The following is a 55735-nucleotide window of genomic DNA, read 5'->3' on the forward strand; positions in this document are numbered from 1 at the left end:
AGAAATTTGTCGATGCCGGGGTGACCATCAATCAGTTCTCGGAAGAGGACCTGGCACGTATCCAGGAAGTTACGAATCAGGTGATTGTGCAAGGGGCGTGCGAGAACCCCGACCATGCCAAGGTCTACCATTCCATGATTACCTATCTACAGGAGTACGCTACCTGGCGTGACGTGTCGGTGCCTTTCAACATGAGCCGCACCATGGATAATCTACCTTCTCTGGAAGAGATCGAAGCCTGCCTGTAAGGCGCTCATGTTGCGCCCCGGCAGTGCCGGGGCCGTTGTTGTGCTGACCGGAGATCTCTCATGAATGCAATTGCCCAAGCCATTGATGCGCTCAATGAAGCGTTTGGACGCCTGATTGCGCCGCTGATTGCCATCATTACCCTGATTGTACTGTTCGATATTACGTCTCGCTTTGTGTTTGGCCGCCCAAGCGACTGGGCATTTGATGTCACCAAGATGTTGTTTGGCGCACACTTCATGCTGATGGCGGCCTACGGGCTGCGTCACCATGTTCATGTAGAGGTAGATGTTCTAAAGCGCCTGTTATCGCGCAAAAAACAGGCGCTGCTTGAGCTGGTGGGCTATGTGGTTTTCTTCGTGCCGTTTATTTGGATGCTGCTCAAGTACGGATGGCTGTTTTTCGAGCGCGCGTTTAGCCGTGGCGAAACTACCTACGGCATGATGTCGATTCCGGTCTATCCCATTAAAGGCGTGATTGTGCTGGCGGCGGCCCTGCTACTGCTCCAGGCCATTGCCATTGTACTACGGGCCATTTTACAGCTGTGCGAGGAGACCCCGGCATGAGCCTGAGTCCTGAATTACTTGCCCTGGTGATGTTTGGCGGTCTGCTGGTCGGGCTTTTCATGGGCCATCCGCTCGCCTTCGTGCTGGGCGGTGTGGCGGTGATTGGCGCCTTCCTGGGCCCTGGAGAGCGGGTGCTGGGCACTCTGATCAATAATATCTACGGCAACGCCATCGATAACTATGTGCTGGTCGCGATACCGCTGTTTATCCTTATGGCGCGCTTTTTGAACGACTCAGGCGTTACCGAGCGGATGTTCGATGCCATGCGCCTGCTGTTGGTCAATCTGCGCGGCGGGCTGGCGCTGACCGTGGTTATTGTATCGGTGTTGCTGGCCGCCACGACCGGCATTGTGGGCGCATCAATTGCTGTGATGGGCATGATCGCCCTGGTGCCCATGCTCAAATATGGCTACAACAAGGAGCTTAGCGCGGGGGTGATCATGGCCAGCGGCTGCCTGGGCATTTTGATTCCGCCCAGCATTATGCTGATTCTGATGGCGAGCTACTCACCGGTTTCGGTGGGCGCGCTGTTTGCTGGTGCCATGGTACCGGGACTACTGCTTGGTGTGATGTATGCGTTCTATGTTCTGCTGATCTGCCATTTCAAACCCTCCTATGGCCCGCCAGTACCCAAGGAAGAGCGTGCGGAGGTAAGTACTCGGCAGCTTTTAATCATGCTGGGCAAGTACGTGGTGCCCCCCATGTCGTTGATACTTGGCGTACTGGGCGCACTGTTTACCGGCATTGCTACCGCGACGGAGGCATCTGCTATCGGCGTTTTCATCGCGTTCATTCTGTTTTTGATCTTTGGTGACCGGCGGCTTTCCACCTGTTTTAGAACGCTACTGGAGGCGGGTAAAACCACTACCATGGTGATGCTGGTGCTGGTGGGCGCGACCGCATTTACCGGCGTGTTCTCCCGGGGAGGCGGCATGCAGGTCATTCAGGATTTGCTGTTGGCCATGCCGGGTGGCACGACCGGCGCGCTTATCATGATGTTGCTGTTGGTGTTTGTATTAGGAATGTTCCTCGACTGGACGGGCATCGTGCTGCTGAGCTTTCCGATCATGCTGCCGATCATTCAGCAGATGGGCGTTGACCCACTATGGTTTGTGGTAATGGTGGCTGTGGTACTGCAGACCTCGTTTCTTACCCCACCGTTTGGCTATGCGCTGTTCTACTTAAAAGGCGTGGCCCCGCCCGGTGTGGAGATTGTCGATTTGTATAAAGCCGTGGTGCCGTTTGTGGCCTTAATCCTTTTGGCATGCCTGCTGATGGCCTTCTTCCCCTGGCTGGTCACGGGCCTGCCCAGCTTGATGATTGGTTATTAACTCCCCCTACCCCCACTTTTGCTGGGGGTAGCTTCATATCTGCCCGCCTTAATTCAGCAGCTGCTACCCTGCTCGTCAAATGATACTCTTTGCGACTGTTATTCATTCGCACCAAGCGCTTCGCCTATTCTAGGAGACACCGTGACGACACCTCCCCGCCGCTCTTTATTGGCGCCTCTCTCGCCCCTGCCGCTGTCGTTAAACCCATGGGTGATGGTGCTGTTAAGCGTAGCCTTGGTGGTGGCGCTTCCCATCCTGGTGGTGTTTGGGCATATCGTAGTGCCCACCGACGGCGTGTGGCAGCACCTAGCCAGCACCGTGCTTCCTCGATATCTGGGCAACACCTTCTGGCTGATAACCGGCGTGGGCCTTGGCACCTTGGTGATTGGCACCGGCTGCGCCTGGCTGGTGGTCATGTGCCGGTTTCCCGGCAAGCGGCTTTTTGAGTGGGCTCTATTGCTGCCGCTGGCGGTGCCTACCTACGTGATTGCCTACGCCTATACCGATTTTCTGCAGTTTGCCGGCCCCTTACAAACTGCGCTTCGTGGCTGGTTTGACTGGCAGCACGGCGACTATTACTTCCCTAATATCCGCTCGCTGGGCGGGGCGACGATGCTGATCACCTTGGTACTCTATCCATATGTCTACCTGCTGACCCGGGCCTCATTTCTTGAGCAATCAGTCTGTGTGCTGGATGTGGGCCGCACCCTCGGCCGCGGCCCCTGGCAGCTGTTTGCCACTGTTGCCGTACCACTTGCCCGCCCCGCCTTGGTGGGCGGTGTCTCGCTGGTATTGATGGAAACCTTAAACGAGTTTGGCGCGGTGCAGTTTTTTGGCGTGGATACCTTTACCACCGGTATTTACCGCACCTGGTTTGGCCTGGGCGAGCCGGTTGCCGCTGCCCAGCTGGCCGCCTGCCTGCTGGTGTTCGTGATTGCACTGGTGCTTCTTGAGCGCTGGTCACGGGGGAAGCGGCGCTACTTCCATACCTCCAGCCGCTACCAACAGCTGCCCGAGTACCATCTAAAAGGCTGGCGCGCGCTGGGGGCAACGCTTGCCTGCCTGCTACCCATTCTGGTGGGCTTTTTGATTCCTTCAGGGATTTTACTGAACCTGGCCATACAGCAGGGCGACAGCCTGTTTGGCACGCGTTTTATCCGTTTTGCCACCAACAGCCTGAGCCTTTCGGCGGTGGCCGCCCTCATCGCTGTGGGTCTGGCGGTTGTACTCAGCTACGGCGTTCGACTTTATGACACCCCCGGCACCCGGCTCTTCTCCCGCATTGCCGCCATGGGCTACGCCATTCCCGGTTCAGTGGTAGCCGTGGGCATCCTGATTCCTTTCGCTTGGCTGGATCACACGCTTAACAGTTGGCTGCACGCCTACTACGGCAAGATTGTCGGGCTGATCTTCAGCGGCTCGGCATTTATCCTGATCTACGCTTACGTAGTGCGTTTTCTGGCGGTTTCATTCAATGCCGTTGAAGCGAGCTTGGGCAAGGTAACCCCCAGCATGGACGCCGCTTCGCGTACCCTTGGGCAAACCCCAGGCGGCACGCTGCGTCATATTCATACTCCGCTGATGCGCAGCAGCCTGCTGGCGGCAGGTATTCTTGTGTTTGTAGATGTGATGAAGGAACTGCCTGCCACCATCATTCTACGCCCGTTCAATTTCGATACGCTCGCTGTCAGAGCGCATAGCCTTGCCTCGGACGAGCGCCTGGCCGAGGCCTCGACCGCATCACTGACCATCGTGGTGGTCGGTATTCTGCCGGTAATTCTGTTAAGCCTTGCCATGCGCCGGGCAAGGCCCGGCAGTAAAGCGGTTTAAGTGATAGCATCCGCGCTTTTAAAGACAAACACTTGAGAGCGGTCGAGATCAATATCTACCGGCTGGCCCTCGGCAGGCAGGAACACACCCGGTACGCGAGCGTGAAGATGAGCTTCCTGACCGTCTTCACCGTGAACGCAGAGGTGGATCAAGCTGCTGCGCCCCAGCAGTTTGGCCATGATCACGTGGCTGTGGTTGTGCGCCTTGGCAGGCAGGTCCCGCACGGCAAGCTTTAACGCCTCAGGACGAATCATTACTTCAACGCCGCTGCCCTCCGGCAGCCAGCTCGCATCGATTTTACCCATGGGCGTCTGTACGCAGCCTTTGTGGATACTTCCCTTGAGTATGTTGACCTCGCCAAAGAATGTCACCACAAAGGGGTCTACCGGTTCGCAGTAAAGTTCTCGGGGCGTACCGGTCTGGACGATATTACCATCACGCATCAGTGCAATCCGGTCGGCCATGAACATAGCTTCTTCCGGGTCATGGGTGACCAGAAGCGTGGCCGATCCCAGCTTTTTCAACACGTGCAGAGTGTCATCGCGAATGCGGTCGCGAAGCCTTGCATCCAGGCTTGAGAAAGGCTCGTCGAGCAGCATAAGCTGCGGCCGGGGCGCCAACGCCCGGGCAAGTGCCACGCGCTGCTGCTGGCCGCCGGAGAGCTGATGCGGGTAATTTTGTGCGTAGTCGGCCATACCCAACTGCTCAAGCAGGGCCAGCGCCTGTTCATGGCGCGCCCGTGCAGGCAGATGCTTCAGGCCAAAACTTACATTTTCCAGCACATTCAGGTGCGGGAACAGAGCGGAGTCCTGAAACGCAAGCCCGACGCTGCGCTTTTCCGGCGGCACGTGGCGCTGGCCAGGGGCGGCAATAGTCCGCCCTTCCAGACTAACACTTCCTTCTTGCAGCACTTCAAGCCCAGCAGCAATGCGCAGCAACGTCGTTTTGCCGCAGCCCGAAGGTCCCAGCAGGCAGACTACCTCACCTGGGGCAATATCAAGATCGATCCCCTTTACCACCAGCCGGGTATCGAAGGTATGACGCACGCCACTCAGCGACAATGCCGTCGTCTGAACTGCTTTATCAGAGGGAGATGCAATAATCGCCATATGCCACCTTTAACTGACCTGACCGGCGCATGGCGGATGCCATGACCCAAGCATAAAAAAGTTACGCGTAGTGTATTTTCATGAACGTCGTTATGCACGCCGGATTGCATAGGCAAGAATGGTTGTTCTGATATTGCTTGACCTAACTACGCGGAAAGGCTTCAATACCCAACACCGTAATGCAACTTATTATCATAATCATTTAGAGTGCTAACCATATGAAAATAACACGTCTTTCGGCTTCTATCGCGGCTATTTTTGCAAGCACTGCCGTTGCTAACAGCGCCTTGGCTAACGAACTGAATATTTATTCGGCCCGTCATTATGATACCGACGAGCAACTCTATCAGGCATTTACCGAAGAGACCGGCATTAAAGTCAATCTACTTGAAGGTGATTCCGACCAGCTGATGGAACGTATTCAGCGCGAAGGTATAGCCAGCCCCGCTGACGTGATGATTACCGTCGATGCAGGACGTTTATGGCGTGCCGAGCAGGAAGGCGTTTTCCAAAGCGTGGAGTCGGACGTGCTTAACGAGCGTCTGCCCGAGGCCATGCGCCATCCTGACGGCCTGTGGTTTGGTTTCAGCCAACGCGCCCGAGTGATTTTCTACAACCTGGATAACGTCGACCCTGAGCAAATCGAAACCTACGAAGACTTGGCCGATTCTGCGCTTGAGGGCCAGGTGTGCATTCGCTCATCGAATAATATCTACAACCAGTCGCTGCTGGCGTCGATGATCTCCCATCACGGGGCTGACGAGGCCGAAGAGTGGGCTCAGGGCGTGGTCAACAATATGGCGCGCGCCCCGGAGGGCGGCGATACCGACCAGATCCTCGGCGTGGCCAGCGGCGAATGCGATATCGCGGTGGCCAACCACTACTACTACGTGCGCCTGTTGACCTCGGATGACGAATCCCAGCGAGCCGAAGCCGAAAAAGTGGGCATCATCTTCCCCAACCAGAACGATCGTGGCACCCATGTAAATGTGGGCGGCGCGGGTGTGGCGGCTAATGCGCCGCATTATGACAACGCCGTGCGTTTTCTAGAGTACCTTGCCTCGGATACCGCCCAGGAGATCTTTGCCAGCGGCAACTTCGAGTTTCCGGTGGTGGATGGCGTAACGCGCCATGATGTGCTGAAAGAGTGGGGCGACTTCAAAACCGACGAGCTGAACGTGAGTGAGCTTGGCAATAACAACCCCGAAGCTATCCGCATTTTTGATCGCGTGGGCTGGCGCTAATCTCTTTCTTCAAAAATGATATGGCCCGCCAGATGGCGGGCCTTTTTCATGGTAAGCATTTAATGCGCTTCATCCCAGTTGGCGCCGCTTTCAGCCTCCACGATTAATGGCACTTTCAGCTCGGCAGCCCCCTGCATGCGCTTTTGTACCTCGCCAATAAATTTCTCCACTTGGCTCTCTTTCACCTCGAAAACCAGTTCGTCATGCACCTGCATGACCATCAACGCATCAAACGTACCTTCTGCAAGCCAGGCATCCACGTCAATCATGGCCTGCTTGATGATATCGGCCGCAGTGCCCTGCATGGGCGCGTTGATGGCGGTGCGCTCGGCACCCTGGCGGCGGTTGCGGTTTTGCGAGTGGATTTCCGGCAGATATAGGCGCCGCCCCAGCACGGTTTCAACGAACCCATCTTCCGCCGCCTGGGTGCGAATCCGATCCATATAGCGGGCTACACCCGGGTAGCGGTCAAAGTAGCGATCAATATAGGTTTGCGCCTGATTGCGCTCGATACGCAGCTGTCGCGCCAGACCCCAGGCGCTCATGCCATAGATCAGCCCGAAGTTGATCGCCTTGGCGCTGCGCCGCTGCTCATTGCTCACTTTATCAAGCGCGGTGCCAAACACTTCCGCGGCGGTGGCCGTATGAATATCGCGACCTTCCGCAAAGGCCTCCAGCAGGCCCTTGTCTTCAGAAAGGTGCGCCATGATGCGCAGCTCAATCTGCGAGTAGTCAGCTGCCACAATGCGGTAGCCTGGTCGAGCGATAAACGCCTGACGAATCTTGCGCCCCTCTTCGGTGCGGATCGGAATATTCTGCAAGTTCGGGTCAGAGGACGATAAACGTCCCGTCGCCGTGATTGCCTGGTGATAGCTGGTATGCACTCGCCCGCTTACCTTGTTGATCAAGCGCGGCAGCTTATCGGTGTAGGTGGATTTGAGCTTGGCAAGCCCCCGGTGCTGCATGATCACCTTGGGCAACGGGTAATCCAGCGCAAGCTCCTCAAGCACCGCTTCTGCGGTGGACGGCGCGCCTTTCGGGGTTTTCTTGATCACCGGAATTTTCTGCTCGTTAAACAGGATTTCCCCGAGCTGCTTGGGCGAGCCCAGATTGAACTCGCGCCCTGCCAGATCAAACGCTTCAATTTCCAACTCGCGAATGCGCTTATCCAACTGCTGGCTCTGCTCGTGCAGGCGCTCAGCATCAATCGCCACCCCGTTGCGCTCGATACGAGAAATCACCTTGATCAGCGGCAGCTCCAGATGATCCAACACCTCGGCCAGGCGCCCTTCCTTCTCAACCTGCGGGCGAAGCGTATCGTATAGGCGCAGAGTGATATCCACGTCTTCACAGGCATAAGGCACCGCCTGCTCCAGAGCAATCTGGTTAAAGCTCAACTGCTTGGCGCCTTTACCGGCGATCTCTTCGAACGAGGTGGTTTTTTCACCCAGGTATTTAAGCGCCAGCGAATCCATATCGTGGCGTGTGGCGGTTGAGTTCAGTATGTAAGAGGCCAGCATGGTATCGGCAAGGGGTCCTGCGACCTGGATATCGTAGTTTGCCAGCACGGAAATATCGTATTTAAGGTTCTGGCCAATCTTGATGATTTTTTGATCTTCAAGCAGCGGCTTGAGGGCCTTTAATACCGTGGCTCTATCCAACTGGGCGGGGGCGTCCAGATAGTCGTGGGCCAACGGAATATAGGCGGCTTCACCAGCTTCAAGGGCCAGGCCAATACCTACAATTTCAGCGTCCATATAGTTAAGGCTGGTAGTTTCCAGATCAAAGCAGAACCGCTTGGCGCTTTTCAACCGCGCAAGCCATGTATCAAGCTCGGCCTGCTCGACGATAATGTGGTCCTGGCGGCTTTCGCTTCGCGCAGGCGCTGCATCGCCACTATTGTCTTCGTTACTACCTTGGCTATTACCCTGAGTATTACTGACGCGCTCTCCGGCATTTGCCGGTACCGGCTCGCCGCCTTTTACATCATCAACGCCTTCGTCTTTACCTTCCAGTAATTCGGACAACCATTGCTTGAATTCCAGCTCTTTATAAAGCTCGAGCAATTTTTCGCGATCCGGGTGGGCAATATCCAGGTCATCCAACCCGACCGCCAGCTCGCAATCGACCTTGATGGTGGCAAGCTCATAAGAGAGGTACGCCTGTTCGCGATGCTCTTCAAGCTTCTTGGGCATCGTTTTGGCACCCCGGAAGGTAAGCGTTTTTACCCGTTCCAGATCAGCGTAGATAGTATCCAGCCCGCCCCCCATTCCCTGGAGCAGGCCAAGGGCGGTTTTCTCACCTACCCCAGGCACACCGGGAATGTTGTCGACCTTGTCCCCCATCAGAGCAAGAAAATCGATAATCAGCGAAGGCGGCAGGCCGAACTTCTCCTCCACGCCCGCCACATCCAGAGTTTCGCCTTTCATGGTATTCACCAGCGTGATATGAGCATTGACCAGCTGTGCCATATCCTTGTCGCCGGTGGAAATCACCGCGTCGCGCCCGGCCTGGGTCGCCTGGTGGGCCAAGGTGCCGATCACGTCGTCCGCTTCTACACCCTCAATGCACAGTAGCGGCAGACCCAGCGCTTTTACACAGGCATGCAAGGGAGCAACCTGGCTGCGCAGATCATCCGGCATTGGAGGTCGATGCGCCTTGTACTGAGTATAAATTTCATCGCGAAAGGTCTTGCCCGGGGCATCAAACACCACCGCCATAGGGCTTTCCGGATAATCCTTGATTAGCCGCTTGAGCATGTTGATCACGCCCTTCACGGCACCTGTTGGCTGGCCATTAGAGGCCGTGAGCGGTGGCAGCGCGTGAAAAGCACGGTACAAGTACGAAGAACCATCGACGAGCACGATCGGAGCACGGGCCATAACCAATATCCATTGCAAAAAAAAGTATAGAGACATGATACGCGTTAAGCGCCACCGGCAGAAACAAACCGTGCTGGGCAAATCGGCACCGGTAGTTAACAACGCTGCCAACTGGCGCAGCAAGCCGCTACAATAATGGGCTTAGCAACCTGGGCGAGATTCTCATGGCTGTATTTACCCCGCTTAGCGACGCACAGGTCGCAGCGTTTTTAAAAAGATTTGATGTTGGTCACTTCGTTTCCCTGCAAGGGGTTGCAGGCGGCACGGAAAATTCGACATTTTTTGTTACCACTGATCGCCGTGAACTGGTGCTCACCCTGTTTGAACAGGGTGAACACGAGGAGCTTCCGTTCTTTGTTGACCTGCTTGACTACCTCGACGAGCATCGCTTGCCGGTGCCCGGACCCATTCACGACCTCGACGGTATTGCGCTGCACAGCCTGGCGGACAAGCCGGCCCTGCTCTTCCCACGCATGCCTGGCCGCCACCCGGAAGCCCCCAATCTGGCGCAATGCCAAGCACTGGGCGACACTCTGGGGCGTTTGCATGGGGTATCTCAACACTTTTCCGGCCACCGCCCAAACCCGCGGGATCTGCATTGGCTACAAGCCATGCACCATAAGGTGCTGACCTATTTAAGCCCAGATGACCAGAGCTTAATGAAAAACGAGGTCGATGATTTTGAAAGTGCCTTTAGCCAGTACGCTGAGCTTCCTCAAGGCGCGATCCATGGCGACCTGTTCCGCGATAACACCTTGTTTGATGGTGATACGCTTGGCGGTATTATCGATTTCTATAATGGCTGCACAGGCGATCTGCTGTTTGACCTGGCCATTGTGATTAACGACTGGACCTCTAATGAGGACGGTACTCTCAATGCCGAGCGCTATAACACGCTGCTGGGCGCCTATCAGGCGCGTCGCCCCTTGACCCAGGATGAGCGCAATGTCTGGCCAATCATGCTGCGAATGACCGCGCTGCGTTACTGGTTATCGCGTTTATTGGTGGTTTACGTTGATCCACCGGCTCACGACTTGACGCCCCATGATCCCGAGCGTTTTCATACCATTTTAAAGGCGCGCATCGCGCACGGTGCCTTACCACTGCCTGAGGCTTATTTATGAAAGAAACGCAGACAAGCGGATCGGCGCTGAGTGCCCGCCGGACCTGGAACATCGATCAGTGGGGCAGCGGCTACTTTGATGTAGACGATCATGGCCAAGCGCTGGTGCGCCCTTTGGGCAACGATGCCGAAGGCCCTGCCCTGCCCCTGCGTGAACTGGTATGCCAGCTGCAGGACGCGGGTTTGCGTTTGCCTGTTCTGGTTCGCTTTAGCGACATCCTTCATGACCGGGTAGAACAGCTATGTGGCGCCTTTGATGCCGCCATGAGCGATATTGATTATCAGGGCGGTTACACGGCGGTTTACCCCATAAAGGTCAACCAGCAGCGCCGCGTGGTAGAGGAAATTCTGGCCACTTCTGAGCGGGGTAATGGCCGTGTGGGTCTGGAAGCCGGCAGCAAGCCCGAGCTACTCGCCGTGCTGGCCCTGTCTGGCGGTGGCTCCTCGCTGATTGTGTGTAACGGTTATAAGGATCGAGAGTACGTACGCCTTGCACTGTTGGGGGAAAAGCTAGGCCATCGCGTTTATCTGGTGGTGGAAAAGCTTTCAGAGCTTGCGATGATCATGGACGAAGCGCGGGAGCTCGATGTCACACCACGCATTGGCCTGCGCGCACGCCTTGCTTCTGTAGGTAAGGGCAAGTGGCAGAACACCGGTGGGGAAAAATCCAAATTTGGCCTGACCGCCAGTCAGATTCTTGAAGTAGTGGAAACGCTGCGCGCGCAGGACGCGCTGGCAAGTCTTCAACTGGTGCACTTCCACCTGGGTTCACAGATTGCCAACATCCGCGATATTCAGCGCGGCCTGCGTGAGTGCGCCCGGTTTTACCAGAATCTAATTACCCTGGGTGCGCCTATCGACACGGTCGACGTGGGCGGCGGCCTGGGTATTGACTACGAGGGCACTCGCTCACGCAGCTACTGCTCGGCCAATTACTCCATGCGCGAATACGCTCGCAACGTGGTGAGCGCGTTCGCCCAGCTCTGCGAAGAGGCTGACCTGCCCCAGCCTCATTTGATCAGCGAATCCGGCCGGGCGTTAACCGCTCACCACGCGGTGTTGATTACTAACGTGATTGGCGAGGAGCGCATCGACGATACACCGCCGGAGAAATCACCCCAAGAGGATATGCAGGTCGATGCCCTGTGGCGCGTGTTCGACCAGCTTGCCACTCCTCAGGAGCCGCGCATGCTGGTCGAGGCCTGGCATGACTTGCTACAGGCAGTGAGCGAGCTTCAGGACCGCTTCGTGCTGGGCTTAAGTGATATTAATGCCCGCGCTGAAGGCGAACGCCTTTATTTAGCGGCTTGCGCGCGTTTGCGCAGCCAGCTGGATACCCGTAACCGCGCCCACCGTGAAATCATGGATGAGCTGGCCGAAAAACTGGCTGACAAGCTGTTCGTTAACTTCTCGCTATTCCAGTCGGTGCCTGACGTGTGGGGCATTGAGCAGATATTCCCGGTGTTGCCGTTAAGTGGGCTAAACCAAACCCCAACGCGCCGGGCAGTGATTCAGGACATTACCTGCGATTCCGACGGGCGTATTGATAGCTATGTGGATGGCCAGGGCGTGGAAAGCACTCTCCCGCTACCTGAGTGGCCATCTGAGGATGAACGCTGGCTGGGTTTCTTTCTGGTCGGCGCCTACCAGGAAATTCTGGGCGATTTGCACAACCTGTTCGGCGATACCGACTCGGTTGATGCGGCGTTAAACGAACACGGCGAATGGGTGCTTTCCAACCCGCTGGCTGGCGATACCGTCGCTGCTGTACTGGCATACGTTAACTTCGATGCCAATGTGCTCAAGCAAAAACTGACCGAACAGATCGTTAATAGCGGCTTTTCGAAACAAGAACAGGAAAGCTTCGCGGCAAGCCTAAGTGAGGGATTGGAAGGCTATACCTATTTAGAGTAACGCCTTCACGTTACCCTTTAGCAAAAAAGCGCCCCTGGTGATCCAGGAGCGCTTTTTTAAGAGAAAAAACGTTTGCTTACTCGACAACGGAGGTATTAATTTCCAAACCGCCGGTCAGCGTCAAGCGTAATGATATACCCCGGGTTAACTCGCCAACGCCTGCTGGGGTGCCGGTCAAAATGACATCGCCCGGTTCGAGGGTGAAATGTCGGCTCATTTCCGCGACCAGTGAAGGAATCGCAAAAATCATATCAGAGCCTTCCCCATGCTGGCGCTCCTCGCCATCAATTTCCAACGTGAACGCCAGTGCATTCCAGTTAGGTACGCGGCTTAGGGGCAGGAATTTGGATAACGGACAAGACCCATCAAACCCCTTGGCAATTTCCCAAGGGTGGCCTTTCTCTTTTAACTTCGTTTGAACATCGCGTAGCGTTAAATCAAGCGCCAGGCCAATACCCACAATGGCACGCTCGGCTTCATCGGGCGTGGCATGAGTCAGCGTTTCACCCACCAGGAGCGCAAGCTCGGCTTCATAGTGGACATCACCGCGTGAAAAAGGCGGGTTAAGCGGCTGTTCAATATCAACAACGCTGGTAGCGGGCTTGATAAAAAGCAGTGGTTCGCTGGGAACCGGGTTATCCAGCTCTTTCGCGTGATCTGCATAGTTGCGGCCAACGCATACAACTTTTCCCAACGCGTGGGGGAATTCCTGACCATCGGTAAAGTGTGGAACAAGACGCATGGGGGGTATTCTCCTTCTCATTGTGCGTGTCGCCTTCTCAACGACAGACGCAACAGTCTACCTTACCTATGCGAATGTTCCACAACCTAATACGCGTATTACATTTACTCAAAAAATCGCGAACCTAACGGCCACTTTCGTCTGGCTCGTGGGCGAGAAAATCCGGACGGCGTTTAGCCGCTGCATAAGGCTCACGACAGCGATTATCCGGGCGATTAAACACAAAGAAAACGTTACTGCGTGGATCAGGCGATAAATTGGCATTAGAAGCATGCAAGGTATTGCAATCGAACAGTAAGAGTCCACCTGCTTTACCTTTAGGTGCTTCAATACCGTGTTCTGCGACGAGCTTAGTCAGTGCTTCATGACTAGGCACACCGACTTCTTGCGCCTTCAGCGAGCTTTTGTGATTATCCTCAGGTGTTTCCCCAAGGCAAGGTACAAATTTCATGTGCGAGCCAGGAATCAACATCAGAGGACCGTTGAATTCATGGTTATCGGTTAAGATCAATGAAGCACTGACTGCATGCATGCCCGGCATGCCGTCTTCTGCGTGCCAAGTTTCAAAATCAGAATGCCAATTGAAGCCCTTACCTGCAAACCCAGGTTTATAATTGATACGCGCCTGATGCACATAGGGGTCATCACCAATGATTTGGCGGGCTGCACCGGCCACGCGCTCATCCTTTGCCAGGGCACCCAAACGCTCTGATAATTGATGCACCGCAAACAAGGAACGAATTTCATTACTGTCGGGTTCGGTAATACTGAAATCCTTATTGCGGTATTCATCAGTACTCATCAAAGACTGCATTTCTTCACGCAGCTCATCAAGCTCATCACCTGTAATCAGGTTAGGGATAAATAAAAATCCCTTCCGCTCGAACTCATCAAGCTGAGCTTCGCTTAAGGGGCCCGATAGATGTCGCCCCTTAATGACAGCATCTTGTCGTGGCTGCCAGAGCGTTGCTGGAGGGGTGGCCAAACGTGATGGATAGGCATCCTGAACATTTGCAGATTGTGAAGAAGGTATATCAGCTAATTCACTATATTGCTTGTGCGCTGTTACATTATTGAGAGATAGATTGCTGACTGTCATCTAATCCACTCCTTGTATGATTAAATTTCAGATCAATGTCATGCCCTAACAAGGTAGACGACATACACGTAACTGCAAGTCGTTAACCGAGCTTCATAACTTGTGTTATGAAAAACCGTTATTTCTCAAGGGTATAACCACATTCATCTCAATTGGCTACAAATCTCTTACCTGTAATTCTACTGCGTATTTTAAAATGATTTTAGATTAAAATTACCCAACCATATATCTTTAAAGGATTAATATTGGAACATCATTCCTTAACAACCTGTTTATTAATCTTAATAAACACGGATTTATTTGAACTCTTAGTTGCATTTTAAATACATGCCGAATGATAAGCTTTACTCCTGCATTTTCATTTTCAATTTTAAATCTTATGCAACAACGCTAGCGGCAAAGATATTACTGTCAGTCTTTACTACTACTTATTTATTAAAATATAAAAAAACAAAATATTACTATTAAAATAAAAATGCAGTTTTTAACACAGCCATTTAAACGTGGAAAGCTCCTTCATAAGGGAAAGAGCTATTAAACTAACATGCGCTCGCTTTAGTCAAGACGGATATGACCATAAATAAAATCACTATCAAACCCTGTGGATTTGGCCATTTCTTCAGGTTTTAAAAGCTTTATACTGCTTCTCGTTTTACGAATAAACTTTTTTTGCTCCAAAGCAGTCATACAACGGCTAACATGAACACTAGTAATTCCTAAAAGCTCTCCTACCACATCTTGTGTAATAGGAAATGAATAGATATTGGTTTTTAGCAAACCTTTAAAACAAAAACGTGAATAAATTTCTAATAAAAAATGGGCAACACGTTCTTCAGAACGATGATGTGTGCAGCTTCGCAAACGCTCAATCGTGATGTTATCGTTAACCATAATATAAGACATCACAGCTTTTCTTATTTCTAGGTTTGTCTTAAAGAGTTCGTGTATATTTTCTACTGATATTTTCTCCAGCTTACAGTTAGTTAGCGCTAAAATAACTATATCATGGTTTTCAAAGAAACTCTCGCGCACACCAATGATATCGCCGGGCATAAAGACATTACATATATCCTGGCCACGCTTACTAGTAGCATGACTTAAGCTTGCCCATCCTTCTTTAACTAAAAATATATCTGCTCTCCCATCGGAAAGGGAAAACATTTTTTGATTTCTTTTTAATTCAACTGGTTTTTTACGCACTTCATTTAAAGAATTTATTGTTTCGTCGCTCAGTTCTTCATATAAACCCAACACACCCTCTAGCGTTATATCGAAACTTTTAGTCTCGAAGTTATTAACGCAATTACTAAAAATTTTCTTATCCATAAGCTCATGGTTTCCAACAATTACCTGATCCATTTCTACACTCCTTTGTAGTTAGACACAAGCTATACAAAATAGATTAAAAGTAAAGTCTTTATATAACTAAAAGAAACAAGGGGCGAGAAAAATATAGTCAACTACGAAAATATAAACAAGGACTATTTGTTTAAACAAGCTAGGGGAAAGACCCCTCCTGACCAACCAGCAAGATTAAAATTTAACAATTATTAAAATTTCGTCCTACCTGCTCTCATCCCTTAATTAACTCATTCTATAAACCTCTTCATTGTCAACTTCATTCGATGATTAACGTTAAATTTACGAGCAAGATGAAACCTCAGCTATATTTTAATAACAGAAACTACTACTTATAAAACCTATTACAACATAGGTTATGTTTATAGCACATAGGGAACTTATATAAATTACATATATCAAGACATGTTGTTGTCCATTTATCGTACACTTAACTTGCAGCATCAGGAATAGCCTTTTCTAAATTCAAGGAGAGAATGATGAAGCGAAATATTTTTGTTATTGCTTTGGAAGATAAACAACGTCATGCAATGGAAACACTACGTAAAGCGAAAGAATTAGAAATTCATGAGTTACTTAGTGTTGATACTGCAGTTGAAGCTGAAAAAATATCGTTTAACCAACTTTTAAAAGAAGCAAAAGCTCAGCTAGATAATTTCTCAGGTTCAATCGATGGCATTATTGCTCAATGGGATTTCCCAACGAGTGTTCTGGTTCCGCTACTCTGCCAGCAGTACCATATTCCCTCGCCTACTATCACCAGTGTTTTAACCTGCGAACATAAACTCTGGAGTCGTATTGAACAGCAAAAGGTCATTCCGGAGGTAGTCCCTAAGTTTTGCGGTGTTGACCCCTTCAAGGATAATCCAATTGAACAGGTCACTCTGGATTTTCCTTTTTGGATAAAGCCGGTAAAAGCATTTTCTTCCCATCTTGGCTTCAAGGTGGAGAATGAGACGCAATTTGATCAAGCCATTGAAGAAATACGTAAAGGTATTCGCCAGCTTGGCGATCCCTTCAACGAAGCGCTTGAGTACGCCGACCTGCCGGAAGAGATTAAAGAGCTGGATGGCAATTCCTGTATTGCTGAAGAAATCGTAAAGGGCGTCCAAGCGGCCCCTGAAGGCACTGTCTTCCAAGGTGAATTCAACGTACATGGCATTATTTCTCAACCTAAATCGGATGGTTCATTAACTCTTTTTGACCGTTTGGAATACCCCAGCAATCTTCCAGAGCATGTACACCATAAAATGGTGGAAACCGCTAAAACGTTTCTTACCCATATTGGCTACGATAATGGCTGCTTTAATGCTGAATTCATGTGGGACGAGGCGACTGACAAACTTTGGCTAATTGAATTCAATACGCGTATTTCACAATCCCATAGCGAGATATTCGTTTTAGTCGATGGGATGTCTAATCATGAAGTGGCTATCGATATTGCCTTGGGTCAACGCCCTTCACTTCTAAACCGTCAGGGTGTGGCACCTGTGGCGGCAAAGTGTTTTATCCCCTACGCTCACGAGGATGGAATCGTTAAGCGAGTTCCAAGCAAAGAGAACATACAAGCGCTACAACAACGCTTACCTCATACTGATGTATGTCTTGATGTTGCCCCAGGTCAGCGCCTTAGCGATTTACTACACCAGGATAGTTTCTGCTACCGGTTAGGCACGCTTTATATCACCGGCAATAACCATGAGGATATCGAAGAACGCTATAAGTTCTGTTTGGACTTTTTAGATTTTGAAATCGAAAAAGTGGATCTTTAAAGGAGGTAAAATGGAAGTTATCAACGACTTTCCTTATAACGTCCGCGAGATAGAAAATGTCTTTATTCCCATGCGCGATGGCAAAAGCCTAGCCGCGCGCATTTGGTTACCAGAAGCTACTCAGGATACTCCACTGCCTGCCATTATGGAGTATATCCCTTATCGCAAGCGCGATATTACGCGAGGCCGTGATGCGGCCAATCACCCTTACTTGGCCGGCCATGGCTATGTATGCGTTCGAGTGGATATGCGCGGCAGCGGCGACTCTGACGGAGTACTCACCGATGAGTATACCCAGCAAGAACAGATAGATGCCGTAGATGCCATTGAGTGGATTGCACGTCAGGCCTGGTGTGATGGTAACGTTGGCATGATGGGTATTTCATGGGGTGGCTTTAATAGCCTGCAAGTTGCTGCTAAACAGCCCCCGGCGCTAAAAGCAATCATCAGCTTATGTTCAAGTGATGATCTTTATGCCGACAACATGCATTATATGGGTGGCTGCCTGCTTGGGGATAACTTATCCGAAGCGACCGTCATGCTCGCCTTCAATGCCTTACCTCCAGATCCACTTATTGTCGGTGACCGCTGGCGGGATATGTGGCATGAGCGCATGGAAGATAGCGGCCTGTGGATTGATAAATGGCTGCGCCACCAGCGTCGCAACGAATACTGGTCTACGAGTTCCATTTGCGAATACTACGAGGCTGTACGCTGCCCGGTGTATGCTATTGGAGGCTGGGCGGATGGCTTTACTAATACCGTTTTCAGATTAATGGAGCATCTGGAGGTTCCACGCAAGGGGCTTATTGGCCCCTGGGGCCATAAGTACCCTCATCAGGGTATTCCAGGGCCTGCCATTGGCTTTCTTCAGGAAGCGCTGCGCTGGTGGGATTACTGGTTGAAAGGTAAAGAAAACGGAATTATGGATGAACCCATGCTACGCGCTTGGGAGCAAGATAGCGTACCTCCGGATAATTCCTACGAAGACAGGCCTGGCCGCTGGATTGCAGAACCCTCGTGGCCATCCAGCAACATCCAGGAACAGTGCTATTTATTATCTCCTTATCGGTTAACGCCTCTGTCCTCGGATAGCGAGCCTGAACACAACACTGCCCCGACTAGCATGGGGCTACAATCTCCCTTAAGCGTAGGCCTGGCAGCCGGTAAATGGTGTTCTTATGCCGCTACGCCAGATTTGCCTGGTGACCAGCGCGAGGAAGACGGTGGCTCACTTATTTTTAGTACCGATGCTTTAGCCGAGCCATTGAATATATTTGGCACGCCCTCATTGGAACTGGAAGTTTCCAGCAATCAGCCACAGGCGATGCTGGCAGTACGTCTTTCTGATGTAGCGCCAGATGGTAAAGCCACCCGAGTGACTTATGGTCTGCTCAACCTTACACACCGTGATAGCGATGCAGAGCCAACGCCACTTGAGCCGCATCGCACTTACCGGGTCAAGGTTGATATGAATGGTATCGCGCAAAAATTTCCGGCGGGGCATCAATTACGGGTTTCTATCTCAACCTCCTACTGGCCACTTGCCTGGTTGCCCCCAAAACCTGCTCAGGTGGATATTTCCTTTAATCACTGCGTACTTAAGCTGCCTGTTCGCACAGCTGACCATCACGAGGATGGCTTAACGCACTTTGAGGCGCCTCAGTCTGCTCCACCTTTAGATATCACTAATCTGGCACCCAGTCAGCATAACTGGCTACTGCATCGAGACTTGGCTACTAAGGAGTCCACCTTAGAAGTCGTTAATGATCAGGGGTGTTTTCGCATTAACGATATAGGCACCGAGATTCACCGGGGTGCCTATGAGTATTACACTACCGTAGATAACGACTTTACCTCGGCACGTGGGGAAACCAAAACGGAAAGCTCGTTTAAACGCGGCGATTGGCATACGGAAGTTTATACGCGTACCGTGCTGAGCTGCACTGAAACCGATTTTATTATCCATGCTCAGTTAGACGCTTATGAAGGGCAGTACCGGGTGTTCTCAAAAAACTGGAAATCGACTATTCCGCGGGATCTTCTGTAGAGCAGTTTCTTTCTATAGAGGCTAACGAGCCATCAAACCCGATAAAGCCGCCCAAGTGGGGCGGCTTTATTATGTAGCAACAAGATTTAACGCATAAGGTAAAACTAGCTAGAAAAAACCTCGGTAACTCACTACCGAGGAAAGGGCTTAACTAGTGACGAGCGTGACGAAGGTTCTTAGCGCTTAGCGCGTAGGTTGTCATCGTCCGCGCGATGTAAAAACTGTGTGGTGGTCGATTCAAGGTGATCAGATAGCCAGGCAGCCATAGCTTCTTCTTCTTTGAGGATCTCTCTGCATACCTGAGCAACGCCAGTCTGGCCCGCACTTTCAGCGGCCTGGATTAACGCCTTATAGTTGGCAATTTCAAAATGCTCAAAGGCATAGCAGGCAATACTTCCTTTCATGACTTCGTCGCCAGCCATCATACCGCCCAGCGCTTGACCAAAAGCGGTTAATTTACCACCTAGATCTTTTAGCGCGGAAGTATCAATATTCACCCCGGCCATGGCTTGTTCAAGACGCTCGGACTGATGGCGAGTTTCATTTAGGTGCTGCTCAATTCGCGCTTGAAGCTCTGGATAATCTTCCAAGCGCTCTGCTTGGGATTTCAGCATTTTCTCAGCTTGCTGCTCCATAGCATGTGCATCGCGCAACCAGTTTTCTAGATACTTGGTTTCCATCGTGCTTTCTCCTTTAATACACTGAGTAATTCATAGTTGCTTATTTAGACGGATCAATCTGCTCTTTCTGCGCGCCTGATTTCTCCTTTGCCATACCGAGCGTCGGCTCCTGACCTTCAGGTGCTGGCTGGTTGCGAACCGAGAACTGGCTCCGACCATCAAATGATGGGCCTTCACCCCAGCGGCCTTTGGGTGCTTCTTTATCCAGCAAGGTGTTGAGGTAGTAATACGAGTGCTGCGTTGCTTCATGATCTTCAGGCGTGGAGTTGGGCACGGGAAGATGCGCGCCAAGGCCCCCTAGCTCTTCAATGACTGCCAGCCACTGCTGCTGGTGGTAGGTATCGCGTGCAATCAGGAAAGAAAGAAAATCTTTCATGCCATGATCATCAGTCCAGTTATAAAGACGCGATGCCAGTACCCGGCCGCTCGCCTCAGCGGTCACGTTCGCCAGCATATCTGCTGCCACATTTCCTGTGGCATAGATATGGCTCATATCAAACGGCACGCCGTTAGCATTTACCGGCATGGCCGAAAGCCCTGAAGACAATAGATGACGCGGGTTCGCACCGCCAAGAATGGCATTCATGACGGGATCTTTTGCCGTAGCCTCTTGGTAAGAGACGGGAGCACCTTCCAGGTTAAGGGCAACCGCATGACCAAGCATTTCAACATGTGCAAGTTCTTCTGTAGCCGTCGACATCAGCAGATCGCGAATGCGGTCATCACCACGCGTCCCCATTGCCTGGAAGAAATATTGCATTGCTACCCGGATTTCCCCTTCTACACCACCAATCGCTTGTTGGAGCAGCATGGCAAATTCAGGATTAGGCTTATCAACTTTGACTGGGTATTGCAGCTTTGCTGAGTGGTGAAACATAATGACCTCTCCGACATTAACTGCCAGAAAGAGAACTTCCTGGCAGCAAAATTAAACGTTACGCAGTATCGATCTTATTACTCAACTGCCCTTTTCCATAAAGGCTTCCTTGCCACTCAATAAAAATATTAGCTCCTTACTTGAGCTTAATTAAGCAATTCAATCTTCTGCATAACAACCCCTGAAAAACAGTGATAATATAGATACGCTATCACTATGTTTTTTTATAAAGGGGCTACTTTGGGTGCTTGTGTAAAACCTAATCGTCAACCTATTCGGCTATCGTCAGGAATTACGACCCCCGTGACTATTCTCTCCACCTTTCTTACCGGCTTCGGAAGCGCGCTCAGGGTCATTTGCGAAGTTACCACCACTCTTCTGGCCGCCTTGATGACCGATATCTTCGTAAAATTCTTTATCATGAGTTTTAGAGGTAGCTTCGCCACCTTTCTTGCCTGCTTCTTCGCGACTCATTCCATTGTCGTTGCGATTGCCAGCCATGATTAATCTCCTTTCCTGTATTCGGTAAAACCAAATCATTCCATGGAACTCGATTAACTCATCGAGTAATTTGAGCGTAGCTAACCCATAAGACGTTTCAAGTGATATAGCTAATAAGTAATATTTTTAATATTTGTCGTTAAGCACTACTGCTTATTATCAAAGTTCTCATCAACTTAAATAAATAAGAATTGTATGATACTGATAATATTATAATAAAATTTTAATATATGTATTCTATTCTCTTATTAACTAAGCCATGCAAGAAAATCGCCCTCAACGAGCCGTAACTAAGTTTTCCCTCCCAATAACCGATATAGCACCTGCGGGCGCAGCGCTGAAGAGATCATGCATAACGCAGTCTGAAAGAGAAGGATGCCCCGTTTCTAGTCCTCAAAATTTAGCGATATGGCATCGAAGCTTTGACGCAGTGGTTGACTTGTCAGCACGTTCGGCGGCGAGCCTGCCTTGATCATGCGGCTGGCTTCATAATGCCTATAGAGGGCACATTGCATGGTTTGGCTAGACCGTACACGGCAATTTCTATTCAATGTGGGTTGCCTTACAGCCATAAATTGAGGAGCTAGTAATGTGTGGGGTGAAGGAAATGAGCTTAGAAAGGAATGATATAAACTTCCGTACAATTTTTTCCCACACATCACTTGTGCACATATTATACATGGTCTAGTATGAAGTTGTCGGCGGCAGGAAGCCTCCACGAAAAGGAATTTCCACTCAGGATGAGTGACTATACGCCAGGAAGGCATGAGTACATCAAACGCCCCTTAATCGGGGCGTTGTTGTTTCTATTCTCTGCATTATTTTTCTTATATCCCGTCCTTGCTCGCCACATGCTGGTCATTTTAAGAGCCAGTTCATCGTGATCGGATCGTGATACCTCACTTGGCCTCTTAGTTATATTAAATTTAAGAAGACTTAACATGGCACGGCATAGGCATTTGAAATTTATGAAATTATTACTTTCATGTAAGAAAATGCTTACAAAAACTGTCGTTGATTGACTACATTTTTTTCTATCAAAGTAGCTACACTTCTAACTGCTACGAATCGCAGTAGCCCATTTGAGTCGCGCTAGCCCATGGAAGGGCCGAGGGAAGCAGCATGCGAAAGGACCAAGGAAGCGCGACAGGCCAGGGAGGGCCATCATCTACCTACCCAAGCTAACCAATACCAACCACCTATCAGTTCATTTTATTGGGCTATCCCTTATAGCGTTGTATCAATAGCCAGATATACGCTTAGCGCCTGCCGATAGCGATCTTCTTACAATTCCACCTCATTGATTATTGCTCTGTTCTAGCATTACTTTCTTGCGCGTATAAAAATAGCGCTAATCATCAAGGGGATACTCAATTGTGCATATGGTGCCAAGAAAAGGTCGACAGATTAATTCGTAGGGGCACTTTTCAAACGCACACGAAAAAGCCGCCCTTTCGGACGGCTTAATCTAATTCTCTAACGTGTTGCTTTTAACCATCTTTTTGATGGTGCCGACACCAGGAGTCGAACCCGGGACCTACTGATTACAAGATATAGCCATTTTGCATATAAATTAATTAGTTATGCCAAAAATATCTATGTAAATCACAGCTTTCGAGGTTATATAATTCAATAGCTTAGCTCAATGTGCTATGAAGTTTATTTGGCTAAAGAAGAGCCTTTTTCAATGAAGCGCTTCAACTACAAAATCCATTATACCCAGAGCAATGAGCGCTACATTCAGTTCGATGCCCGGTTACAAAATCAAGGTGCACAGATCGGCTTAACGCCATTCGAAACTGAAGAGCTATGGCTTACCTATGCCGAAATGCCCACCGCGCTTGCGGGCCTAGTCGATGAGCGAATTTGGGAAGCCCACCGTAAACCCATACTTGAAATGCTCGCCGCGCATTACCTCACGCCGTCTGATTAACCAGTGCAAAAACTGCATAATTGCGCATGAAAACGCATAAAAAAACACCCCCTTATAACAGCCCTTCCGCCCAGTAGCTACGCGGCCTGAGCCCATGCCGGAACACTGCATAAAAACCACTACATTTAGCGCGCGGGCGGGGCGGGGTGACGATAGCGCGGCGAGGGTCGCGGCGGTTGGTGGGTAGGTAGGCCGTACAGCTCGCACAGGGCGCGTTCTAATGTTGCGAGTGGTCGGGACAGGGGCAGAATAGCAGTGCTTAAAATGAATAATAGAGCTAATAAAAGAGCTAATGCGTATCATTTAAAAATTGGCTTCATGTGTGTGCGCACAAAAAAGCCGCCCAGGTGGGCGGCATCATTTAGTGGGTCAATTTAGTCAGCGTCGGGATCTACTAGCCGGTAAGGGTCGAACTTCACCACCTCTTCGCCCACATGCTCGTTTATCTCGCGCATCGTCGCTTGAAGCGGTTCAAGCTCGTTGGCCACGAATACTCGAGCCGCCTTCTCGATGTCACCGAACCCGCCGGTATTCTGGGGGATGATGCCCATCAGCTGAGGCGGGATTCGATGCCCGGCCAATTGATCATCCCGAGTAATGTTTTTGATGGATAAGAACTCATCTTTGGCCGCCACCTCGCTAACCGGGATGATCTGTACGCCGTCTTTTTTCCCCCTCGGTGAGTAAAGGAACAGGTTTCGGAAATTGCCCGGCCCCTTGCTGTCTTTCAGCGCTTTGCGCATATCGTCTATATCTTTCTGATCGTGCGCTGCATCGTTAACGTACATGATAAAACCGGCATGGCTACCGTTCAGATAGTACCGGCGGCGAAACAGCGTAGCGCTTTCATTCAGCCAAGCGCTTTGAAGGCTGCCGATATAATCCGGCACCCCGTAAATGCTTTGATCAATATCAGGTTCAAGTAGGTGAATGGTTCGCCCTTCTGGTAGCTCGGTGCGCTCCATGTAGTTGGGTATCCACCAGTACCGATCATCATCGCCCCGCCTCATATACTTAGCCGCGCGATGTTTCAACGCCAGCCGCCGCCCTAGCCGCCCTTTCACTTCCTCAAGGTACCCATTGCCGAACACCAGATAATCTAACGCCAGCGCGCTGAAATCCCGACGGCTTAACAGCTGGTTAGGCACAAACGTTTTCAGCAAAATGTTCCGCTTAACTTGCATTGCGCTGCCGTGGTGCGGCGTCGCCCGGTAGCTCTTAGCCAAGACGCTCAACGGGATCGGCGGCTCGTACCATTCATCAGGCGTAAGCCAAACCCCCTCATACCAAACGTCACGCATTGAAGTAACCGGCTCGGGGTCGCCAAACGTGAATGCCTCCATTCGCCCACTACCGGTGGCCACCGCTGGGGCGGCCGTCTCAGTCTGATATGCAGGCACGCGAATTCGCGGCTTGGCCGCAGCGGTCGTCGTCATTCGTAAATCTCCATTAAGGATTGCCCAACACCTTCATTTGCGGGGCCGTCGATAGGTTCGAACTGCAGCGCGTGCATCGTCGCCCACGCCAAATCGGCGTGACCGGTCGCCTGGTTGCGCCCGCTCTTATAAGTGAATTGCTGACCGCTTTTCGTCAGCTCTTTTTTGATCGACATAAACGACGCGGCGAGATCCGACCAACCCGCGTCAAATTCCAGCCGTTCTTTGCGGATGATCTGCTGAGCCTGCAGCACCATTTGAGTTTTAAGCGCGACGTCATAGCGGTACCGGATAACTGTTGGGAACCACTTTTCGACATACTCAGCCACCGCTCCACCAATGCCGGTGGTATCAATGCCGATATGCCCAATGTTGTATTTGTCGCGAAAGGATTTGATGAACTCGGCTTGCTTTTCGTAGTCCTGCCCCTTGAGCCGGTGTCTTTCCAGCACGCGGTGCTTTTCCTCGCTGCTTCGCGCGGGTAGAACTACAACAAGCCCAGCGCCGTCGCCATCCTCGCCTTGCCCGGTCGGGTCGTAACCAATCCAGACTTCACGATCACCCACCGGTCGCGGTGCGAATGGTCGGTAGTCGTCCCAAACCTCCCAGCTATCCACCATGCAGGCCTTCATCACGGCCAGCGGGAAAGCGCTCTGACTATCATCAACAAACCCACACATCAGTAGGTTGTCGAATTCCTCTGGCGAGTATTCAAGGCGCAGCTGTTCAAGGTCGAACAGATCGCAGCCGCCTTCCATGGCATCCAATACGGTAACGATCTGACGCCAGTGACCATCGGAGCATAGCTTCCCGGCTTTCAGCGCTTCATGGCTAACATCAAACTCGGCGCGTTCTGATTTCTTTCGGCGCTTGTTGAAAAGATCACCATTCCAGAACGGGTAACCCTCGTGGCCAACACTTGACGGCGTAGAAAAATACGTCTGCCGCCACTTCTTATGCATCGCCATGCCGCTGGTGACTTTGCGGAACTCGGCAAACCGGTGAATCCAGAAGTACTCATCAAGATAAACGTCACCGTGGTAGCCCTGCGCCGTCTTGCTATTGGTACCCAAGAAGTGCAGTTCGGCGCCGTTATCTAAAACAATCGGATCGCCTTTAAGCTCCACATCGCAAGTCTCTTTAACGAACTGAACGATGTAGTTGCGGAAGATATGCGCCTGGGCACGGCTGGCAGACAGGAAGATTTTGTTACGCCCATGCTTGAACGCATCGACGATGGCCTCTCGGGCGAAATACCACGTTGCCCCTATCTGGCGACTTTTGAGGATGTTACGAATGCGGTGCTTCTGCCCCGCCTCATTCCAGACTGCTTGATACTCAAACAGCGAATCTAAGAACGCCGCTTCCAGCGCCTCGATCTGCTCATCATCCAGCGCGTTACGCTTTGGCTTGCGTTTCGGCCCCGCGTTACGCGCCTCGATATTCGGGTTTAAATCCGCTTCGCTGCCCGTTTCGTGATACTTACGAACCCTGGCCAGCCGCTCAATTTGTCGACCGAGCAGGTCAATCTCTTTAAAGTGTTTTCCTTCCTTTTCGGGCAGCGCAATTAGCTGCACCATCCGCGCTTCAAGCGAGTGCTCGACGCGCTCGGTCGGCGTCGCATCCTCCCACCGGTCACGGGCTTTCCAGCTGTGCACGGTGGCTGGCTTCTCACCAATATGTTCTGCAATACGCGCAACTCGCCACCCCTGCCAATACAGGTGGCGGGCAGTCATGCGCGGTGATTCGGTCGCGCTGGGGATCAAGTCGGGGGCTGTCGTCGTCATGTCGCAAGCGTACCCGTCGCGCGCGATGCCCACGCCTGCCCTGCTTTGTCTTGGATAATCCGCACAACGCGCAACCGTTGAGCCAAAACGCATACACGCGGAACCTGAGCGCTATCGAACAGCCAACCCGCTCAGGATGCCCAACATGCCCAAGTTCTTCCGCGTCGCCACAGAAGGCGCAACCACAGACGGCCGCGAGATCCAACGTGAATGGATTGAGCAGATGGCCACTAATTACGACCCGAAAAAATACGGCGCCCGCGTCTGGATGGAGCACATCCGTGGCCTAACGGCAGACAGCATCTTCAATGCTCTGGGCGATGTGCTTTCAGTTGAAGCCCGCGAAGTGGAAGACGGCAAGCTCGCCCTGTTCGCCGAAATCGACCCCACCGACGAACTCAAGGCGATGAACAAAAAGCGCCAAAAAGTTTACAGCTCCATTGAAGTAAACCCCAAGTTCAGCGACACCGGCGAAGCCTACCTCGAAGGTCTGGCAGTAACGGACTCTCCCGCCTCGCTGGGTACCGAAATGATCAAGTTCAGCCGCGATTCCGGCGCAGCTTCCCCGCTGGCCAGCCGCAAACAGCATGCCGATAACGTATTCAGTGCTGCCGTGGAAGTTGAATTGAATTTCGATGAAGAGGAAACGCCCAAGCCCAGCATCGGCGAGTTCGTTAAAAGCCTGTTCAGCCGTCAGGACGCCAAAACTAACAAAGGCTTTGAAGCCTTCGGCGCTGACATCAAAGGCGCGTTTGAAGAGTTCGCAAAGCGTCACGACGCTATGAATGCCGAGCTTGAAACCCGACCCACCGCCGATCAGTTCAGCCAGCTGAAAGCCGATCACGACGACCTGCAAAAACGCTTCGATGAGCTGTACACCAAGCTCGACCAAACGCCTGACACCTCATACCGCGCCCCGGCCACCGGTGGCGGTGAACAGCTAACCGACTGCTAACCCTGGCCAGCCAATAGCCAGCAGCCAGAGCCACTAAATTCAAGGGAAAACACCAATGCGCAACGACACACGAATCAAGTTCAATCAGTACCGGGATCGGTTAGCACAGCTAAGCGGCGTAAACAGCGCGAGCGAGCAATTCAACGTCGAGCCCAGCGTTCAGCAAACGCTTGAATCGACCATGCAGGAGTCCAGCGACTTCCTTAGCCGCATCAACATGATCGGTGTTGACGAAATCAAAGGGCAAAAGGTAGGGGTCGGCGTCTCTGGCCCAATCGCTGGTCGCACCAACGTAGAAGTAAAAGAGCGCGAAACCCGCAATCTCACAGCGCTGACCGAAAACACCTACGAATGCTTTAGCACTGAATTTGACACCCATATTCCATGGGCATCGCTCGACGCCTGGGCGCGCTTCCCTGACTTTCAAGCCCGCGTGCGTAACGCCATCCTTCGCCGCCAAGCGCTCGACCGCATTATGGTCGGCTTTAACGGTACCAACGTCGCTACCGAAACCGACCGCACCACTAACCCCATGCTGCAAGACGTCAACAAAGGCTGGCTGCAAAAGTACCGCGAAGATGCCAACGCCCGCGTACTCACCGGCGGCGCCGTCGCCGGAAAAGTCACCGTAGGTGCCGATGGCGACTACACAAACCTCGATGCGCTGGTATTCGACGCGGTCAACGAAATGATCGACCCCTGGTACCGCGAAGACACCGACCTCGTCGCCATCATGGGCCGCAAAATGTTGGCGGATAAATACTTCCCGCTAATCCAACAGAATGCCGAAACGCCCACCGAAGCTCGTGCTTTGGATCTGATCATCAGCCAAAAGCGCGTCGGTGGCCTCCAGGCAGTGCGTGCCCCGTTCGTACCTGACGGCTCCATTCTCATCACCTCGCTGACCAACCTGTCGCTGTACTGGCAGTTGGGCAGCCGCCGTCGCTACGTACTGGACAACCCCAAGCGTAAGCGTATCGAAAACTACGAAAGCTCTAACGACGCCTATGTCGTTGAGGATTACGGCTTCGGCTGTCTCGTAGAAAACATCGAAATGGCCTAAGGGGAAGTCATGAAAAGCCCAGCCCGCAAGCATTTTGAACAAGTGACCGCCGCGAAAGCGGCGGGCGCTGCCACCCCAGGCGAGCAGCAGCAAGGCGAGCAATACGAGCTACACGCGCACGCTCTCTACGAAGCGCGCCGAACCCTAAAAACCATCAAATCGACGCAAGCCAAAATCGAGAAGAAGCGCGAATTGCTGCCCGACTTCATGCCCTACATCACCGGCGTGTTAGCAGAAGGCAACGGAGCCAAAGACGACGTGCTCATGACCTTGATGATCTGGTGCATTGATATCGGTGATTTTGAGAAAGCCTTAGAAATTGGAGCCTACGCCATGAAGCACGGTATCGACACACCCGACCAGTTCGACCGTGACACCGTAAGCATCCTCGCGGAAGAGATCGCCGAAGGCGTCAAAACGCAGCTCGAAAAAGAAGGTGCCGATGCCGACGCGCTCGCCAACGTCATGGCCCGCTGCGTGGCCATCGTCGGTGATGCCGATATGCACGACCAGATCAAAGCAAAAGTGCATAAAAGCTACGGCTACGCACTCCGAGCCGCCGAAGATGCCGAAGGCGCACTGGCACAGCTCAAGCGCGCGTTAGAGCTGAATGAAAAAATTGGCGTAAAGCAGGATATCCAGCGGCTAGAAAGCGCTATCAAAAAACAGGGCGAACAGGCCACCGCCTGATTGCTAAAACCGAGTCGCACCCGACGGCAAGGGGGCACCGCTAAGCAAGGCTTTTTAGCCAGCGCGAAGTGGTCCACCCCCTTCTTTAACACGGTGGCCCCATGATCGCCCACGGCACCAGTCCAGCAATCACCCCGCTAGAGCCCATAGCCAATAATGGCTTTTGGCCTGAGATCAACCCCAACGAATTCCGCGAAGAAGAGCGCGTGCACAACGTCACGCCACCGCGCATTCGTCAATCACTCCGCGCTGCCGTAGCTGATATCAACCGCCAATTGGCCAGCTACCAGTATGAACAGCAGGAAAGCGGGCGCACCACGATAGACGAAGTACCCATCGAGCCCTGGCAATCACCCGGCGACCTGCAATTGCTCTACCTGCGCGCCGTTTACGCCCAAGCCCAAGCGGATCTGTTAGAGCGCTACCGCGATGCCTCAGCCACAGGCAAAGGAGACGAACGCGGCGAAGCCAAAGACCTCGCCGCCGACGACTACCGCGCCGATGCACGCTGGGCAATTGCAGAACTCACCGGCCGCAATCACACCACGGTCGAGCTGATATGAACCGCATCGTCCGCGCCCATCAGGGCGAAACGTTAGACGCCTTGCTCTACCGCGTGTACGGCAAAACCGCCGCGATAACAGAGCAAACGCTGCAGCTAAACCCACACCTGGCTGAACAAGGCCCGGTGCTCAAAGAAGGAACTCCGGTCACGCTCCCGCCGCCGCCGGAAACCCGCGAAACCAAGAAGCCAAAAATTCAGCTTTGGAGCTGAGAAAAAAGATAAGGGGATCACATGGCAGAACCGTCAACCATGGCAGCCGCCGGAACCGCAAGCATCGCCGCCATGGTGATCGGCCTGCTACCCGGCATCGACGCAAACGCAGTAGTCGGCGCGTTTTGCGGTGCCACGCTGTTCGTAATGAGCGCTAAAGAACTCGGCCTGATCGAGCGGCTTGTATACCTGTTTATATCATTCTGCATCGGCTACCTCGGCGGCCCGGCAACGCTCGGCGGCATGCTGGAACACACCGCCGTCGCGGCGTTTATCGCCGCCGCCGTATCCGTCACCGCAGGGCTACGAGCAATCGAAGGAGTAAAAACGCTCGACCTCAAGAAATGGCTAGGGGGGCGCTAATGAGCATTACCTACCTGATCACCATCACCGCCGCGCTCGTCGTCATAGCTCGGCTACTAACGTTCCGCCGCCGTGCGGGCCGTTACCGCCCAGGCGTCGCTCTATTGGCATGGATGATTATCGTTGCCACCACCTGCGTCGCTATCTTCGGCCCACCGCCCAGCTTCGCGGGGCGCTGGATCGTCAACGCCGCCATGGTCGCGCTGGCCATCGGCCTAGTCCGCACTGGCGGCAACGTCGCCCACCTTATCCGCCCGCTACGGAGGCTATAGAGTGAACGCACCCATCAAATACGCAGCACTTCAAACACAGACCCTCTTTATCTCAGCGGGCCATAGCGACAAAGACCCTGGCGCCGTCGGTAATGGTTATACCGAGGCACAGATTGTGCTCGAATTCCGCGACAAGCTCGCCGACTACCTGCGCGATAAAGTGTTTTTTGGCAAAGATGGTCAGCGTGGGGAAAACCTGCCGCTGACGGTCGCCGCCAACGAAGCGGCCGCACATGACGTAGCCGTCGAGTTTCACTGCAATGCGTTTTCAAGCCCTACCGCCACGGGCGTTGAGACACTCAGCGCAGGTCACCACTACCCGCTAGGCAATGCGCTTTGTGCCGCCATTTCAAGCACGCTCGGGATTGCCAACCGCGGCGCGAAAGGCGAGGCCTCGGGGCAGCACAGTCGTTTAGCATTCATCAATCGAGGTAACGGCATCATCGTCGAGCTGTTCTTCATCACCAACCCGAGTGACCTGGCCAGCTACTTCGAAAATATCGACGCTTGTGTAAAAGCAGTAGGCGATGAGCTGGTGAGCGCGGTATGCGTAGGGCTGGCGGCATGAACCGCCTCACCCTACTAGCCAGCGCCGCCGCGCTGGCCGCCACCTTCGCCGCAGGCTGGCAAATATCCAGCTGGCAGAACGACAGCCACGCCTTAACAGCAGAGCGCGCAGCCCAGCAAGCCATCGACGCCGGGCTCGCACGTGAATCTGAGATCGCCGCGAACGTCGAAACGCGCCTCGCCGAGCTGAGTGCAAACGAGCGGATCATCGATAGGGGAATCATCCGTGAAATCCAGAAACCGATTTATCAGCGCGTGTGCCTTGAGCCTGACGTTATCCGCCTGCTCAACCACGCCGCCACCGGCACAGAACCAACAGAACCTAATGCAGCGCTGCCCTAGCGTACTGCCACTGCTCAGCACCGGCACCGGCGAAGATGTAGCGCTCACCATGAGCGCGTGGGCCACCGAATATCACCGCTGCGCAACCCGTCATAACGGATTAGTGGAAAGCCTCGAATGATCAAACTCCAATCCTTACGCGCCCACCTGCTCGCATCGGTCGAAGAGCTGCGCCGCAATCCCGAGCAGCTCCACACCTTCGTTAACGATGGAAAAATTAAGTTCGCGCGCGGCACCAATCTCAGTCACGAGTACCGCGTCGACGCCCAGATCCTCATCACCGACTATAGCGGCTCGCTCGACACCGTCATGGTTCCGCTGCTGCAATGGCTCAATACCTACCAGCCCGATTTAGTTGAAGATGAAGCCGTCCAGATCGAGGCCGAAATCCTCAACAACACCCACTGGGATCTCGCGCTAACCGTGCGTCTCACCGAGCGCGTCGTCGCCCTGGTCAATTGCGAAACCGGCAGCATTGATTCAGAGCACCGCATGCCCGCCTACTCCGCCGACGCATGCCCCGCAACGCATTGGCAGCTCAACATCAAACACCCCGGCGACACGGACTACACTACCGCCGCCGAGTGGGATAGCCCCGCATGAGCGTCGACCCGCAGCAGCTTGATGAATGGTTAACGCCACTAATTGAAAAGCTCAGCCCCAGAGAACGCCGCGTTCTCGCTCGCGAGGTCGCCCGGGATCTGCGCATTGCAAACCGCGAGCGCATCAAGGCCCAAACCAACCCCGACGGCACCCCATTTGAGCCACGCACTCAACTACGCGGGCGACGCGGTGCCATCCGCCGCAAGGCCATGTTCACCAAGCTACGCACGGCCAAACACCTCAAGATCAAGACCACCGCCGACGAGGCGGCCGTCCAGTTTGCCGGGCGCGTCGCCAAAATCGCCCGCGTTCACCACTACGGCCTGCGCGACCGCGTAGAACCCGGCGGCCCGATGCATAAATACGCTCGCCGCGAACTGGTAGGCATCACCGCCGTCGACAAAAACCGCATTGCCAACAGCGTGCTAAACCACCTCACCCCGCCCGGTTCGTAACCGTCGCTTGTCTTGAACGGCTGGCACAACGCTAGCCGCTACCCTCTCGCGCGTAACCGCCGCAGCATTGGCGGCATGAATAACGTCGCCGAATTACTCCGCCTGATTGAAAACCTACTCCGCTTTGGCGTAATCGCCGAGGTGGACCACGGCGAACTCGATAAACGCCTGCCCGCCGTGCGCGTGCGCTCTGGGCAATTGCTCACAGGCTGGCTGCCCTGGGCGAATGGCCGCGCAGGCACTACCCGCGATTGGAACCCGCCCACGGTGGGCGAGCAGGTAATGATCTTGTCACCCGGCGGGGATCTGGCTAACGGCGTCGCCATGCCCAGCCTGTTCCAGCTCAGCGCACAGCCACCCAGTAACGAGCCCGGCAAAAACAGCCGCGAATACCCCGACGGCGCGCTGATTGAATACGACCACGCGCGCAGCGTGCTGCGCATCAACCTGCCTGGCTCTATCGAGATACACGCCCCCGGCGGCACCCAATGGATGGGCAGCATCGCACACCAGGGCGATATGCAGCGCGAAGGCAGCTACCAGCAAAACGGCGGCGAGCTGAGCCACAACGGTAAAAACGTTGGCAGCGATCACACCCACGGCGGTGTGCAATCCGGCGGCAGCAATACAGGGGAGCCCACGTAATGACAGGCATCAACGCGCAAACCGGCAAAAAGCTCGACGGCATCGAGCACATCCGCCAAAGCATCGCGGACATCATCACCACGCCCATCGGTAGCCGCGTCATGCGCCGCGACTACGGCAGCTTAGTCCCCGAACTGCTTGATATGCCCATGACCGATGCCCTGCTTATGCAGATTTACGCCGCCACCGTGATCGCCGTTAGCAAGTGGGAACCTCGCGTTCGCATTACCGGTACCCGCCGCATCGTCAGCACCACCGCGCCCGGTGCCGCCGTCATGGAGTTAATCGGCGAAACCACCGACGGCCAACCCATCACCGCCGGAGTGCCCATCGCATGAGCGTTGCCATTGATCTATCGCAGCTACCCGTACCGCGTATCGTTGAAGCTATCGACTACGAAACCATATTGGCCGAGCTGCTGGACGACCTCGCCTACCGATTCCCAGAGCTGAACGTCCCGGCAGAATCCGACCCCTCCTATAAGATTCTGGAAGTCGCCGCTTACCGGGAAATGCTGGTTCGCCAGCGCGTCAACGAAGCCGCCCGCGCTGTCATGCTCGCTTACGCCGAAGATGAAGACCTCGATAACCTCGGCGCACTGTTCAACGTCAAGCGTCTGCAAACCTACGCAGGCGACCCCGACGCCATCCCGCCGGTCCCGCCCGAGTACGAAACCAACGCAGACTTCCGCCGACGTATTCTGCTATCACTCGAAGGGCTATCAACCGCCGGGCCAGAAGGCGCTTATATTTTCCATGCCCTATCAGCCAGCGGCAGCGTATTAGACGCCAGTGCCACCAGCCCAACCCCCGGCGATGTGGTCGTTACTGTTCTAGCGCGCGAAGGCGACGGCACCGCCCCACCCGAACTGCTTGAAGCGGTCGACCAAGCTGTCAGTGCTGAGCATGTACGACCACTAACGGATCACGTTATCGTTCAAGGCGCCGACATCGTTAGCTATGAAATAGACGCCACGCTCTTTTTCTACCCAGGACCAGACAGCCAGGTCGTACTCGCCGAAGCCCGATATGAGGCTCAAAAGTATGCCGACCGCCAACACCGGTTAGGCATGGATATCACCCTCTCCGGCGTCTACGCCGCCTTGCACCGCGCCGGTGTCCAGCGCGTCGAACTCGCCAGTCCAACGCAAACCATCATGGTGGATCGTCAGCAAGCCGCGCACTGCACCTCCATTACGTTGAAAGATGGGGGTGTCGATGAATAACCATCTGCTACCGCCCAATGCCACCAAGTTGGAACGCGGCCTATCCGAAGTAGCCGCCCGCGTATCGAAAGTGCCCACACCCTTACGCACACTCTGGAACCCGGACACCTGCCCCACTGAGCTGCTGCCCTGGCTCGCATGGTCGCTCGGCGTCGCCGCCTGGAAGCCCTACTGGTCGGAGCGCATTAAACGCGAACGCATACGCCAAGCCGTCGAGATCCACCGCCGCCGGGGAACCGTGCAATCAGTACGCAGCGTCGTTGAATCCTTCGGCGCCGGGGTGGCCATCCGCGAATGGTGGCAAACCGAACCCAAAGGGATACCGCATACCTTCGAGCTAGTGCTTACCGTGCGTGGCGACAACAACGCCGCAGAACTCCAAGACGACATCATTCAAGAGGTGCACCGCGTAAAGCCGGTGCGCTCTCACTTCACGCTGATAGCAGGCATTGCCGCCACCGGTGGCATCGGAACCTACGCCGCTGCTCGCCCAATCATCTATCGACGCTTACAGATCGAGGAATAAAATGGCGCTCAAGATTACCGTTACCAACGCTGGGCGTGCCGAACTTATTAATGCCGACAATACCGGCACCGGCCCGGTCGAAATTACCCATATTGCCTTCACTGAAACAGTGTTCACGCCCAGCAAGGCGATGACCGCGCTACCCGATGAGATTAAGCGCGTGTCTAGCATTGCGGGCGAAGTAGTCGCCGAAGACACAATCAGCGTAACAGCGAAGGACGAAGGCCCCGATACATACACCGTGCGAGGCTTCGGCTTAATAACCGAGTTTGGCACCCTCTTTGCGGTCTACGGCCAGGAAGAGCCGATCATTGAAAAGTCAGCGGCTGCCACGCTGCTACTGACAAACGACATAATCTTCGCCGATCTGCCCACCGCCTCACTAACCTTCGGCGATATTTCGTTTAGCAACCCACCGGCCAGCCTAACCACGCCCGGCGTCGTCACCCTCAGCAATGCCACCGACAGCACCGCGCAAAACCAAGCGGCAACGCCCCGCGCCGTGAAAGCGGCAAACGACAACGCCAACACGCGGCTAGGCAAAAACCAGAACCTTGCCGACCTCACCAGCCCCGCTACCGCCCGCGTCAATCTAGGGCTTGGCACCTCAGCAACGCTGGGCAATACCGCCCTGCGCACCTCGGCAAGTACCACGCTGTTACTCCAAGCGGCAGCGATGAACGATCACCGCCAAAGCGGCGACCACGACGACCGGTACCCGCAGCGCGGCAACAACCTAAGCGACCTGCCCAGCCCAAGCCAAGCCCGTAGTAATCTGGGCCTGGGCGCATCGGCAACCATGGGTACCACCGCACAGCGCACTTCTACCGCTACTAATATCTTGCTGCAAGCCAAGGCGATGAATGACCACCGCCAGTCCGGCGACCACGACGAACGCTATGCAGCAAAAGAACACGGCCACGCAGAGGGGGATTTAGACCTTAACCAACTATTGTGGGGGCGAGGTAGTCACAAGCTATTCAATAACGACGGCTCGGGTAATGCAGGGATTGCCTTTGGTGCAGACGGTAATATTGCGACGGAACCCGGACGACCTTGGCGTATCGTGGCACAGAATGATTCCGGTACAGGTAATTTCACAGTAGAACGTGCCGATAAGGCAGTGGTTAAAGGTGAAACTATTCGTTGGGTGGTTGTCTTTGAGCTGGATTTTAGCGGTCACGCCATTTTTAAAGGGAAGATTAACGGTGATGGGGCGGGCTTAACAGGCACCGCTTCTTTACGTGCAACAGGCACTACTAAGGCAGACGTAGGTTTAAGCAACGTCCCTAACTTATCTGCTACTGACGCAGCTACCGCTAACACCTTAATGACTCGTAACGCATCAGGGGATACATGGGCAAGATTATTCCGTAGCAGCTTCGCAAGCACAAACGCGAATATTGCTGGTATTTACACTACCCAGACTATTGGCGGCGATTACATGCGCCCTTCTACACCCGCCCAGGTTCGGGATGCCATGGGGGCTTACCACCAGGGGAATCTGGCCAGTGCTTTCCCCCGTTCTCTAGCCGTCAACGGCTACTGCAAATTACCCGGCGGCTGGATACAGCAATCAGGGCAAGTGATTATTAATACAGGTGCCAACGTTGCTAACGGTGGTACAGCAAATTTCGCGACAACATTCCCGAATGGCATATCAGGTGTAGCGCTCGCAATCCTGTCGGATACGCCTGCTGATACAGATATTAGCTACAAACCAATCAATAACGGGTCGATGAGCATATTTGTTCACTCAGTCGTGACGACGCCAAACGTTATTGTTAAGTACATCGTTACGGGATGGTGAAATGAAAAACTACTATAGCGAAGCAACAGGAACGTTCTACAGCAGCGAGCTATTCGGTGCCAAAACGATGCACATTGTCGATCCAGCGTTTAAGTGGCCGATGATCGAAGTGCCCGACCCTGACCACCAGGGCGAAGGCGAAGCCCCGATGATCAAGGTGCGCGACGAATCCATCAAACCGCCAATGATCGAAGTGCCCAACCCTGACTGCAACTTGCCTGCGGACGCTGTCGAAATCAGTGACGACTATCATCAAGAGCTGCTCAATGGGCAAGGTATCAAGCGTATAACGGCAGATGAAAACGGCTACCCAGTTCTTACTGACCCGCCGCCCATCCCCCTCGCCGACCTCGCCGCTCAAAAGCGCGCCGAGCTGGACAACGCCCGCGATACTGCCTTCGCCGAAGGCCTCGAATACGAAATCAACGGCGAACCCGACACCGTCCAGACGCGCCCCCAAGATCAAATCAACCTGCTCGGCCTGCAGGCCCAGGCACAACGCCTGATCGTCGCCGGTCAGCCAGACGCCACACTAACGTTCCGAGGCCTGCAAAACGTCAATCGTGAACTCACAGCGTCAGAGATCGACAAGCTAACGCTGGCAGCGCTCAGCCACATCGAGGAGATCTATCAAAAAAGCTGGGATCTAAAGGACCAACTCGACGCGGCATTTGAAGCCGAAGAGCGCGAAGTGATAGAAGCCATCAGCTGGTAAGCCAGCAACAAACAAAAGCCCGCCAATCGGCGGGCTTTCTTGTTTAGTTGTTTTGCAGATAACGTATAAACCTACCCAATGTCAGAAGGCGGTTTTTTTATTTCCGAGGGTAGAGTTGGGCACTAACTGTAAATAACCTGTGGATGAAAAAATACCACATATGCTTGAATTGATTTTCTCATGGGGTATATATAGTCTTTGCCTAACGAGGAAAGCTTTCTTCGGACGTGAAAAAGCCCCGGGTACCAGCCGAGGCAATTTCGAACTTTAGACCCCAAGGCTAGCCTCGGACCCTAAACGCTTAAGTCCAAGATATCAAAAATGATGCTTTATTCAAGCGTTGTTTACATATTGTGGCTAGTCTCCCAACAATCGCATAGGCGATAGGGGGAGAAATGAAGAACTTAGAACTAGCCTTAGCTTTTTTTGAAGTTTTATTAAAAGCTATGGAATTAGTCATTTTGCACTGGCCGTATTGGCCAATCTTCGGATAGCCGAAGCAAGCCCGCCACCCGGCGGGCTTTTTTGTGCTCCATCATTTCTATTCTGTCCCTCACCTCTCGCACAACGCCCGCCGCTACCCTCCCGCGCGTAAGCCCCTCAGCATTGGTGCTTTGATTCATTACTCATTGCACCACGCTTGAACCTGCGCAGGAGACAAGCCCCCATGCCCGACTATCATCACGGCGCCCGCGTTACCGAAATTAACGAAGGCACTCGCCCAATTCGTACTATTAGTACCGCCGTTATTGGCCTAGCGGCTACCGCCCCTAACGCAAGCCCAGGCGTTGCCGCCCGCGCGGTGATTAATGGCCTTGCAACTGCTGGCAACCTCACCTACACCGCCGCCCAGGTCGGTATCACAGGAAACAATATTCGCGTTACCCACCTGCACCCCGGCGAGCCCTCCACCGCCATCAATATCAGCGTTTTGGAAAAGCACATCACGGTAACGCTAGCCACCGACGCCGACGGCGAACTGCTCAGCACCGCCGACGAAGTCGCCAGCGCGATTGATGCCGATAATGCTGCCTCTGCTCTGGTAAACGTCACTGTTGCAGGCGACGGCCAAGGCATCGCCTCCACTGCCCAAGGCGTCCGGCTAGCGGGCGGTGTCGATGAGCCCTTCCCGCTCAACGAACCGGTATTGATCACCAATATTTATACCGCCATTGGCCAAGCAGGCGCAGGCGGCACGCTGCGCAATGCCCTGCGTGCCATCGTCGAAGAAACCAAAGCAGTGGTTGTGCTGGTCCGTGTTGCAGAAGGCAGCGACGCTGAGGCTACTACGGCTAACGTTATCGGCGGCGTGGATCAAGCCACCGGCAAGAAAACCGGCATTCAGGCGTTTACTGCCGCTGAAACCAAGTTCGGCGTCAAACCAAGGATTTTCGGCGCACCAGATCTCGACACCCAGGCCGTTACCGCTGCCCTGGCAGGCATCGCACAGCAGCTACGCGGGTTTGTGTATGCGTTCGCCCACGGTTGCGAAACCAAAGAACAGGCCCGCATGTACCGCGAAAACTTTGGTCAACGTGAAGTGATGATTATCTGGCCGAACTGGCAAGCGTTTGACGTAGACGCCGAAGAAACCCGCCCACTGCCCGCCGTTGCCAAAGCCCTTGGCCACCGCGCCCGGCTGGATAACGAAGTGGGCTGGCATAAAACCCTGTCCAACGTCCCGGTAAACGGCGTGACCGGTATTACCAAAGACGTCTCATGGGATCTGCAAGATCCAAACACCGACGCGGGCTACCTCAACGAAGCTGATGTAACAACGCTCATCCGCAAAGAAGGCTTCCGTTTCTGGGGCTCGCGCACGTGTTCTGCAGATCCGCTCTTCGCGTTCGAATCCTATACACGCACCGCCCAAGTGCTGGCCGACACAATCGCGGAAGCGCACCTCTGGGCCATCGATAAGCCCATGCACCCCAGCTTAGCGCGCGACATCATCGAAGGCGTCAACGCCAAGTTCCGTGAGCTAAAACGGGGCGGCTATATCCTGGGCGGTTCCGCTTGGTTCGATGCCGAGATCAACACTCCCGAAGTACTTAAAAGCGGCAAGCTCTACATCGACTACGACTACACGCCTGTACCGCCGCTCGAAAATCTCATGTTCCAACAGCGCATTACCGACCAATACCTCGTTGATTTTGCCGACCGCGTCGCCGCCTAACGGCCGCCACCTGGCGCACTAATAGGAGAAAGCCACAATGGCACTACCTCACATCCTCAAGGACTTTAACCTCTTCGGCGACGGCAATAACTGGCAGGGCATGATTCCAGAATTGACGCTGCCGGAACTTGCGCGGCGAATGGTCGAGTACGAAGGCGGCGGTATGGATGGCCCCATCGAAGTCGACCATGGTAACGAACTGCAAACGTTCGAATGGACGCCCGGTGGAATGATTGCCGAAGTATTTCGAAGCTACGGAAGCCCAATCCACGACGCCACCATGCTGCGCTTTGAAGGTTCTTACGAATCCGATGAAACCGGCGGCATTATTCCCGTCACGATCGTCATGCGCGGCCGCCACAAAACGATTGGTATGGGCGATGCCAGCAAAGGCGATAACAACCAGATGAGCATTACCACGACGCTCACTTACTTCAAGCTCACTGTTGACGGCGAAGAAGTAATGGAACGCGACGTGCCCGGTTACATATTTACCGTTTACGGCGTGGACCGCCTCGCCGAACGCCGCCGCGCCCTCGGCCTGTAACCACCATCCGATTACTCACCACGGCCACCCCGGTGGCCACACCCAACACATAGGAAAGCAAAGCCATGACTGACAAGACTGAAAACCAGATCGCCGCCGAAGAAGCCAAAGCCACCGCCCCAGGCGTACCGACAGAAGTCGTCGAGCTGGAAACACCGCTACAGCGTGGCAAAACGCTGGTGGAAGAAATCACCGTGCGCAAACCCATGTCAGGCGGCATGCGTGGCGTCTCCTTGGTCGACATCATGAACCTGGACGTTGCCGCCCTTACGAAAGTTATGCCCCGCATTACCACGCCCGCGCTCACCGAAGCCGAACTTAAAACCATGGATATCGTGGATCTTGTCCAGCTCGGCACGGCGCTGAACGGTTTTTTAACACCAAAAAAGTACAAGGACATCGAGGCGTAAGCCTGCCCGAGTTCGTCGAAGACGCCATGGCGGATCTCGCCATGGTGTTCCACTGGGAACCCAGCGCGATGGACGGAATGGAGCTGGAAGAATTAATGCAGTGGCGCGAACGCGCCCGAAAGCGTCACGAAGGCAGCAAGCCCAAGGGCGGCAAGTAGCGCAGTAAATAGGAAAACCGATGGCACGTAATCTACGACTGCAAGTGATGCTCAACGCCGTGGACCGTGTCACCGGTCCGCTAAAACGCATGCGCCAAGGCGCTGGCCAAACCGGCCAAGCCATGCGCGAAACCCGCGACCAGCTCCAAGCCCTGCAGCGTCAACAAAGCGACGTCACCAGCTACCGCAAGGCTAACGCCGCGTTACGCACCACTACGCGCGCAATGCGCGACGCCCGCGAACGCAACCGCCAGTACACCCAGGCACTGGAACGCCAGCGCGAAACCCACGCAGGTATTAAATCAAGCCTCACGGTTGCCCGCCGTGAATACGACCGTTTTGCGACCGAGCTACTAAATACTAAGCGTCCCAGCGACCAGCTAAACGCATCGTTGGAGCGCGCACGAATACGCCTGCACAGCCAGCAAACCGAGTTCGACCGCTCCGCCCGTGCAATGCGCGAATACACAAACCGAACCCGCACCGCCGCCGAGCAAGTAAAGCGGCTCACCCAGAACCACGCGACCCAAACCGAGCGCATCCGTGGGCTAAAAACCCGCCTCGATGAAGCGGGCATTAGCACCGATAACCTCGGTAGAAGCGCCCGCGAGCTGCGAACAAAAGAGGAGCGACTAAACACTGCCCTACAGCAACAAAAACGCCACCTCTCCGAAGTAGCCGCCCAGCAGCGGCGCTTAACCGAAGCCCGCGACCGCTACCAAAATGGCATGGCCCGCGTTTCCCGCGCCCAAGGCGTGGGCGCGGGCATGCTCGGTACCGGCATGGTGCAAGGCTATGCCGCTAGCCGTCTGCTAACGCCAGGCGTCGCCTGGGCGGAACAGATGAGTACCTTACAAGCCGTTGGCGGTTTCAGTGCCGACGATGAGCGCTATCAAGGGCTACGCCAGCAATCGCGGGATCTTGGTGCCTCAACGGCGTTTAGTGCCAATGAAGTAGGTGCTGGGCAAGAGTTCCTTATGCGCGCGGGTTTGAGCAGCGATGCCATCAAAGCATCAATGAACGACGTGCTAGCCCTTGCCTTGGCAAACAACACAGAACTGGCTCGCGCTGCCGATATAGCCTCAAACATCGGTAGTAGCTTCAAAGTCGACCTGGAAGGGGAAGGTGAATTTGCCCGTGTGGCGGATATTCTCTCTGGTACAGCGCGCCGTACTAACGTCAACCTTGAAATGCTAGGGGAAACATTCAAGTACCTGGGCAACTTGGAGGGCCTTGATATCAGCCTGGAACAAGCCGCCGCCATGACCGGTTTAATGGGCAATATCGGCATTCAAGGCAGCCAAGCGGGTACCGCTGTTCGTGCATTAGGAAACCGCTTAACCAAGCCCACCGCTGCAGCAGCAGGGCTAATGGAGCAATACGGTATAGAGGTTGCCAATGCCGAGGGTGGCATGCGCGATATAGAAAAGATCCTAAATGACGCTTTCCAGGCAACGAAAGACCTAGGGAATGTGCAGCGCGCGGCCATTTTCCAAGAGATCTTTGGTGTCGAGGCAGGTGCTGGCATTTCTGAAATTATTAATCAGCAAGGCGCGGGTGGCCTAACCGAGTTACTGGAAGAGCTAAGAAACAACGCCGGTGAAAATGCTGAGATGGCCCGTGTTATGAGCGATAACATTGGCGGAGATTTAAAAGAACTGCAAAGCGCCTGGGCTGAAATTGGCATTGCCATTACTGATACTAACGAAGGACCCTTGCGCGAATTAGTGCAGCGTATAACGTCGATTACTGTTGCTGTCGGCGACTGGATAAAGGCCAACCCCGAACTAGCCGGGACTATCGCCAAGGTGGCAGCGGGCATGATCGCCCTAGCTACTGTTGGCGGTGCCGTCACTATGACTTTCGCCGGTATACTCGGGCCGCTATTGTTCACCCGTTTTGCAATAACCGCGTTAGGCATAAAGGCAACGTGGCTGGCCACACCACTAAAAGCCGCTGGGGGCGCGCTGCTTGCCGTGGGTAAGGCCATTACGGTTGGCCTATTGGGCGCGTTAAAAGCGACCGCTATATTCCTGGCCACTAATCCCATCGGCTGGGCAATCCTCGCCATCGCCGCCACGGCATTGGTCATCTACAAATACTGGGAACCCATCAAGGCGTTTTTCAGCGGCCTATGGCAGCAAGTGAAAGATGCGTTCAGCGAAGGGATCGGCGGCGTTGCCCGCTTGCTGCTCAATTGGTCGCCCTATGGGCTGATCTATAACGCCATCATCAGCACCGTGGAGAGGTTAGGTATTTCCGTACCGGAAAAATTTAGCGACTTCGGCAGCATGATAGTCGACGGCATCATCGATGGCATCACCGGTAAGATCGGCGAGCTGCGCAACTACGTAACCGGTTTAGCCAGCGACATAGCAGGCTGGATGGGCGATACCGTGAGTGGTGCGGTCGATGTCGGAAAAGATATTTCCAGAGGTCTGGGCGATGGCATTGAAAGTGCAACAGGGTGGGCAAGAGGGGCCATAAACCGGCTAACAGGTGGGGCGGAAGATGAAGCACGCGAACGCCTGGACACCCACTCCCCCAGCCGCGTGTTTCGTAGCATCGGTGTCGACGTGGCCAAAGGTTTGGCCAACGGTATCGAGGGCGATTCCGATGGCCCGCTGAAGCAAGTGCGCATCCTTGCCAACAACCTGCGCAACGCAGCGGGCGGGCTCATTCTTGGCGCGGGGCTCTCCACCAGTGCCGTCGCTGACATCGACACCACCGGCGTGCAGATCGACGCCCGCCCACCGCTTCAAAGCCATGCTGGCTCACAGCCAATCAGCGTCACTATCAACTTGGGCGGGCTAACGGTTAACGCCGCACCGGCGATGGATGAGCAAACCTTGGCACGGCTGGTGGGCGAAGAAATAGACCGCCGTATGCGCTTGGCCGAGCAGCGTCTCGCCGCTGCTGCGCGCCGAAACCTTTACGATAACGATTAGGAGCCACTCAAATGATGATGAGTTATGGAATGTTCGTCTTCGGGCTGGGTACAGCGGCGTATCAAGAACTACAGCGTCAAACCACTTGGCGCCACGCCAGCCAAAGCCGCATCAATGCCCGCCCGGTACACCAGTTTTTAGGCCCCGGCGACGACACAATCAACCTAACCGGTACGCTATTGCCCATGTTTACAGGCGGTCAACAAAATCTAGATATGCTGCGCGCCCTGGCAGATCAAGGCCAAGCGTGGCCATTGATCGAAGGCACCGGCACCTATTACGGCATGTTCACCATCACTAGCCTGCAGGAGCGCAAAAGTGAGTTTTTCCGCGACGGCGCCGCCAAGCAAATCGAATTCGACCTACAGCTAACCCGCATTGATGAGGCAAGAACCGAGCTACTTGGTGTTCTGGAAAGCAGCGCCCTACGCGCAATCACCGGAGCGCTGGCATGAGCATGCAACCGGACTACCGCATCACCCTGCAAGGCCAGGTCATCAGCCCCGAGTTTCGTGCCCGCTTATCCCTGCTCACGCTTCACGACCGGCGCGGCATGCAGGCCGACCAACTCGACATAACGCTAACCGACGACGACGGCATGCTCGATATACCGCCCACCGGCGCCGAACTAACCCTGGCCATCGGTTGGAAAGGCCAGCCGTTAACCGAGCGCGGCACGTTTACGGTCGATGAAGTGGAGCACACTGGTGCCCCCGACACCCTCAACATTCGCGCCTCAAGTGCAAATATGCGACAAGGCCTGCCGGGCAAGCGTACCCAGAGCTGGGATAGCGTCACCGTCCGAGACATCATTACCACCATCGCCAAACGCCACGACCTCACGCCCAGCGTAGGGGCCACGTTGGCCGGTGCCCGCGTCACGCATATTGATCAAACCGACGAATCAGACCTCCACTTCCTCACCCGCCTGGCCGAACGTTTCGACGCGGTGGCCACCGTCAAAACCGGCCACCTGATATTTGTACCCACAGGGCAAGCCACAACAGCGACCGGGTTAGAGATCCCGCCCATTCACTTGCACCGCCAAAGCGGCGACCAGCACCGCTATCTAATGGCCGAGCGCGACGCATTCACCGGCGTCACCGCGCTCTGGAATAACAAAGCACACGCTACCCGCGAAGCGGTAACAGTCGGCGAGCCACAAAACGCACAACAGCTGCGCCACACCTACGCGAGCGAAGAGGAAGCGCTAGAAGCCGCGCAAGCGGAATGGCAGCGCATTCAGCGCGGCGTGGCCTATTTCAGCATCACTCAAGCCATAGGCGACCCTGACGTATTCCCTGAAACGCCCGTATGGTGCACTGGCTGGAAACCACAGATCGATGCAACGCCGTGGATCATTACCGAAGTCACCCACAGCTTGACGGATAGCAGCTACACCACCGCGCTACAGCTTGAGACACGGCCGCTTACTTAGCGCAATAACTTGGGGTTACTGGAGTTATAACTCTTGATCCGCAAGCTATGAGGGGTTATAGTAACCCCGAATTCAAAGCGAAGGGGCAGGAGGTGGATAGCAGAGCACTGATAAAGGAACTGAAGAAAGATGGTTGGGAACTCGTTAGAGTCAACGGAAGCCACCACCACTTCAGGCACCCTACCAAGCCCGGCACAGTGACAGTGCCACATCCCAAAAAGGATTTGAAAATAGGGCTTGTAAAGGGAATCAGAAAAAGCGCTGGCCTCGAATGAGGCCAGCCACTGCTGCCCCGCACCGACACCGACAGAGGTCTACGTATGTTATTTCCCATTGCAATTGAGCGCGGCGACGAACAGCACGCCTATGGCGTCGTGGTACCCGATTTGCTGGGCTGTCACTCGGCTGGCGATACCTTTGAAGAAGCCCTAGCCAATGCCAAGGAGGCCATTGAGGGTTGGCTGGAAGTGGCCGTGGATTACGGCGACCCCATTCCCGAAGCCACATCCATTGAGCACCACATGGACAATCCGGATTTTGAGGGCTGGATCTGGGCCGTGGTCGATATCGACGTAACCCCTTACTTGGGCAAGAGCCATAAAATCAACGTCACCCTGCCCGATCTGCTGCTCAAGCAAATTGACGACTTTGTGGCTAGCCACCCTGGGGATAAAACACGAAGCGGCTTTCTCGCACGCGTTGCGATGGCCGAGCTGGCTAGAACTCGCAAAAGCGCATAAGCCCAAAAACATAACCCCCGGCCATCCAATGGCCGAGGGTTTTTGGTATCCGTATCCTTACAGCAAAGCTGGCTCCTTCCGGCTCGCGCATCCAGGCGCCCACCTAACCTAACAGACAATCCAGCTCCGTGATGTAAGCCATTATCGCTACGTTTGTAAGATATTGCTTACAGCGCCTATGCACACACACCAGCGAAACCAAAGCACTAGATGGAAACCACAGATCGACGCCACGCCGTGGATCGTCACCGAAGTCACGCACAACCTGACAGATAGCAGCTACACAACCGCGTTGCAGCTCGAAACCCGCAACGGCAACCCCACCGCCCCCAACTAACGCCTACAAAAAAGCCCCGCCTTAAGCGGGGCCTTTTAATGTTATAGCTAACTAGCAAGGCACCATTCTTGCACCTGTTCGGTGATCTCCTGAGAGGTGTCCGCTTGCTGGAAAGGTATGCCCATGCTGGTGAGGTAGCGGGCAAACTTATCAGTTTCAGCCTCTGCGTAGTTCAAAGCATCTTTACGCATGCTGTCTTTGTTTGGGCGAAGGATAAATATCTCCCCTTGTGAGAACAGCTTCTCGCGTAATGCCAACGATATATCCCGATGTCCAACCAGTAGCTCGCTCTGTACCTTTTCTGGCTTGGTGAAATCAGCAGAAACAAGTGTAGCTGCTTCACCATTGCTAAGCTTGCCATCAGCTTCACGTCTAAAAGGCAGAAATATTTCAAAGCCATCATTAGTCATGATGGTAGGTTCTTCGGGAATATATTTTGACGCTGTGCTTCTACCTAGCCGCAGAGCCAAGGCCTCATATACGCTTTTAGATGCTGCTTTCCTTGTTACAGGCACATGGCGAGCCGATCTGGCCGATGAAATGCTTAACGGAACCAAGTCAGAAACTAAACGGCTGAGGATTTGTGCTGCGCTATCCCCTTGAGCGAAACCGCCTTCAATGAAGTGAAGCTGGGGGGTACCTAGCTCGGAGAAGTTTTTCTCCTGCTGAACAAGCTCATTAGCGATTTGGCATGCGAGCTGGGCATGAAAAATAACTTCCTGCCCATACAAACAGCGCAAGCGAGCAAATTCATCGATGGTTTGAATCGTTCTACCGCCGTCGCTATCTACGAATGCAATGCCAATATTAAGGCGTTCACTCGCTGCCACGTCTGGCGTCCACTGGACGCGGTACCATGAGCCCTTAACTAACGGCTTGGACACCGACCTCTGCTTTTTAAAAATCTCATCAATCAGCATGGTTACACCGCCAGCAAATGAAGAGTATGGCTAAGGCGTTCTTCGCCCTGTTTAGCTCTGGTGTGAAAAAAATTACCAATGGAGTTGAGTCTAGCAGGATCTGGGCCCAGAAAAGCACCCCACCAATAATCCAGCTCAGTTTTTGCAGAAGCTAAAGCATCAGGGTGTGATTTCGCGGCTCGGGTGACAAAAGCAGCATCAAAAGGCAAACCCTGCTCATATGTCATGATAGCCATCATCTGATTCTGATAGATCCCGCTTGGGTCAAGACATTGGTCTGTCCACATCAGACGAACTGGGAGATTGCTGTGATCAATTATGAAAGCATTCTTCTCGTCTTTAATTAAGAAGTTACCTAAATTTCGGTCTTCATTTGCTGCCCAATCATCAAACGCTATTAGTCGAGGGGCTCCGTGCCAGCCACTGAGAAGTTGGCGTGTGAGGCGAACAGTGAGTTCGTGTGGCAAATTTTCGAATCTGGAATTAGGCGAGCTACCTGGCGCTTCGCTGACAGCAAATGCGTATGGATATATTTCATCCGGAACCATGCCAAGCGAGGCGATCAGAGTCTCGCTAAGCTGAACAACCCCAGCATGTTCGGGTACAGGCAAATGGCAGGCACGGGCTATCACATAGCCAGTAACTTCATTGACCACACCAAGGTAGCGATCTTTGGTGAAACACTTCAGGTAGCTTCGCCGCTGCTCACCATCGGGCCAGAGTAAATCACAGGCGAAAGTTTCAGCTACGCGCCCATCTTGTGCTCTTCCTCGAAGGCTGCACACCTCGTCAGAACTGATCAAGTCAATAACAAAACCTTGCATGCTCACCCACCTGTTCAAAATTTTCAGCAGATTATCTTGTTAGGCGAAAGCCTTAACATTAACCTCTTCATCCAGCTGGCAACGCGCTTGATGCACAACGACGCCACGCACCATGCGCGCGGTGGCCATCAACCCCTGGCCACCATTCACGGGCAGCAACCGAAAACGGGTACCCACACGATGGGCGCGGTAAAGATGTAACGCATCGTCCATCTCCACTACTGCGTAATCGTCGTGACCTAAGCCGCGCGCTTCATTAACAACCAGTACATCGCCCTCTATTACCGGGCCATGCACGCCCGCCTCGACGCCGACTTCAACGGCAAAGCAATTAGGCGAGTAGCCAGTGCAATCCACGTTGTGCAGCGCTGGATGGTCGAGCCCCATACCCAGCGGGCCAAGGTAAGTTAAGCGCATGAAATCAGCCTTACTCGGAAGGACTAATGCCAAGCATTACGCCAGTATATGGCGAGCTGGAAAGACTATAGGTATTGCCATCAATAACAGTGCTAGCAGTTGAGCCTGGATCGTTCTGCATATCACCGAGCAAATTAAGAACAGTAGACAGGTGATCGTCAGGGTAGTCGCTAGGGTTAATGGAAGCGATGGCAGTAGCAAACATGAGAAGGATTAATTGCCCCGACTCTTCTGTCCCATTGCCAGTGCCATTCAAAATCAAGCCATTCACCAAGCGAGACTCAGGCTTGGCAGTCCCAGTAACAGCAACCGTATCAGCAAATACGGAGCTGAAAACAGCCTGGGCGCCTACATCTTCATCATTGATTGAAGGGTCTAAAGAAAAAGGAAGACCTAGCTGGTTAAGGTGACCGTTGAAGCGGGCAGCATACTCGCCCGGCATAAAGCCAAAGTCGGTCCCCTCTTCAATTTCAGCTCGCTTAGTTTCTAAGCCACTGTTGGCGAAGCCTAAGGTGGGTATAACGATAAAAACAGCAATCAAAAAATATCTTAGCAGCTTCATAAGAGATACCTATTATTAATCAATCCAGCCCATCATGGTCATAATCAAAACAGCCGACTCATTTACCTTTTGATTGGCAAATAAACGGCGGTTTTCTTCAGGATCGGGATCAGGTTGGAAGGCATCGTCCAGCTGATTGGCTAGCTCCTGTGAAAATCTGCGCAGATCGCTAACACCTTTTATCTGGCTAGTGATCGATGAAGTAATATATCCATTCTGCATAAGCACAGCGAACAGATCGCCAGCGGTCGCTAATTTATTTCCGTCCGTCGCTTGCTGCCATTCAAGTGCCGACGCCTCATGCAGTGTTCCACCTTCATACCAATTGGCTTGCGCTGCCATTGAGAAAACAAACGCCCAAGCGGCTATAAACAAAAATGCTATCTTTTTCATTCCCTTACTCCCTTTTGGTTTTTTTAATTACCTAAAGCACTTGCCCCAGATTCACTAAACACCGCCCAAGCACTTCAACAAATTGCTTTTTATCCGGTGCTATCAATTCTTTGTCATAGCGCGGGTTATCACTGATTAGCAGCCATCCACCGCCAGCCACACGTTGCATACGTTTAAGCCGCCGTTCACCATCCATCAGAATCAGATAAACGCCCTCACGGCTCGGATCACGTTGATTGAAGTCGACAAACACGTAATCGCCATCATCAATCGTACCGTCCATGCTATCGCCGCGCGCTCGTACCCATACCCCTGAATCAGGCAATTTCAATTCAGCGAGAACGGCGCGGTCCATGTGGAAATAACCCAGCACTTTTTCTTCTGTGAAATCTCGGCCACTGCCCGCTGCACATTCCACATCGTACATCGGGATTGATGCGATGTTGGGATCGCTTAAGCCCCGATAAAAATGAGGGTCTTTTTGCTGAGCAAGAGAATCTTTATCCGCACCTGGGGCCACACCCTCCCCAAGAAGCAACCAATCTAGGGATACTCCGGTAGTTTTAGCAGCCTCGATGCATTCAGAAGTTGGGATATTTCCATTTTTCGACCAGTTATGAATAGTCGATGGAGCACGACCAATAGCTTTTGAGAGCTGCTGATCATTCTTAACGCCATAGGCAATTTTAAGCCTTTCAAGTACTTGCGCGCCTAAATGATCTTCATTCATGTAAATATTCCAAATAGTGAATACTTTTCATTCGAATATTGGGATATTTTGTCCCAAAATCCGAACAGACCAGTAAAGTACATGACTGTAATTGAATGGAAGCCTAAACCATGAAAGCCCCAAACGCTATTAGCCATGTTCCAAAAATGGGTGATGACCGTGCGACTGAGCAATTCAGCGTCAGTGTTACCCCTCAAGAAAAAAACCTAATCGATCAGATTGCATCGACAGAGATCCGCTCAAGGTCAGCTACCACCCGAATGCTGATTCTTCGGGGCCTTAGCCAGTACAAAAACGAATCTCTCATCGCTGATTAACCCCGTTTGTGACGTCCGCATAAGGAATTAGGAAATGCATCAAGACACTCGTCGCATCCGTCAACGTTACGCCGCCATCAACTTGGACGAGTACGAAGCCCGGTTGATTGACGCCCTCGTCGACTACACCGGTATGTCGAAAGCCACGCTACTCCGACAACTGGTATTGAAAGAAGCGCTCGAAACACTCGGCGTTGGCGACCTCGTGAACACCAGTGTGGGCCAGCGCGCCGGTTAATGGCAGGCACAAAAAAGGTCCTCAAGGAGCACTTATGGCCGAGAAAAACCGCCTACCACTGGACGAAGAGCTGGAAAAGCAGCTTGAAGCCGTGCGGCAGCAGGAAGGCCTCGAAACAATTGACCAAGCCGCCGAATGGCTTCTCCGCCGTCGCTTACGCAAGGGCGTTGGAAGTCTCACAGGGCGAGGCCGCGCCCTTTACGAAATAAGGGGGGCGAGGTGACTGATACGAAAGACGAGGAGCTCGTATTGGAGGGAGTGCCGGTCACGACAGAGGTCAGTCGGCTCCGGTTCGACTGCCCTCACTGCGGTTCATTCATGAAAGTGCGGACTTCGAAGACGCCGCTTTCAGAATACCGCGTGCTCTATTTCAACTGCTCCAACGAGTTTGGATGCGGATTTCGCTGCAAGGGAGGCGTAACTCTGGATGAGACGCTGGCGTTCAGTTACTGCCCGGACCCAGGCGTCGACATCAAACCATCACCCTGGTTGAAGCGAAAATTGTTCTTAGAAGCACAAGGCCAGATACGCCTTATCAATGACCACATGAAGGAGCTGAAGCAATGAATGTAACGCCAATTACCGCTGCAAAATCCCCATTCGACCTAGCTACCGAGCTGCTTTGGCAGCACCGCTGGGATAGCCGCGTTGAAGCGCTGCGCATCACCATCGGCACGCTCGTGAACGATTACGGCCACAGCGAAGCAACTGCCGAAGTGGCCGCCATCCAGGCGTTTGCCGATCTCGATAGCGTCAACGAAGCCGCGAGCATCGACGTAGACGCCTGCACATCCCATGTCGTTATTTTCCGCGATAGCGCTGGCCGCCCGGTAATGCTCACCGCCCGCGACCTCGACCGGATGATTCAGCAAGCCCGCGACGCTGGTTTGGCTAAGGTGGTTGATGCCGATACCCGCCGCCCTGTCGTTTTAGAGCACTGAGGTATCTAGCAATGGCTAATGTGACCCCACTACCCGCCCGCAATGCGCCGCCCCGCGTCCAGCAGGATCGCGCGGGCTTTGGCGAACTTCGCGCCGAGCTGCACAGCCGCGCCGCTGATCAAGATCTTATCGACGTGTGGGCCAACCTCCCCCACGCCGAACGGCGCTTGGTACTGAAAAGCGCGGGCCTAAAAGAAGACGCCACCCAGCAAATCAGCCAGCTAGCGAAGCCAGCACGCGCCGCTATCCGTGCCGCCATCCACCGCATGAGCAGTTACGCCACGGGGCTGCGCGACCAGCTGCGCAACCGTTCACAGCATCCCAGCTGCGAGCTTGCCAGCCACGCCCGCCAAGCACTGGCCGAAGGCAACACCAAAGCCGCGCTGCACTGGCTGGGCCTGATTGAAAAGGGGGTTGCGTGAGCGCGCTCGAACAAAGCCGCACGTTCGGCAACATCGAATGCCACCAATGGCGTGGGGCGATATTTGACGCCCTGCCCGGCTGGGCTGAACAGCTCGCCGCCGGTTTCGTCTACGTCGCCCAGCAGCACGGCAACGCAGCGGGTAACCGGTGGCTACGGCGTAATAGCCAAGATCTGGTCGAGCCGTCATTCATCCTGTCGCGCTTTATGCCTATTCGCGCTGCACTTGCGCGGGCCATGAGTGCGCTGGTCAATCGAGGTTCAACCACCATTGAAGGCATTCAAGCTGCCAGCGCTTGGCTACTCAGCGTTGAGCGCCGTTTGGTTGTGGGCAGCTTGAACGCCACCCACGACGATGACGCCCTGGTCAACTACGCCCAAGCCCAAGCATCAGCCATTGATAAAAATTCGAGCCTCTTGATAGGCGATATTGCCAGGATGAACCGTTTGCAGCGCCTGGGGTTGCTTTCGCCCGCGCCGCCACGCATGGCGAGCAACGGTAAAGCCCTGTCTGAACAATTCCGCGCCTATCAAGACGCTTGTGCCCGTGCTGCTAACCCATTCACGCCGCCGCCGTTCATCGGCAATTTCCGGTTTCAGCGCTGGCAGTACCTACGCCCGCTTTGCCTTTCCGTAGTGCGCGCCCGCGCTATCGAGCAAGGCCGGACCCGTTGCGCACTCCATGGCATCACCCCGCCCAGCGACAAGCTACCGGCTAAAACCCAATTGGCCCGTTTGAGCTGTTCACTCTGGTGGCGTCGCAAGTTGCGCCGCCAGTGTGGCCGCACGGTTGAACAAGTAATGCGTGAAGCCCACCGCGTGCATAAGCAAGCGGGAATTTATTGCAGTGATTTTACAGTTGAGCGCCGCCGTTCTCAGCGCCTGCGTAATAACGCGCTGCTCGAAACGCTGGAAGCCATCAACCAGGAAGGCCAAACCTACACGCTGGCAGAGCTGGCGGAGCTGGGCTTGGCGAATCCCGACCACCGCCGGGCAGAGCTAATGCTGCGCATTCGTGACACCGAAGTCGAAGCCCGCCGCCTGGGGCATAAAGGCATGTTCTACACCATGACCACGCCGTCAAAGTTTCACCCGGTGATCGCTAATAACTGTGTTCGCAACCACAAGTACCAGGGCGCTACGCCCCGCGAAGCCCAGCAATACTTGCAAGGGCTCTGGGCAAAGGTCCGCGCGAAGTTGGCCCGCGATGAGATCGGCGTTTACGGCATCCGTGTTGTAGAGCCTCACCACGACGGCACCCCGCATTGGCATTTGCTGTTGTGGATGAAGCCCGAGCATGAAGCCCAGGTAACCGCCACCCTTCGCGAATACGCCGAAGAAGCGCACCCGGAAGAGCTGTTCAACCGGTGGGGCAAAACGACGGCCCGCTTTGATGCCAAGCGCATCGACTACAAGAAAGGCACCGCCGCCGGTTACGTCGCCAAGTACATCAGCAAAAACATTAACGGCGAACAGTTTATGGATGCCGACAAATACGATCACTCCATGACCGATAGCGCGCCACGTATTGAAGCGTGGGCCAGCGTGTGGGGCATCCGCCAGTTTCAGTTCCTCGGCCTGCCCAGCGTCACAGTCTGGCGTGAAGTGCGCCGCCTGACAGAGAAGCAAGACCAGATGCTTAAAGATTGGGAAGCGGCCACCCGCCCGCACCCTTGCGCCGCCATGCGCTTCGCCCAGATCCGCAAGGCCGCCAACGCGGGCCAGTGGGACCAGTTCTTACGCCTCATGGGTGGCCCGATGACCAAACGCAAAGACCAGCCCATCAAGCCATGGGTAGAAACCAAGATGAATACAGGCTCCCACATCGAAACGTTCAGCCACGCCACCGGCGAATACTTTGGCGCCGAAGCGGTGGTTGCGCGTGGGCAATACGGAGAAGAGCAGAAAGTGACCTTTGGCCTAGTGGCCACCGGCCGCGCTGGCTTTTCTAGCGAGTACATGACTCGCGTTTATAAGTGGCAAGTGCGTGCGAAAGGCTCGCGGGCTGGGGGTGATTTTCAGGCTGTAGGCGAAGCCGAAAGCCCTTGGACTCGTGTCACTAACTGTACGCAAGGGGTCGATATTGCCCCGCGCGAGCCTTCACCTGCGGAGCTAAACGCCCAGCTTGCCCGATTCAAAGAGTGGCAAAGCTCAGAAATTTACCGCGCCGAAGCCGACGCGGAGTACCAAGACGCGGTAGCAGCAAGAGAAAAGGCCCGAAAGATGTTCGCGCCGCCTCCCCCAACCGCTAATAGCGAGGAAGAAGAGTTCTTCCCGCCCGAACTTTGTTAATCGAAGGAATAACGATGGCCAACAACATCGACCGCGCCGCTGAGATCACCCAGCGGAACCTTGAAACCGCACTTGCTAATCGGGTCCGCATTGCTGAACCGGCAGCTAACGATGAATGCATCGACTGCGGCTATGAGATTCCAGCCGCTCGCCGCCAAGCCGCGCCGTGGGCGACTACCTGCATCGAGTGTCAGGGCATTCGTGAGCGCCAAGCTAGGAGGTTCCGTGAATGAGCTGGCTCTTTTCGCGGGCGCTGGTGGGGGAATTCTCGGCGGCCACCTGCTCGGCTGGCGTACCGTCTGCGCCGTTGAGCGTGATGCCTACGCCGCACAAGTTCTGGCGCAACGACAAAACGATGGAGCCCTCCCAGCTTTCCCGATTTGGTCTGACGTGTGCAGTTTTGACGGAAAGCCATGGCGGGGACTTGTTGACGTGGTTTCAGGCGGATTCCCGTGTCAGGACATATCAGCTGCTGGCAAAGGTGCCGGCATCGACGGCGAGCGCTCAGGCCTCTGGGGCGAAATGGCGCGGATCATTTGCGAAGTACAGCCCGCGCACGTCTTCGTGGAAAACAGCCCAATGCTCACTTCTCGCGGACTCGGACGAGTACTCGGAGACCTGGCCGAAATGGGGTTTGATGCACAGTGGGGCTGCATATCAGCTGCCGACCTTGGTGCAAGACATGAAAGAAAAAGAATCTGGATTGTGGCCAACGCCATTAGCGAACAGTCATACGGGCGCAGGCCATGGCCCCAGAAAAGTGGGCTCCCCAAACCTTCAAACGGCAGTGAAGCACTGGCCGACACCCACTGTTCATGGCAATTACAACCGGACAGGGATCAGCAAGAGCAGCGGCGACGGCTTGGCGACAGCGGTCAGAAATTGGCCTACTCCGGTGGCCAGCATGAGCAAGGGCAGCAGCCTAGCCAGCCTAAAGAGAAAGAGCGGAGCGGATCGCAGCAACGACAGGCTGGATCATGCGGTGATGGCTTCGGACGGTGGCCAGCTGAACCCGACGTGGGTCGAGTGGCTAATGGGGTGGCCGCAAGGGTGGACAAACTTAAAGCCCTTGGAAATGGACAAGTTCCACGAGTGGCAGCGGCAGCATTCGCCCTGCTCAGCAAAGAATGAGGAAGCAGCATGATTGATAACAAACACAAACCGCCGGCGAGAACGCCACCGCCACCCAAAGGCGGCGCCTACGCCCGCCAGGCCGCGATGCTTTGCCAAGATAAAGCGTTCCAGCTCTACCTAGATCGCCGCCGCCGGTTCAAGCATCAGCTAAACGAAAGCCAACTACCAGATGGCACCCATAACGAGCAGGACGCCCGCGATTGGTTGATCGCCGCCTGCAAAATCAGCAGCCGCGCCGAGCTGGATAGCAACCCGGCCGCGTGCCAAACGTTTCGCATGATCCGCAACCGCTTCAATCGTTGGCG

Annotated in this window: 61 protein-coding genes (2 of these 61 cut by a window edge); 45 read left to right on the top strand and 16 right to left on the bottom strand. The window is 54.1% G+C overall.

What is annotated here, in order from left to right:
- The 4 genes from dctP to ELY38_RS18565 form a co-directional block, all read left to right on the top strand.
- Positions 1 to 248, top strand: partial view of a TRAP transporter substrate-binding protein DctP gene (dctP, locus tag ELY38_RS18550; RefSeq protein WP_127063637.1) — the 3' portion only. Its footprint begins 856 nt before the window's first position; only the last 248 of its 1104 coding nucleotides appear in the window; its start codon lies off the left edge, out of view; its stop codon occupies positions 246 to 248.
- Positions 249 to 308: 60 nt separating this feature from the next.
- Positions 309 to 812 (top strand): TRAP transporter small permease subunit, encoded by a 504-nt coding sequence (locus tag ELY38_RS18555; protein WP_127063638.1) that lies wholly within the window; start codon positions 309 to 311, stop codon positions 810 to 812.
- Complete coding sequence (locus ELY38_RS18560) at positions 809 to 2143, top strand: TRAP transporter large permease (RefSeq protein WP_127063639.1); 1335 nt, start codon at positions 809 to 811, stop codon at positions 2141 to 2143. The genes ELY38_RS18555 and ELY38_RS18560 overlap by 4 nt, the downstream gene beginning before the upstream one ends.
- A 141-nt stretch (positions 2144 to 2284) precedes the next feature.
- Positions 2285 to 3973, top strand: coding sequence for an ABC transporter permease (locus ELY38_RS18565; RefSeq protein WP_127063640.1), 1689 nt, complete (start codon positions 2285 to 2287; stop codon positions 3971 to 3973).
- On the opposite strand, the gene ELY38_RS18570 is transcribed toward ELY38_RS18565, so the two are convergent.
- Positions 3970 to 5082: an ABC transporter ATP-binding protein gene (locus tag ELY38_RS18570; protein ID WP_127063641.1), complete on the bottom strand. Its 1113-nt coding sequence runs from the start codon at positions 5080 to 5082 to the stop codon at positions 3970 to 3972. The two genes, ELY38_RS18565 and ELY38_RS18570, sit on opposite strands and share 4 nt — an antisense overlap.
- A 218-nt stretch (positions 5083 to 5300) precedes the next feature.
- Here ELY38_RS18570 and ELY38_RS18575 point away from each other — a divergent pair, with 218 nt between their 5' ends.
- Positions 5301 to 6326, top strand: coding sequence for a Fe(3+) ABC transporter substrate-binding protein (locus ELY38_RS18575; RefSeq protein WP_127063642.1), 1026 nt, complete (start codon positions 5301 to 5303; stop codon positions 6324 to 6326).
- Positions 6327 to 6385: 59 nt separating this feature from the next.
- On the opposite strand, the gene polA is transcribed toward ELY38_RS18575, so the two are convergent.
- Entirely contained in the window at positions 6386 to 9208 is a 2823-nt protein-coding gene (polA, locus tag ELY38_RS18580; protein WP_127063643.1) for a DNA polymerase I, read from the bottom strand.
- A 164-nt stretch (positions 9209 to 9372) separates the two neighbouring features.
- Here polA and ELY38_RS18585 point away from each other — a divergent pair, with 164 nt between their 5' ends.
- Positions 9373 to 10332, top strand: coding sequence for a homoserine kinase (locus ELY38_RS18585; protein ID WP_127063644.1), 960 nt, complete (start codon positions 9373 to 9375; stop codon positions 10330 to 10332).
- Positions 10329 to 12245 (top strand): biosynthetic arginine decarboxylase, encoded by a 1917-nt coding sequence (gene speA, locus ELY38_RS18590; RefSeq protein WP_127063645.1) that lies wholly within the window; start codon positions 10329 to 10331, stop codon positions 12243 to 12245. The genes ELY38_RS18585 and speA overlap by 4 nt, the downstream gene beginning before the upstream one ends.
- 76 nt (positions 12246 to 12321) lie before the next feature.
- On the opposite strand, the gene ELY38_RS18595 is transcribed toward speA, so the two are convergent.
- The 3 genes from ELY38_RS18595 to ELY38_RS18605 form a co-directional block, all read right to left on the bottom strand.
- On the bottom strand, positions 12322 to 12987 hold the full coding sequence (locus tag ELY38_RS18595) for a fumarylacetoacetate hydrolase family protein (protein ID WP_127063646.1): 666 nt from the start codon (positions 12985 to 12987) through the stop codon (positions 12322 to 12324).
- A 124-nt stretch (positions 12988 to 13111) separates the two neighbouring features.
- Positions 13112 to 14086 (bottom strand): ectoine hydroxylase, encoded by a 975-nt coding sequence (gene thpD, locus ELY38_RS18600; protein WP_127063647.1) that lies wholly within the window; start codon positions 14084 to 14086, stop codon positions 13112 to 13114.
- Positions 14087 to 14641: 555 nt separating this feature from the next.
- Positions 14642 to 15445 carry a Crp/Fnr family transcriptional regulator gene (locus ELY38_RS18605; RefSeq protein ID WP_127063648.1) on the bottom strand — a complete coding sequence of 268 codons (804 nt, stop codon included), beginning with the start codon at positions 15443 to 15445 and terminating at the stop codon, positions 14642 to 14644.
- A 479-nt stretch (positions 15446 to 15924) separates the two neighbouring features.
- On the opposite strand from ELY38_RS18605, the gene ELY38_RS18610 reads away from it, so the two are divergent.
- On the top strand, positions 15925 to 17217 hold the full coding sequence (locus ELY38_RS18610) for an ATP-grasp domain-containing protein (RefSeq protein ID WP_127063722.1): 1293 nt from the start codon (positions 15925 to 15927) through the stop codon (positions 17215 to 17217).
- Positions 17218 to 17227: 10 nt separating this feature from the next.
- Positions 17228 to 19267: a CocE/NonD family hydrolase gene (locus ELY38_RS18615; protein WP_127063649.1), complete on the top strand. Its 2040-nt coding sequence runs from the start codon at positions 17228 to 17230 to the stop codon at positions 19265 to 19267.
- 176 nt (positions 19268 to 19443) lie between these two features.
- On the opposite strand, the gene ELY38_RS18620 is transcribed toward ELY38_RS18615, so the two are convergent.
- The 3 genes from ELY38_RS18620 to ELY38_RS18630 all read right to left on the bottom strand — a co-directional run bounded on the left by ELY38_RS18620 (position 19444) and on the right by ELY38_RS18630 (position 21325).
- Positions 19444 to 19947 carry a ferritin-like domain-containing protein gene (locus tag ELY38_RS18620; protein WP_127063650.1) on the bottom strand — a complete coding sequence of 168 codons (504 nt, stop codon included), beginning with the start codon at positions 19945 to 19947 and terminating at the stop codon, positions 19444 to 19446.
- A gap of 40 nt (positions 19948 to 19987) precedes the next feature.
- A complete protein-coding gene (locus tag ELY38_RS18625; RefSeq protein WP_127063651.1) occupies positions 19988 to 20824 on the bottom strand; it encodes a manganese catalase family protein in 837 nt (278 codons plus the stop codon).
- Positions 20825 to 21109: 285 nt separating this feature from the next.
- Positions 21110 to 21325 carry a con-10 family general stress protein gene (locus ELY38_RS18630; RefSeq protein WP_127063652.1) on the bottom strand — a complete coding sequence of 72 codons (216 nt, stop codon included), beginning with the start codon at positions 21323 to 21325 and terminating at the stop codon, positions 21110 to 21112.
- 1687 nt (positions 21326 to 23012) lie between these two features.
- Here ELY38_RS18630 and ELY38_RS18635 point away from each other — a divergent pair.
- Complete coding sequence (locus ELY38_RS18635; RefSeq protein ID WP_127063653.1) at positions 23013 to 23258, top strand: hypothetical protein; 246 nt, start codon at positions 23013 to 23015, stop codon at positions 23256 to 23258.
- Positions 23259 to 23632: 374 nt separating this feature from the next.
- Here ELY38_RS18635 and ELY38_RS18640 read toward each other — a convergent pair whose 3' ends face one another.
- Positions 23633 to 24694: a phage portal protein gene (locus ELY38_RS18640; RefSeq protein WP_127063654.1), complete on the bottom strand. Its 1062-nt coding sequence runs from the start codon at positions 24692 to 24694 to the stop codon at positions 23633 to 23635.
- Positions 24691 to 26481: a terminase large subunit domain-containing protein gene (locus ELY38_RS18645; RefSeq protein WP_127063655.1), complete on the bottom strand. Its 1791-nt coding sequence runs from the start codon at positions 26479 to 26481 to the stop codon at positions 24691 to 24693. The genes ELY38_RS18640 and ELY38_RS18645 overlap by 4 nt, the downstream gene beginning before the upstream one ends.
- Before the next feature lie 145 nt (positions 26482 to 26626).
- On the opposite strand from ELY38_RS18645, the gene ELY38_RS18650 reads away from it, so the two are divergent.
- The 26 genes from ELY38_RS18650 (at position 26627) to ELY38_RS18775 (ending at position 45904) form a co-directional block, all read left to right on the top strand.
- Positions 26627 to 27436: a GPO family capsid scaffolding protein gene (locus ELY38_RS18650; RefSeq protein ID WP_127063656.1), complete on the top strand. Its 810-nt coding sequence runs from the start codon at positions 26627 to 26629 to the stop codon at positions 27434 to 27436.
- A gap of 55 nt (positions 27437 to 27491) precedes the next feature.
- Positions 27492 to 28499, top strand: a complete 1008-nt coding sequence (locus ELY38_RS18655; RefSeq protein WP_127063657.1) for a phage major capsid protein, P2 family — start codon at positions 27492 to 27494, stop codon at positions 28497 to 28499.
- Between the two features lie 9 nt (positions 28500 to 28508).
- A complete protein-coding gene (gpM, locus tag ELY38_RS18660) occupies positions 28509 to 29189 on the top strand; it encodes a phage terminase small subunit (protein ID WP_127063658.1) in 681 nt (226 codons plus the stop codon).
- A 101-nt stretch (positions 29190 to 29290) separates the two neighbouring features.
- The gene (locus ELY38_RS18665; protein ID WP_127063659.1) at positions 29291 to 29752 is read left to right on the top strand and encodes a head completion/stabilization protein; all 462 of its coding nucleotides are present in this window, start codon (positions 29291 to 29293) and stop codon (positions 29750 to 29752) included.
- Entirely contained in the window at positions 29749 to 29964 is a 216-nt protein-coding gene (locus ELY38_RS18670; protein ID WP_127063660.1) for a tail protein X, read from the top strand. The genes ELY38_RS18665 and ELY38_RS18670 overlap by 4 nt, the downstream gene beginning before the upstream one ends.
- 21 nt (positions 29965 to 29985) lie before the next feature.
- A complete protein-coding gene (locus ELY38_RS18675) occupies positions 29986 to 30327 on the top strand; it encodes a putative holin (RefSeq protein ID WP_127063661.1) in 342 nt (113 codons plus the stop codon).
- Positions 30309 to 30599 (top strand): phage holin family protein, encoded by a 291-nt coding sequence (locus ELY38_RS18680; protein ID WP_127063662.1) that lies wholly within the window; start codon positions 30309 to 30311, stop codon positions 30597 to 30599. The genes ELY38_RS18675 and ELY38_RS18680 overlap by 19 nt, the downstream gene beginning before the upstream one ends.
- A 1-nt stretch (position 30600) precedes the next feature.
- Entirely contained in the window at positions 30601 to 31167 is a 567-nt protein-coding gene (locus ELY38_RS18685; protein WP_185859018.1) for an N-acetylmuramoyl-L-alanine amidase, read from the top strand.
- Positions 31146 to 31508, top strand: coding sequence for a hypothetical protein (locus tag ELY38_RS18690; RefSeq protein ID WP_127063664.1), 363 nt, complete (start codon positions 31146 to 31148; stop codon positions 31506 to 31508). Before ELY38_RS18685 ends, ELY38_RS18690 begins: the two co-directional genes overlap by 22 nt.
- 117 nt (positions 31509 to 31625) lie before the next feature.
- The gene (locus tag ELY38_RS18695; protein WP_127063665.1) at positions 31626 to 32111 is read left to right on the top strand and encodes a phage tail protein; all 486 of its coding nucleotides are present in this window, start codon (positions 31626 to 31628) and stop codon (positions 32109 to 32111) included.
- Complete coding sequence (locus tag ELY38_RS18700; RefSeq protein WP_127063666.1) at positions 32108 to 32566, top strand: phage virion morphogenesis protein; 459 nt, start codon at positions 32108 to 32110, stop codon at positions 32564 to 32566. Before ELY38_RS18695 ends, ELY38_RS18700 begins: the two co-directional genes overlap by 4 nt.
- A 75-nt stretch (positions 32567 to 32641) precedes the next feature.
- The gene (locus ELY38_RS18705; protein ID WP_127063667.1) at positions 32642 to 33211 is read left to right on the top strand and encodes a phage baseplate assembly protein V; all 570 of its coding nucleotides are present in this window, start codon (positions 32642 to 32644) and stop codon (positions 33209 to 33211) included.
- Positions 33211 to 33549 carry a GPW/gp25 family protein gene (locus ELY38_RS18710; RefSeq protein WP_127063668.1) on the top strand — a complete coding sequence of 113 codons (339 nt, stop codon included), beginning with the start codon at positions 33211 to 33213 and terminating at the stop codon, positions 33547 to 33549. The genes ELY38_RS18705 and ELY38_RS18710 overlap by 1 nt, the downstream gene beginning before the upstream one ends.
- Positions 33546 to 34436, top strand: a complete 891-nt coding sequence (locus tag ELY38_RS18715) for a baseplate assembly protein (RefSeq protein WP_127063669.1) — start codon at positions 33546 to 33548, stop codon at positions 34434 to 34436. Before ELY38_RS18710 ends, ELY38_RS18715 begins: the two co-directional genes overlap by 4 nt.
- Positions 34429 to 34962, top strand: a complete 534-nt coding sequence (locus tag ELY38_RS18720) for a phage tail protein I (RefSeq protein ID WP_127063670.1) — start codon at positions 34429 to 34431, stop codon at positions 34960 to 34962. The genes ELY38_RS18715 and ELY38_RS18720 overlap by 8 nt, the downstream gene beginning before the upstream one ends.
- A gap of 1 nt (position 34963) precedes the next feature.
- Positions 34964 to 36772, top strand: a complete 1809-nt coding sequence (locus tag ELY38_RS18725; RefSeq protein WP_127063671.1) for a tail fiber protein — start codon at positions 34964 to 34966, stop codon at positions 36770 to 36772.
- A gap of 1 nt (position 36773) precedes the next feature.
- Positions 36774 to 37487: a DUF4376 domain-containing protein gene (locus ELY38_RS18730; RefSeq protein ID WP_127063672.1), complete on the top strand. Its 714-nt coding sequence runs from the start codon at positions 36774 to 36776 to the stop codon at positions 37485 to 37487.
- Between the two features lie 667 nt (positions 37488 to 38154).
- Positions 38155 to 39663, top strand: coding sequence for a phage tail sheath protein (locus tag ELY38_RS18735; protein ID WP_222845170.1), 1509 nt, complete (start codon positions 38155 to 38157; stop codon positions 39661 to 39663).
- A 37-nt stretch (positions 39664 to 39700) separates the two neighbouring features.
- Positions 39701 to 40210: a phage major tail tube protein gene (locus ELY38_RS18740; RefSeq protein WP_127063673.1), complete on the top strand. Its 510-nt coding sequence runs from the start codon at positions 39701 to 39703 to the stop codon at positions 40208 to 40210.
- Between the two features lie 65 nt (positions 40211 to 40275).
- Positions 40276 to 40620 (top strand): phage tail assembly protein, encoded by a 345-nt coding sequence (locus ELY38_RS18745; protein ID WP_127063674.1) that lies wholly within the window; start codon positions 40276 to 40278, stop codon positions 40618 to 40620.
- Between the two features lie 26 nt (positions 40621 to 40646).
- Entirely contained in the window at positions 40647 to 40778 is a 132-nt protein-coding gene (locus tag ELY38_RS18750; protein WP_127063675.1) for a GpE family phage tail protein, read from the top strand.
- Between the two features lie 20 nt (positions 40779 to 40798).
- Positions 40799 to 43726 (top strand): phage tail tape measure protein, encoded by a 2928-nt coding sequence (locus ELY38_RS18755; RefSeq protein WP_127063676.1) that lies wholly within the window; start codon positions 40799 to 40801, stop codon positions 43724 to 43726.
- A gap of 11 nt (positions 43727 to 43737) precedes the next feature.
- A complete protein-coding gene (locus tag ELY38_RS18760; protein WP_126981663.1) occupies positions 43738 to 44181 on the top strand; it encodes a phage tail protein in 444 nt (147 codons plus the stop codon).
- Entirely contained in the window at positions 44178 to 45164 is a 987-nt protein-coding gene (locus tag ELY38_RS18765) for a contractile injection system protein, VgrG/Pvc8 family (RefSeq protein ID WP_127063677.1), read from the top strand. Before ELY38_RS18760 ends, ELY38_RS18765 begins: the two co-directional genes overlap by 4 nt.
- Positions 45165 to 45211: 47 nt before the next feature.
- Positions 45212 to 45439 (top strand): type II toxin-antitoxin system HicA family toxin, encoded by a 228-nt coding sequence (locus tag ELY38_RS18770; protein WP_246009194.1) that lies wholly within the window; start codon positions 45212 to 45214, stop codon positions 45437 to 45439.
- Between the two features lie 45 nt (positions 45440 to 45484).
- Positions 45485 to 45904 (top strand): type II toxin-antitoxin system HicB family antitoxin, encoded by a 420-nt coding sequence (locus tag ELY38_RS18775; RefSeq protein ID WP_127063679.1) that lies wholly within the window; start codon positions 45485 to 45487, stop codon positions 45902 to 45904.
- 384 nt (positions 45905 to 46288) lie between these two features.
- Here ELY38_RS18775 and ELY38_RS18780 read toward each other — a convergent pair whose 3' ends face one another.
- From ELY38_RS18780 to ELY38_RS18805, 6 genes are read right to left on the bottom strand one after another with little or no spacing between them, the layout of a single operon-like run.
- A complete protein-coding gene (locus ELY38_RS18780) occupies positions 46289 to 47161 on the bottom strand; it encodes a hypothetical protein (RefSeq protein WP_127063680.1) in 873 nt (290 codons plus the stop codon).
- 2 nt (positions 47162 to 47163) lie between these two features.
- Complete coding sequence (locus ELY38_RS18785) at positions 47164 to 47985, bottom strand: hypothetical protein (RefSeq protein WP_127063681.1); 822 nt, start codon at positions 47983 to 47985, stop codon at positions 47164 to 47166.
- Between the two features lie 39 nt (positions 47986 to 48024).
- Complete coding sequence (locus ELY38_RS18790; RefSeq protein WP_127063682.1) at positions 48025 to 48402, bottom strand: LexA family transcriptional regulator; 378 nt, start codon at positions 48400 to 48402, stop codon at positions 48025 to 48027.
- 10 nt (positions 48403 to 48412) lie between these two features.
- Entirely contained in the window at positions 48413 to 48964 is a 552-nt protein-coding gene (locus ELY38_RS18795) for a hypothetical protein (protein WP_127063683.1), read from the bottom strand.
- A gap of 15 nt (positions 48965 to 48979) precedes the next feature.
- On the bottom strand, positions 48980 to 49357 hold the full coding sequence (locus tag ELY38_RS18800) for a hypothetical protein (protein ID WP_127063684.1): 378 nt from the start codon (positions 49355 to 49357) through the stop codon (positions 48980 to 48982).
- 31 nt (positions 49358 to 49388) lie between these two features.
- Complete coding sequence (locus ELY38_RS18805; protein WP_127063685.1) at positions 49389 to 50087, bottom strand: LexA family transcriptional regulator; 699 nt, start codon at positions 50085 to 50087, stop codon at positions 49389 to 49391.
- 351 nt (positions 50088 to 50438) lie between these two features.
- Here ELY38_RS18805 and ELY38_RS18810 point away from each other — a divergent pair, with 351 nt between their 5' ends.
- The 9 genes in view from ELY38_RS18810 to ELY38_RS18850 are tightly spaced (at most 34 nt apart) and all read left to right on the top strand, a layout consistent with a single transcriptional unit that may run on beyond the window.
- Complete coding sequence (locus tag ELY38_RS18810; protein WP_127063686.1) at positions 50439 to 50642, top strand: hypothetical protein; 204 nt, start codon at positions 50439 to 50441, stop codon at positions 50640 to 50642.
- Between the two features lie 34 nt (positions 50643 to 50676).
- On the top strand, positions 50677 to 50865 hold the full coding sequence (locus ELY38_RS18815; protein ID WP_127063687.1) for a hypothetical protein: 189 nt from the start codon (positions 50677 to 50679) through the stop codon (positions 50863 to 50865).
- On the top strand, positions 50862 to 51209 hold the full coding sequence (locus ELY38_RS18820) for an ogr/Delta-like zinc finger family protein (RefSeq protein ID WP_185859019.1): 348 nt from the start codon (positions 50862 to 50864) through the stop codon (positions 51207 to 51209). The genes ELY38_RS18815 and ELY38_RS18820 overlap by 4 nt, the downstream gene beginning before the upstream one ends.
- The gene (locus ELY38_RS18825) at positions 51206 to 51583 is read left to right on the top strand and encodes a hypothetical protein (protein WP_127063689.1); all 378 of its coding nucleotides are present in this window, start codon (positions 51206 to 51208) and stop codon (positions 51581 to 51583) included. The genes ELY38_RS18820 and ELY38_RS18825 overlap by 4 nt, the downstream gene beginning before the upstream one ends.
- An 11-nt stretch (positions 51584 to 51594) precedes the next feature.
- Entirely contained in the window at positions 51595 to 52005 is a 411-nt protein-coding gene (locus ELY38_RS18830) for a hypothetical protein (RefSeq protein WP_127063690.1), read from the top strand.
- Positions 52002 to 54296: a replication endonuclease gene (locus ELY38_RS18835; RefSeq protein WP_127063691.1), complete on the top strand. Its 2295-nt coding sequence runs from the start codon at positions 52002 to 52004 to the stop codon at positions 54294 to 54296. The genes ELY38_RS18830 and ELY38_RS18835 overlap by 4 nt, the downstream gene beginning before the upstream one ends.
- A gap of 14 nt (positions 54297 to 54310) precedes the next feature.
- Positions 54311 to 54529 (top strand): TraR/DksA C4-type zinc finger protein, encoded by a 219-nt coding sequence (locus ELY38_RS18840; protein ID WP_127063692.1) that lies wholly within the window; start codon positions 54311 to 54313, stop codon positions 54527 to 54529.
- Positions 54522 to 55427, top strand: a complete 906-nt coding sequence (locus ELY38_RS18845) for a DNA cytosine methyltransferase (RefSeq protein ID WP_127063693.1) — start codon at positions 54522 to 54524, stop codon at positions 55425 to 55427. Before ELY38_RS18840 ends, ELY38_RS18845 begins: the two co-directional genes overlap by 8 nt.
- A gap of 9 nt (positions 55428 to 55436) precedes the next feature.
- Positions 55437 to 55735, top strand: the 5' portion of a protein-coding gene (locus ELY38_RS18850; RefSeq protein WP_127063694.1) for a hypothetical protein. It continues 19 nt past the right edge of the window; the window shows 299 of its 318 coding nt (coding positions 1-299); its start codon is at positions 55437 to 55439; its stop codon lies off the right edge, out of view.

The sequence above is a fragment of the Vreelandella nanhaiensis genome (assembly GCF_003990185.1).
Classification (GTDB): Bacteria; Pseudomonadota; Gammaproteobacteria; order Pseudomonadales; family Halomonadaceae; genus Vreelandella; species Vreelandella nanhaiensis.

What these genes read in the sequence shown, in the direction of transcription:
- ELY38_RS18795 (WP_127063683.1), bottom strand. Translation starts at nt 48,964, where the DNA reads ATGAAGCTGCTAAGATATTTTTTGATTGCTGTTTTTATCGTTATACCC.
- ELY38_RS18680 (WP_127063662.1), top strand. Translation starts at nt 30,309, where the DNA reads ATGGCTAGGGGGGCGCTAATGAGCATTACCTACCTGATCACCATCACC.
- ELY38_RS18800 (WP_127063684.1), bottom strand. Translation starts at nt 49,357, where the DNA reads ATGAAAAAGATAGCATTTTTGTTTATAGCCGCTTGGGCGTTTGTTTTC.
- ELY38_RS18710 (WP_127063668.1), top strand. Translation starts at nt 33,211, where the DNA reads ATGACAGGCATCAACGCGCAAACCGGCAAAAAGCTCGACGGCATCGAG.
- ELY38_RS18715 (WP_127063669.1), top strand. Translation starts at nt 33,546, where the DNA reads ATGAGCGTTGCCATTGATCTATCGCAGCTACCCGTACCGCGTATCGTT.
- ELY38_RS18790 (WP_127063682.1), bottom strand. Translation starts at nt 48,402, where the DNA reads ATGCGCTTAACTTACCTTGGCCCGCTGGGTATGGGGCTCGACCATCCA.
- ELY38_RS18595 (WP_127063646.1), bottom strand. Translation starts at nt 12,987, where the DNA reads ATGCGTCTTGTTCCACACTTTACCGATGGTCAGGAATTCCCCCACGCG.
- ELY38_RS18630 (WP_127063652.1), bottom strand. Translation starts at nt 21,325, where the DNA reads ATGGCTGGCAATCGCAACGACAATGGAATGAGTCGCGAAGAAGCAGGC.
- thpD (WP_127063647.1), bottom strand. Translation starts at nt 14,086, where the DNA reads ATGACAGTCAGCAATCTATCTCTCAATAATGTAACAGCGCACAAGCAA.
- ELY38_RS18755 (WP_127063676.1), top strand. Translation starts at nt 40,799, where the DNA reads ATGGCACGTAATCTACGACTGCAAGTGATGCTCAACGCCGTGGACCGT.
- ELY38_RS18700 (WP_127063666.1), top strand. Translation starts at nt 32,108, where the DNA reads ATGAGCGTCGACCCGCAGCAGCTTGATGAATGGTTAACGCCACTAATT.
- ELY38_RS18670 (WP_127063660.1), top strand. Translation starts at nt 29,749, where the DNA reads ATGAACCGCATCGTCCGCGCCCATCAGGGCGAAACGTTAGACGCCTTG.
- ELY38_RS18605 (WP_127063648.1), bottom strand. Translation starts at nt 15,445, where the DNA reads ATGGATCAGGTAATTGTTGGAAACCATGAGCTTATGGATAAGAAAATT.
- ELY38_RS18640 (WP_127063654.1), bottom strand. Translation starts at nt 24,694, where the DNA reads ATGACGACGACCGCTGCGGCCAAGCCGCGAATTCGCGTGCCTGCATAT.
- ELY38_RS18575 (WP_127063642.1), top strand. Translation starts at nt 5,301, where the DNA reads ATGAAAATAACACGTCTTTCGGCTTCTATCGCGGCTATTTTTGCAAGC.
- ELY38_RS18585 (WP_127063644.1), top strand. Translation starts at nt 9,373, where the DNA reads ATGGCTGTATTTACCCCGCTTAGCGACGCACAGGTCGCAGCGTTTTTA.
- ELY38_RS18830 (WP_127063690.1), top strand. Translation starts at nt 51,595, where the DNA reads ATGGCTAATGTGACCCCACTACCCGCCCGCAATGCGCCGCCCCGCGTC.
- ELY38_RS18675 (WP_127063661.1), top strand. Translation starts at nt 29,986, where the DNA reads ATGGCAGAACCGTCAACCATGGCAGCCGCCGGAACCGCAAGCATCGCC.
- ELY38_RS18645 (WP_127063655.1), bottom strand. Translation starts at nt 26,481, where the DNA reads ATGACGACGACAGCCCCCGACTTGATCCCCAGCGCGACCGAATCACCG.
- ELY38_RS18840 (WP_127063692.1), top strand. Translation starts at nt 54,311, where the DNA reads ATGGCCAACAACATCGACCGCGCCGCTGAGATCACCCAGCGGAACCTT.
- ELY38_RS18705 (WP_127063667.1), top strand. Translation starts at nt 32,642, where the DNA reads ATGAATAACGTCGCCGAATTACTCCGCCTGATTGAAAACCTACTCCGC.
- ELY38_RS18725 (WP_127063671.1), top strand. Translation starts at nt 34,964, where the DNA reads ATGGCGCTCAAGATTACCGTTACCAACGCTGGGCGTGCCGAACTTATT.
- ELY38_RS18730 (WP_127063672.1), top strand. Translation starts at nt 36,774, where the DNA reads ATGAAAAACTACTATAGCGAAGCAACAGGAACGTTCTACAGCAGCGAG.
- speA (WP_127063645.1), top strand. Translation starts at nt 10,329, where the DNA reads ATGAAAGAAACGCAGACAAGCGGATCGGCGCTGAGTGCCCGCCGGACC.
- ELY38_RS18775 (WP_127063679.1), top strand. Translation starts at nt 45,485, where the DNA reads ATGTTATTTCCCATTGCAATTGAGCGCGGCGACGAACAGCACGCCTAT.
- ELY38_RS18765 (WP_127063677.1), top strand. Translation starts at nt 44,178, where the DNA reads ATGAGCATGCAACCGGACTACCGCATCACCCTGCAAGGCCAGGTCATC.
- ELY38_RS18620 (WP_127063650.1), bottom strand. Translation starts at nt 19,947, where the DNA reads ATGGAAACCAAGTATCTAGAAAACTGGTTGCGCGATGCACATGCTATG.
- ELY38_RS18665 (WP_127063659.1), top strand. Translation starts at nt 29,291, where the DNA reads ATGATCGCCCACGGCACCAGTCCAGCAATCACCCCGCTAGAGCCCATA.
- ELY38_RS18690 (WP_127063664.1), top strand. Translation starts at nt 31,146, where the DNA reads ATGCGTAGGGCTGGCGGCATGAACCGCCTCACCCTACTAGCCAGCGCC.
- ELY38_RS18735 (WP_222845170.1), top strand. Translation starts at nt 38,155, where the DNA reads ATGCCCGACTATCATCACGGCGCCCGCGTTACCGAAATTAACGAAGGC.
- ELY38_RS18555 (WP_127063638.1), top strand. Translation starts at nt 309, where the DNA reads ATGAATGCAATTGCCCAAGCCATTGATGCGCTCAATGAAGCGTTTGGA.
- ELY38_RS18750 (WP_127063675.1), top strand. Translation starts at nt 40,647, where the DNA reads ATGGCGGATCTCGCCATGGTGTTCCACTGGGAACCCAGCGCGATGGAC.
- ELY38_RS18815 (WP_127063687.1), top strand. Translation starts at nt 50,677, where the DNA reads ATGGCCGAGAAAAACCGCCTACCACTGGACGAAGAGCTGGAAAAGCAG.
- ELY38_RS18610 (WP_127063722.1), top strand. Translation starts at nt 15,925, where the DNA reads ATGAAGCGAAATATTTTTGTTATTGCTTTGGAAGATAAACAACGTCAT.
- ELY38_RS18695 (WP_127063665.1), top strand. Translation starts at nt 31,626, where the DNA reads ATGATCAAACTCCAATCCTTACGCGCCCACCTGCTCGCATCGGTCGAA.
- ELY38_RS18785 (WP_127063681.1), bottom strand. Translation starts at nt 47,985, where the DNA reads ATGCAAGGTTTTGTTATTGACTTGATCAGTTCTGACGAGGTGTGCAGC.
- ELY38_RS18760 (WP_126981663.1), top strand. Translation starts at nt 43,738, where the DNA reads ATGATGATGAGTTATGGAATGTTCGTCTTCGGGCTGGGTACAGCGGCG.
- ELY38_RS18625 (WP_127063651.1), bottom strand. Translation starts at nt 20,824, where the DNA reads ATGTTTCACCACTCAGCAAAGCTGCAATACCCAGTCAAAGTTGATAAG.
- ELY38_RS18745 (WP_127063674.1), top strand. Translation starts at nt 40,276, where the DNA reads ATGACTGACAAGACTGAAAACCAGATCGCCGCCGAAGAAGCCAAAGCC.
- ELY38_RS18805 (WP_127063685.1), bottom strand. Translation starts at nt 50,087, where the DNA reads ATGAATGAAGATCATTTAGGCGCGCAAGTACTTGAAAGGCTTAAAATT.
- ELY38_RS18810 (WP_127063686.1), top strand. Translation starts at nt 50,439, where the DNA reads ATGCATCAAGACACTCGTCGCATCCGTCAACGTTACGCCGCCATCAAC.
- gpM (WP_127063658.1), top strand. Translation starts at nt 28,509, where the DNA reads ATGAAAAGCCCAGCCCGCAAGCATTTTGAACAAGTGACCGCCGCGAAA.
- ELY38_RS18615 (WP_127063649.1), top strand. Translation starts at nt 17,228, where the DNA reads ATGGAAGTTATCAACGACTTTCCTTATAACGTCCGCGAGATAGAAAAT.
- ELY38_RS18740 (WP_127063673.1), top strand. Translation starts at nt 39,701, where the DNA reads ATGGCACTACCTCACATCCTCAAGGACTTTAACCTCTTCGGCGACGGC.
- ELY38_RS18560 (WP_127063639.1), top strand. Translation starts at nt 809, where the DNA reads ATGAGCCTGAGTCCTGAATTACTTGCCCTGGTGATGTTTGGCGGTCTG.
- ELY38_RS18780 (WP_127063680.1), bottom strand. Translation starts at nt 47,161, where the DNA reads ATGCTGATTGATGAGATTTTTAAAAAGCAGAGGTCGGTGTCCAAGCCG.
- ELY38_RS18570 (WP_127063641.1), bottom strand. Translation starts at nt 5,082, where the DNA reads ATGGCGATTATTGCATCTCCCTCTGATAAAGCAGTTCAGACGACGGCA.
- ELY38_RS18635 (WP_127063653.1), top strand. Translation starts at nt 23,013, where the DNA reads ATGAAGCGCTTCAACTACAAAATCCATTATACCCAGAGCAATGAGCGC.
- ELY38_RS18655 (WP_127063657.1), top strand. Translation starts at nt 27,492, where the DNA reads ATGCGCAACGACACACGAATCAAGTTCAATCAGTACCGGGATCGGTTA.
- ELY38_RS18720 (WP_127063670.1), top strand. Translation starts at nt 34,429, where the DNA reads ATGAATAACCATCTGCTACCGCCCAATGCCACCAAGTTGGAACGCGGC.
- ELY38_RS18770 (WP_246009194.1), top strand. Translation starts at nt 45,212, where the DNA reads ATGAGGGGTTATAGTAACCCCGAATTCAAAGCGAAGGGGCAGGAGGTG.
- ELY38_RS18825 (WP_127063689.1), top strand. Translation starts at nt 51,206, where the DNA reads ATGAATGTAACGCCAATTACCGCTGCAAAATCCCCATTCGACCTAGCT.
- ELY38_RS18650 (WP_127063656.1), top strand. Translation starts at nt 26,627, where the DNA reads ATGCCCAAGTTCTTCCGCGTCGCCACAGAAGGCGCAACCACAGACGGC.
- polA (WP_127063643.1), bottom strand. Translation starts at nt 9,208, where the DNA reads ATGGCCCGTGCTCCGATCGTGCTCGTCGATGGTTCTTCGTACTTGTAC.